Origin of the sequence: Rossellomorea sp. GAMAL-10_SWC (genome assembly GCF_049568075.1) — a bacterium.
Taxonomy (GTDB): Bacteria; Bacillota; Bacilli; order Bacillales; family Bacillaceae_G; genus Gottfriedia.
In genome coordinates, this window is sequence record NZ_CP144911.1 from 1,038,086 (window position 1) to 1,095,756 (window position 57,671).

General features: G+C 33.7%; 55 protein-coding genes (2 of these 55 running past the window's edge). 50 read left to right on the forward strand and 5 right to left on the reverse strand.

All coding sequences use genetic code 11. The annotated features are described in order from the left end of the window. The 11 genes from V5E38_RS05005 to V5E38_RS05055 all read left to right on the forward strand — a co-directional run. Window positions 1-377, forward strand: the final stretch of a protein-coding gene (locus V5E38_RS05005) for a dihydroorotate dehydrogenase (protein WP_499212420.1). The gene continues 565 nt to the left of window position 1, outside the view; only the last 377 of its 942 coding nucleotides appear in the window; its start codon lies beyond the left edge, outside the window; the stop codon is at window positions 375-377. Beyond that, on the forward strand, window positions 349-1,062 hold the full coding sequence (gene pyrF, locus V5E38_RS05010; RefSeq protein WP_499212421.1) for an orotidine 5'-phosphate decarboxylase: 714 nt from the start codon (window positions 349-351) through the stop codon (window positions 1,060-1,062). Before V5E38_RS05005 ends, pyrF begins: the two co-directional genes overlap by 29 nt. Then, window positions 1,059-1,697 carry an orotate phosphoribosyltransferase gene (gene pyrE / locus V5E38_RS05015; RefSeq protein WP_499212422.1) on the forward strand — a complete coding sequence of 213 codons (639 nt, stop codon included), beginning with the start codon at window positions 1,059-1,061 and terminating at the stop codon, window positions 1,695-1,697. Before pyrF ends, pyrE begins: the two co-directional genes overlap by 4 nt. Window positions 1,698-2,390: 693 nt before the next feature. Next, window positions 2,391-2,936, forward strand: coding sequence for a DinB family protein (locus V5E38_RS05020; protein ID WP_499212423.1), 546 nt, complete (start codon window positions 2,391-2,393; stop codon window positions 2,934-2,936). Window positions 2,937-3,326: 390 nt separating this feature from the next. Continuing rightward, on the forward strand, window positions 3,327-4,052 hold the full coding sequence (locus V5E38_RS05025) for a hypothetical protein (protein WP_499212424.1): 726 nt from the start codon (window positions 3,327-3,329) through the stop codon (window positions 4,050-4,052). A 67-nt stretch (window positions 4,053-4,119) separates the two neighbouring features. After that, entirely contained in the window at window positions 4,120-5,325 is a 1,206-nt protein-coding gene (locus V5E38_RS05030) for a YycP family beta-propeller protein (RefSeq protein ID WP_499212425.1), read from the forward strand. 302 nt (window positions 5,326-5,627) lie between these two features. Then, window positions 5,628-6,611: a YycP family beta-propeller protein gene (locus tag V5E38_RS05035; RefSeq protein WP_499213513.1), complete on the forward strand. Its 984-nt coding sequence runs from the start codon at window positions 5,628-5,630 to the stop codon at window positions 6,609-6,611. 449 nt (window positions 6,612-7,060) lie between these two features. Continuing rightward, a complete protein-coding gene (locus V5E38_RS05040) occupies window positions 7,061-8,800 on the forward strand; it encodes an ABC transporter ATP-binding protein (protein ID WP_499212426.1) in 1,740 nt (579 codons plus the stop codon). Continuing rightward, window positions 8,797-10,572, forward strand: a complete 1,776-nt coding sequence (locus tag V5E38_RS05045; protein WP_499212427.1) for an ABC transporter ATP-binding protein — start codon at window positions 8,797-8,799, stop codon at window positions 10,570-10,572. Before V5E38_RS05040 ends, V5E38_RS05045 begins: the two co-directional genes overlap by 4 nt. A gap of 23 nt (window positions 10,573-10,595) precedes the next feature. Next, on the forward strand, window positions 10,596-11,030 hold the full coding sequence (locus V5E38_RS05050; RefSeq protein ID WP_499212428.1) for a GNAT family N-acetyltransferase: 435 nt from the start codon (window positions 10,596-10,598) through the stop codon (window positions 11,028-11,030). A 113-nt stretch (window positions 11,031-11,143) separates the two neighbouring features. After that, window positions 11,144-11,701, forward strand: coding sequence for a DUF4240 domain-containing protein (locus V5E38_RS05055; RefSeq protein WP_499212429.1), 558 nt, complete (start codon window positions 11,144-11,146; stop codon window positions 11,699-11,701). Between the two features lie 77 nt (window positions 11,702-11,778). Here the strand turns inward: V5E38_RS05055 and V5E38_RS05060 are convergent, their stop codons facing one another. The 3 genes from V5E38_RS05060 to V5E38_RS05070 all read right to left on the reverse strand — a co-directional run bounded on the left by V5E38_RS05060 (window position 11,779) and on the right by V5E38_RS05070 (window position 14,452). Further along, entirely contained in the window at window positions 11,779-12,411 is a 633-nt protein-coding gene (locus V5E38_RS05060; protein WP_499212430.1) for an NUDIX hydrolase, read from the reverse strand. 170 nt (window positions 12,412-12,581) lie between these two features. Then, entirely contained in the window at window positions 12,582-13,817 is a 1,236-nt protein-coding gene (locus V5E38_RS05065; RefSeq protein ID WP_499212431.1) for an MFS transporter, read from the reverse strand. 155 nt (window positions 13,818-13,972) lie between these two features. Beyond that, window positions 13,973-14,452, reverse strand: coding sequence for a MarR family transcriptional regulator (locus V5E38_RS05070; RefSeq protein ID WP_499212432.1), 480 nt, complete (start codon window positions 14,450-14,452; stop codon window positions 13,973-13,975). 341 nt (window positions 14,453-14,793) lie between these two features. Between V5E38_RS05070 and murI the strand changes: the two genes are divergently transcribed. Beyond that, the gene (gene murI / locus V5E38_RS05075) at window positions 14,794-15,567 is read left to right on the forward strand and encodes a glutamate racemase (protein ID WP_499212433.1); all 774 of its coding nucleotides are present in this window, start codon (window positions 14,794-14,796) and stop codon (window positions 15,565-15,567) included. 120 nt (window positions 15,568-15,687) lie between these two features. On the opposite strand, the gene V5E38_RS05080 is transcribed toward murI, so the two are convergent. Beyond that, complete coding sequence (locus V5E38_RS05080; RefSeq protein WP_499212434.1) at window positions 15,688-17,388, reverse strand: Rqc2 family fibronectin-binding protein; 1,701 nt, start codon at window positions 17,386-17,388, stop codon at window positions 15,688-15,690. 535 nt (window positions 17,389-17,923) lie between these two features. Here V5E38_RS05080 and V5E38_RS05085 point away from each other — a divergent pair. The 16 genes from V5E38_RS05085 (at window position 17,924) to spoVM (ending at window position 35,750) form a co-directional block, all read left to right on the forward strand. After that, entirely contained in the window at window positions 17,924-20,596 is a 2,673-nt protein-coding gene (locus V5E38_RS05085) for a cation-translocating P-type ATPase (RefSeq protein WP_499212435.1), read from the forward strand. A 147-nt stretch (window positions 20,597-20,743) separates the two neighbouring features. After that, on the forward strand, window positions 20,744-21,613 hold the full coding sequence (locus V5E38_RS05090) for a YicC family protein (RefSeq protein ID WP_499212436.1): 870 nt from the start codon (window positions 20,744-20,746) through the stop codon (window positions 21,611-21,613). Window positions 21,614-21,769: 156 nt separating this feature from the next. After that, window positions 21,770-22,387, forward strand: a complete 618-nt coding sequence (gene gmk / locus V5E38_RS05095) for a guanylate kinase (protein ID WP_069034530.1) — start codon at window positions 21,770-21,772, stop codon at window positions 22,385-22,387. 3 nt (window positions 22,388-22,390) lie between these two features. Then, on the forward strand, window positions 22,391-22,603 hold the full coding sequence (gene rpoZ / locus V5E38_RS05100; protein WP_025568819.1) for a DNA-directed RNA polymerase subunit omega: 213 nt from the start codon (window positions 22,391-22,393) through the stop codon (window positions 22,601-22,603). 358 nt (window positions 22,604-22,961) lie between these two features. Then, a complete protein-coding gene (gene coaBC / locus V5E38_RS05105) occupies window positions 22,962-24,167 on the forward strand; it encodes a bifunctional phosphopantothenoylcysteine decarboxylase/phosphopantothenate synthase (protein ID WP_499212437.1) in 1,206 nt (401 codons plus the stop codon). Next, on the forward strand, window positions 24,164-26,563 hold the full coding sequence (priA, locus tag V5E38_RS05110) for a primosomal protein N' (protein WP_499212438.1): 2,400 nt from the start codon (window positions 24,164-24,166) through the stop codon (window positions 26,561-26,563). The genes coaBC and priA overlap by 4 nt, the downstream gene beginning before the upstream one ends. Window positions 26,564-26,661: 98 nt before the next feature. Continuing rightward, window positions 26,662-27,135 (forward strand): peptide deformylase, encoded by a 474-nt coding sequence (def, locus tag V5E38_RS05115; RefSeq protein ID WP_025568816.1) that lies wholly within the window; start codon window positions 26,662-26,664, stop codon window positions 27,133-27,135. Window positions 27,136-27,143: 8 nt separating this feature from the next. After that, on the forward strand, window positions 27,144-28,088 hold the full coding sequence (fmt, locus tag V5E38_RS05120; protein WP_335478770.1) for a methionyl-tRNA formyltransferase: 945 nt from the start codon (window positions 27,144-27,146) through the stop codon (window positions 28,086-28,088). Between the two features lies 1 nt (window position 28,089). Beyond that, window positions 28,090-29,436, forward strand: coding sequence for a 16S rRNA (cytosine(967)-C(5))-methyltransferase RsmB (gene rsmB, locus V5E38_RS05125; RefSeq protein WP_499212439.1), 1,347 nt, complete (start codon window positions 28,090-28,092; stop codon window positions 29,434-29,436). A 35-nt stretch (window positions 29,437-29,471) separates the two neighbouring features. After that, a complete protein-coding gene (gene rlmN / locus V5E38_RS05130) occupies window positions 29,472-30,530 on the forward strand; it encodes a dual-specificity RNA methyltransferase RlmN (RefSeq protein ID WP_097976160.1) in 1,059 nt (352 codons plus the stop codon). A 4-nt stretch (window positions 30,531-30,534) separates the two neighbouring features. After that, complete coding sequence (locus V5E38_RS05135) at window positions 30,535-31,287, forward strand: Stp1/IreP family PP2C-type Ser/Thr phosphatase (protein ID WP_387324457.1); 753 nt, start codon at window positions 30,535-30,537, stop codon at window positions 31,285-31,287. Between the two features lie 8 nt (window positions 31,288-31,295). Continuing rightward, window positions 31,296-33,290 (forward strand): Stk1 family PASTA domain-containing Ser/Thr kinase, encoded by a 1,995-nt coding sequence (gene pknB / locus V5E38_RS05140; RefSeq protein WP_499212440.1) that lies wholly within the window; start codon window positions 31,296-31,298, stop codon window positions 33,288-33,290. 20 nt (window positions 33,291-33,310) lie between these two features. Beyond that, the gene (rsgA, locus tag V5E38_RS05145) at window positions 33,311-34,192 is read left to right on the forward strand and encodes a ribosome small subunit-dependent GTPase A (RefSeq protein ID WP_335478767.1); all 882 of its coding nucleotides are present in this window, start codon (window positions 33,311-33,313) and stop codon (window positions 34,190-34,192) included. Between the two features lies 1 nt (window position 34,193). After that, window positions 34,194-34,838 carry a ribulose-phosphate 3-epimerase gene (rpe, locus tag V5E38_RS05150; protein WP_335478765.1) on the forward strand — a complete coding sequence of 215 codons (645 nt, stop codon included), beginning with the start codon at window positions 34,194-34,196 and terminating at the stop codon, window positions 34,836-34,838. Between the two features lie 92 nt (window positions 34,839-34,930). After that, the gene (locus V5E38_RS05155; RefSeq protein WP_499212441.1) at window positions 34,931-35,572 is read left to right on the forward strand and encodes a thiamine pyrophosphokinase; all 642 of its coding nucleotides are present in this window, start codon (window positions 34,931-34,933) and stop codon (window positions 35,570-35,572) included. Between the two features lie 94 nt (window positions 35,573-35,666). Beyond that, window positions 35,667-35,750 carry a stage V sporulation protein SpoVM gene (gene spoVM / locus V5E38_RS05160; RefSeq protein ID WP_056470930.1) on the forward strand — a complete coding sequence of 28 codons (84 nt, stop codon included), beginning with the start codon at window positions 35,667-35,669 and terminating at the stop codon, window positions 35,748-35,750. Window positions 35,751-35,849: 99 nt separating this feature from the next. Here the strand turns inward: spoVM and rpmB are convergent, their stop codons facing one another. Further along, complete coding sequence (gene rpmB, locus V5E38_RS05165; protein ID WP_025568947.1) at window positions 35,850-36,038, reverse strand: 50S ribosomal protein L28; 189 nt, start codon at window positions 36,036-36,038, stop codon at window positions 35,850-35,852. Between the two features lie 346 nt (window positions 36,039-36,384). Here rpmB and V5E38_RS05170 point away from each other — a divergent pair, with 346 nt between their 5' ends. The 22 genes from V5E38_RS05170 to ylqF form a co-directional block, all read left to right on the forward strand. Continuing rightward, the gene (locus V5E38_RS05170; RefSeq protein ID WP_088012978.1) at window positions 36,385-36,747 is read left to right on the forward strand and encodes an Asp23/Gls24 family envelope stress response protein; all 363 of its coding nucleotides are present in this window, start codon (window positions 36,385-36,387) and stop codon (window positions 36,745-36,747) included. Between the two features lie 23 nt (window positions 36,748-36,770). Beyond that, entirely contained in the window at window positions 36,771-38,459 is a 1,689-nt protein-coding gene (locus V5E38_RS05175; RefSeq protein ID WP_499212442.1) for a DAK2 domain-containing protein, read from the forward strand. A gap of 227 nt (window positions 38,460-38,686) precedes the next feature. Then, entirely contained in the window at window positions 38,687-39,349 is a 663-nt protein-coding gene (gene sdaAB, locus V5E38_RS05180; RefSeq protein ID WP_097975515.1) for an L-serine ammonia-lyase, iron-sulfur-dependent subunit beta, read from the forward strand. A gap of 17 nt (window positions 39,350-39,366) precedes the next feature. Then, the gene (gene sdaAA / locus V5E38_RS05185) at window positions 39,367-40,248 is read left to right on the forward strand and encodes an L-serine ammonia-lyase, iron-sulfur-dependent, subunit alpha (RefSeq protein ID WP_025568942.1); all 882 of its coding nucleotides are present in this window, start codon (window positions 39,367-39,369) and stop codon (window positions 40,246-40,248) included. Beyond that, window positions 40,248-42,296 carry an ATP-dependent DNA helicase RecG gene (gene recG, locus V5E38_RS05190; RefSeq protein WP_499212443.1) on the forward strand — a complete coding sequence of 683 codons (2,049 nt, stop codon included), beginning with the start codon at window positions 40,248-40,250 and terminating at the stop codon, window positions 42,294-42,296. Before sdaAA ends, recG begins: the two co-directional genes overlap by 1 nt. A 103-nt stretch (window positions 42,297-42,399) precedes the next feature. Then, a complete protein-coding gene (gene fapR, locus V5E38_RS05195) occupies window positions 42,400-42,966 on the forward strand; it encodes a transcription factor FapR (RefSeq protein WP_097975511.1) in 567 nt (188 codons plus the stop codon). A gap of 12 nt (window positions 42,967-42,978) precedes the next feature. Next, window positions 42,979-43,974 carry a phosphate acyltransferase gene (gene plsX, locus V5E38_RS05200; RefSeq protein WP_499212444.1) on the forward strand — a complete coding sequence of 332 codons (996 nt, stop codon included), beginning with the start codon at window positions 42,979-42,981 and terminating at the stop codon, window positions 43,972-43,974. A 13-nt stretch (window positions 43,975-43,987) separates the two neighbouring features. After that, on the forward strand, window positions 43,988-44,938 hold the full coding sequence (gene fabD, locus V5E38_RS05205) for an ACP S-malonyltransferase (protein ID WP_499212445.1): 951 nt from the start codon (window positions 43,988-43,990) through the stop codon (window positions 44,936-44,938). Then, complete coding sequence (gene fabG / locus V5E38_RS05210) at window positions 44,932-45,675, forward strand: 3-oxoacyl-ACP reductase family protein (RefSeq protein ID WP_499212446.1); 744 nt, start codon at window positions 44,932-44,934, stop codon at window positions 45,673-45,675. Before fabD ends, fabG begins: the two co-directional genes overlap by 7 nt. A 66-nt stretch (window positions 45,676-45,741) precedes the next feature. Next, window positions 45,742-45,975 (forward strand): acyl carrier protein, encoded by a 234-nt coding sequence (acpP, locus tag V5E38_RS05215; protein WP_025568936.1) that lies wholly within the window; start codon window positions 45,742-45,744, stop codon window positions 45,973-45,975. 95 nt (window positions 45,976-46,070) lie between these two features. Then, a complete protein-coding gene (rnc, locus tag V5E38_RS05220) occupies window positions 46,071-46,814 on the forward strand; it encodes a ribonuclease III (RefSeq protein WP_097975504.1) in 744 nt (247 codons plus the stop codon). A 242-nt stretch (window positions 46,815-47,056) separates the two neighbouring features. Continuing rightward, window positions 47,057-50,629 (forward strand): chromosome segregation protein SMC, encoded by a 3,573-nt coding sequence (gene smc, locus V5E38_RS05225; RefSeq protein WP_499212447.1) that lies wholly within the window; start codon window positions 47,057-47,059, stop codon window positions 50,627-50,629. A 14-nt stretch (window positions 50,630-50,643) separates the two neighbouring features. Further along, window positions 50,644-51,636 carry a signal recognition particle-docking protein FtsY gene (ftsY, locus tag V5E38_RS05230; protein ID WP_499212448.1) on the forward strand — a complete coding sequence of 331 codons (993 nt, stop codon included), beginning with the start codon at window positions 50,644-50,646 and terminating at the stop codon, window positions 51,634-51,636. A gap of 338 nt (window positions 51,637-51,974) precedes the next feature. Further along, entirely contained in the window at window positions 51,975-52,307 is a 333-nt protein-coding gene (locus V5E38_RS05235) for a putative DNA-binding protein (protein WP_097976157.1), read from the forward strand. A gap of 16 nt (window positions 52,308-52,323) precedes the next feature. After that, window positions 52,324-53,667 carry a signal recognition particle protein gene (gene ffh / locus V5E38_RS05240; protein ID WP_499212449.1) on the forward strand — a complete coding sequence of 448 codons (1,344 nt, stop codon included), beginning with the start codon at window positions 52,324-52,326 and terminating at the stop codon, window positions 53,665-53,667. A 135-nt stretch (window positions 53,668-53,802) separates the two neighbouring features. Beyond that, the gene (gene rpsP / locus V5E38_RS05245) at window positions 53,803-54,075 is read left to right on the forward strand and encodes a 30S ribosomal protein S16 (protein WP_025569022.1); all 273 of its coding nucleotides are present in this window, start codon (window positions 53,803-53,805) and stop codon (window positions 54,073-54,075) included. 14 nt (window positions 54,076-54,089) lie between these two features. Continuing rightward, window positions 54,090-54,317, forward strand: a complete 228-nt coding sequence (locus tag V5E38_RS05250; protein WP_025569023.1) for a KH domain-containing protein — start codon at window positions 54,090-54,092, stop codon at window positions 54,315-54,317. A 269-nt stretch (window positions 54,318-54,586) separates the two neighbouring features. After that, complete coding sequence (rimM, locus tag V5E38_RS05255) at window positions 54,587-55,102, forward strand: ribosome maturation factor RimM (protein WP_387324489.1); 516 nt, start codon at window positions 54,587-54,589, stop codon at window positions 55,100-55,102. Next, window positions 55,102-55,848 carry a tRNA (guanine(37)-N(1))-methyltransferase gene (trmD, locus tag V5E38_RS05260; protein WP_499213514.1) on the forward strand — a complete coding sequence of 249 codons (747 nt, stop codon included), beginning with the start codon at window positions 55,102-55,104 and terminating at the stop codon, window positions 55,846-55,848. Before rimM ends, trmD begins: the two co-directional genes overlap by 1 nt. Before the next feature lie 130 nt (window positions 55,849-55,978). Further along, a complete protein-coding gene (rplS, locus tag V5E38_RS05265) occupies window positions 55,979-56,323 on the forward strand; it encodes a 50S ribosomal protein L19 (protein WP_025569026.1) in 345 nt (114 codons plus the stop codon). A gap of 154 nt (window positions 56,324-56,477) precedes the next feature. Beyond that, window positions 56,478-57,032, forward strand: coding sequence for a signal peptidase I (gene lepB, locus V5E38_RS05270; protein WP_025569027.1), 555 nt, complete (start codon window positions 56,478-56,480; stop codon window positions 57,030-57,032). A gap of 45 nt (window positions 57,033-57,077) precedes the next feature. Beyond that, window positions 57,078-57,671, forward strand: the 5' portion of a protein-coding gene (gene ylqF, locus V5E38_RS05275; protein ID WP_097975497.1) for a ribosome biogenesis GTPase YlqF. Its footprint extends 306 nt past the window's final position; only the first 594 of its 900 coding nucleotides appear in the window; the start codon lies at window positions 57,078-57,080; its stop codon lies off the right edge, out of view.

Consider the following 57,671-nt stretch of genomic DNA (forward strand, 5'->3'; position numbering starts at 1 on the left):
CAATGATTAATACATTACTAGGGATGAGATTAGATTTAAGAACTGGTAAACCAATTCTAGCTAATAAAACTGGTGGATTATCAGGTCCTGCAATAAAACCAGTAGCGATTCGAATGATTCATGATGTGAGCCAAGTAGTAAACATCCCAATCATTGGAATGGGCGGGGTTATGAATGCAGAAGACGCACTAGAGTTTTTCCTAGCAGGAGCAAGTGCTATCGGTGTAGGTACAGCAAACTTTGTTGATCCATTTGTTTGTCCAACAATCATTGATGAACTACCTGAAGTGCTACAAAAATATGGTTATCAGTCAATTGAAGAATGTATTGGAAGGAGCTGGAAACAACATGTCATCACAAGTGGTCATCGCGCTTGATTTTTCATCAAAAGATGAAGTAATGAATTTTGTAAAAAAATTTCAAAAGTCTCTATATGTAAAGGTAGGGATGGAGCTATTTTACAAAGAGGGTCCAGCGATCATAAAGGAATTAAAAGAATTAGGACATCAAATCTTTCTAGATTTGAAACTTCATGATATTCCAAATACAGTAAAACATGCAATGAAAAATATCGCATCTCTAGAAGTAGACATGGTTAATGTTCATGCAGCTGGTGGAACGAAAATGATGAAGGCAGCATTAGAAGGGCTAGAAGAAGGCACTCCAGATGGTAAAAAAAGACCTTTACTAATTGCAGTAACTCAACTGACAAGCACTTCAGAAGAACAAGTAATCCGTGAACAAGGAATATCTTCTTTACAGGATTCGATTAAACTATATGCTGCTATAACAGAAGAAAGCGGTCTTGACGGTGTAGTTTGCTCTCCACTTGATGTAGAGTTAGTTCAAGCAGCAGTTGTAGGTGAGAACTTCCTTACTGTAACACCTGGTATTCGCCTAGCAGACAATAGTGTAGATGATCAAGTACGTGTAACAACTCCAGCGAAAGCTAGACAATTTGGAAGTAGCTATATTGTAGTAGGACGCAGTATTACAAAAAGCGAAAATCCAGTAGAAGCATATGAAGAAGTAATTGCACAATGGGAGGGCGTAACAATATGAAAAAGAATATCGCAGCAAATTTATTAAGCATTGGGGCAGTAAGCCTTCAACCTGAAACTCCATTTACTTGGGCATCAGGAATCAAATCTCCAATCTATTGTGATAATCGCCTAACTCTTGGCTATCCAGAAATTCGTAAAAACATTGCAAAAGGCTTAGTAGAACTAATCCAAACTAAATTTGGTAACGTAGATGTAATCGCTGGAACTGCAACTGCAGGAATTCCACACGCAGCATGGACAAGTGATTTAATGGAATTACCAATGGTCTATGTACGTAGCTCTGCAAAAGGCCACGGCAAAGGAAACCAAATCGAAGGTCCAATTAAAACTGGACAAAAAGTAGTGGTAGTAGAAGATCTAATCTCAACTGGCGGCAGCGTAATAACTTGCGTTGAAGCTTTACGCGAAGCGGGCTGCGAAGTACTAGGAGTAGTCTCAATCTTCACATACAATCTACCAGCTGCAGTAGAGAAGTTCGATGCAAACGAAGTAACTTACTATTCACTAACTGACTATGACACACTAGTAGAAGTAGCAAAAGAACAAGGCTCAATCGAAGCAGAACATGTAGCAAAACTAACTGCATGGAGAAAAAATCCACAAGATGCTAGTTGGATGACTGTTGAAGTTTAATACTTAGAGTAGGAAAGATGACTTTTTGGAGTCATCTTTTTTTTGTGGAGTGAGTTACTGCAAATAAATCGTCCGATAGTGCAAATAAAAAAGCCAAATGTACAATTAAAAATATCAATTCTGCAAATAAAATAATCAAAACTGCAATCAAAAAATTCAAAAGTTCAAATAAGTCTTAGAAATAATTTGATTTTAAAAAAATTGAGAAGGAAAATAAGTAAATCCCAACAAAACAATGAGGGAATGACATGAAAAAAAGAGAATCGCAAATAAAAAATGATAGCCTGACATAGAATTGAGCCATCGCAATTAAAAACTGGAAATGGCAAATAGAATTGGGCCATCGCAAATAAAATTTGATAATAGCAATTAAAGAATGAAAAAGGCAATTAAATTTAAGTAATCACAATTAAAAATAGTAAAATCGAAAATAAACCATAAAAGTCACACTCAACCGACGACTGCTCCACAATAGAAAATTCAAATAAAATAAGCTTCCAAGCGTTAAATCACCTAAAATGATCAGGATTCACGTGAAAAATCATCAAAATGAAAAACTTTCACCTGAAAATCTTACTAATTTAGTGTTCTTTCACACCCTAAACCGAGACAAATTATTTGATAAATAATTAATAAGTTTTTAAACTATTCATAAAATTGATTGAAAGAAACTTTAAAATTGGAGGGTCAAGTATGTCAATCGCAAAACAATTTCTTTCGAATAGTTTAAAGGAATTCAAAGGGATAAAAAATCTTGGTGATCGTTCGATGGATCAGCTAAATAATAAGGAGTTGCACTTACAACCATCTAGTGAATCAAATAGTATTTCCATAATTGTAAAGCATTTAAGTGGTAATATGATTTCTAGATGGACGGATTTTCTTACGACGGATGGTGAAAAATCATGGCGAAATCGTGATGTTGAGTTTGAGGGGATTTACCAATCAAAGGATGAGCTGTTAGATGATTGGAATAAAGGATGGAATGTTGTTTTTAACACGTTAGAGAGTCTTAAAGAAGAAGATGTTTTAAAAACGATTAAAATTCGTGGTGAAGATCATACTGTTTTACAAGCAATACATAGACAAATTAGTCATTACGGAAATCATATTGGTCAAATTGTATATATTGCTAAGTTAATAAAAAATGATGAATTTAAGAGCTTGAGTATTCCAAAAGGAAAATCTCAAGAATTCTTAGAGTACAAACTGAATGAATCAAAAAAATCTACGACTTAGGTTGTAGATTTTTTTACGCATTAAGAAAGTATAAATTGGCAACGGTGAAGCAAGCTCCTCGAAGTAGCCAATTTTAGTAAAAATATAATTGCAACTACACCCTCTGTCTTTGCCTAAAAACTCACAAATTCGCGAGTTTTCTTTAAAAATTACTAGCTTTATCTTTCACATTACCCTGTACTATTATGGATTGAAGTATGTTCTTCCACATTTCAAGTAATTAAAAAGTGTCACAAAAGAGACTAAAATTTAGTAAATATTAGTAAATTTTTCCTTATATAATATTCTTGTATAGAATTGTGATGAATGATTCGACAATAAAATTAATAAACAACACATATCACTCTCTATTTCAAATACAGAAAATTATTTGTAAAAGGAGAAGTTAAAATGAAAAAATTAATTGGAGTAAGTATCTTATCAGCTAGTTTAATCTTATCTGCAACACCTATTAGCTATGCTAGTACAAATGATTTACCTTATGTAAAAGAAATTTTAGTATTACAACCGAATGTTTCAGAAAAAGAATTGTTAAAGGATGTAGAATCCATTTCTAAAAACACTGGTGATACGAGTGAAGCTATATTAGAACAACTTTTTAATGAGATTAAACAACACGATGATCAGGGATTGTCAGAAAAAAAATTGCAAGCTAGAGGTGGTGGTGGTGGTACTGTTAAGGTTGGACCAGGCGTAAAAGGCCAGATTTACTATACGGCATCAGAAACTGCATACTTAAATCATGGACATGTAGGAATGTATTATGATGCTAAAACTGTAGTTGAATCTGTTCCAAAAAAGGGAGTTCGTACATTACATTGCGAAATTAGAAAAGTAGACAAAGGTGATGCACAAGTCAGATCCGTTAACACCACAACTGCTAAACGAAATGCAGCTGCCGATTGGGCATACAGTCGAGTAGGTAAAGATGACTACTCTTACAATTTTGCAACTAACCGTAAAACAGATCATACTGGTGATAAAAATTGTGCAAAGTTAATCTGGTCTGCCTATAAGTTAAAATCAAGCTTAGATTTAGATATAGACAAAGGATCAGGTGTATATCCGAGGGATATTCGTGATGCAAAAGAAACAACGCTAGTTCGTAAAATATAAATTTTATAAGGCGATAAGTTGAAAACAGTTTGACTTATTGCCTTTAATTTTAGCCTAGGAGAAAAACATGAAAAGAAAGTATAAATATATCATACTATTTCTAACTTGCTTACTTGTTATTTACAGTTGTTATTTTGTTGTTAATAAGATTAGAGTTTCTTCATTTATTGTAAAAGAGGAGACCATTCGTAAGAGTAACTTTTTAGATGATAAACAAGCCGTCTTATATTATTCCACTACTGCGGACCAAGATATGGATGATAGAGGGATTAGTATCGCGATTTTTGTTGATGATGACGGTGTAGCTAGAGGGTATAAAATGAAAGGGTTAGAACTTGGTAGTGTAGGGTTAGGAGAATCTGGCCTTTTATTAGAGGATAAGGAAACACTACGTTTAATCGGTAATAAATATAAAGAAGTTAAAATGAAGTATCAACATACAGGGGAAATAACAGGATATTTAAGAAGTTCAAATCTTTATTTTACTATTTTTAATTCAGGTTTTGAAAAAAATGGTTATGCTTCAAATGTATTATATGGAAATCACAAAGGATTTAAAAAAGGAAATATACCCCATTATATTTATACATCGGGTGTAGATAAAAATGACATACTTATTTTAACAAAAGATCATGAGAAAAATACTTGTCATTTACGTAAAGTTGGTTTCGACGACAACAAACTAAAAATAAAAGATTTAACTCAGCTCAAATACCGATCTGGTTATAACAGCTACGGTCCAAGATCACAGATAATTAGTGATGAAAATTATTATTACATGGTCCTTGAGGAAAGTAAAGAAGGAAATTTGAAGGATGCGAATGAAGTACTAGTGCGAATAAATAAGAAAACATTAAAACAAGAGATGATTAAACTTGTTTCCTATCAAAATAAAACGATCAATCAATTGATCGCAACAAGTCCTTACAGCCCTGATCAATCAATCCATATTTATGGTAAGGAGCTTTTCTACGCAAACGGATTAGGTGAAGTTTACTTAGTGGACACTACTAGTAATCTAGTGAAAAAGAAATTTACAATTGAAAATCCACGAAAAGGTCCGTATCGCTATGGAGAGCAAACATATTTCAAAAATGATTCAATGTTTGTTGTAAGGTATGATTCAAAAAAGAAAATTAAATATTATATTGAACAATATTCTCTAGAAACTGGCAGAAAAACAAAGGTAGTTCAAATGAAAGGTGTAGAGGAGATTTTGTCATCAATAAAAGGGAAATCAGTTCATTCATATGATTTTAAAATATTGAAATAGAATAAGAATGATTTTTCATAAATCTACATTGCATATATACAAATAAAAATTCTTAAAATCTATGAAGCTTTTTCTTTAAAGATTTCTATCTTTATCTTACGCTTTACTCCGGTCTATTGGAGTAAGATCATCCCTATTCCAACAAAGTTTGACTTATAGCTTTTTATTATATTCTAGGAGAAAAAAATGAAAAGAAAATATAAATATATCATACTAACTTTAACTTGCTTACTAGTTATTTACAGTTGTTATGTTGTTGTTAATAAGATTAGAGTTTCTCCATTTATTGTAAAAGAGGAGACATTCGAAATAAGGACTTTTTAGACGATAAACAAGCCGTCTTATATTATTCCTCTACAGCAGACCAGGATAAGGATAATAGAGGGATCAGTTTCGTAATTTTTGTTGATGATAACAGTGTAGCTAGAGGGTATAAGATGAAAGGCTTAGAACTTGGTAGTGTTGCTTTAGGAGAAACCGGCCTTTTATTAGAGGATAAAGAAACACTACGTATAATTGGGGATAAATATAAGGAAGTACAAATGAAGTATCAACATGCCGGAGAAACAACAGGATATTTAAAGAGTTCAAATCGTTATTTTACTATTTTTAATTCAGGTCATACTTCAAATGTGTTATATGGAAATGAGAAAGGATTTAAAAAAGGAAATATACCCCATTATATTTATACATCGGGTGTAGATAAAAATGACATCCTTATTTTAACAGAAGATAATGAGACTTGTCATTTACGTAAAGTTGATTTCGACGACAACAAACTAAAAATAAAAGATTTAACTCAGCTTAAAAAGCGAGCTGGTTATAACAGCTACGGTCCTAGGTCACAGATTGTTAGTGATGAAAATTATTACTACATGGTACTTGGGGAAAGTAAACAAGAGAATTTGAAGGATGAGAATGAAGTACTAGTTCGAATAAATAAGAAAACATTAAAGCAAGATATGATCATACTTGTTTCCTATAAAAATAAAACCATCAATCAATTGAATGCAACAAGTCCTTACAGCCTTGATCATTCAATCTATATTTATGGAAATGAGCTTTTCTTCGCAAATGGATTAGGGGATGTTTACACAGTTGACATTACTAGGAATATAGTAAAAAAGAAATTTACAATTAAAAATCCACGAAAAGGTCCGTATCGCTATGGAGAGCAAACATATTTCAAAAACGATTCACTGTATGTGGTAAGGTATGATTCAAAAAAGAAAGTTAAATATTATTTTGAACAATATTCTTTAGAAACTGGCAAAAAACAAAGGTAGTTCAAATGAAAGGTGTAGAGGAGATTTTGTCATCAATAAAAGGGAAATCAGTTCATTCATATGATTTTAAATATTGAAATAGAAAAAGGAAATATTATTTCATAAGTCTACATTGTATATATTTTCAATCAAAAAAAAATCTTAAAATCTACGACTTAAGTTGTAGATTTTTTTTATGTGCCTAAAGACTAATAGTGTACGAATGTTCAATCTATTTATGAAGAAATAGATTAATTGAAAGATTAGAATGTATTTGAGACTAGATAAAAGGAATAACGATTTGGATAGGAAAGTAGTTTCTGGGAGAGACGTTTTAAACAACATAAGAATACAAAAGTATCTCACCAGATCCAAGTTTAAATACATTACTTTCATCCTGGTAAAAAATTTAATAGTGAAAATAGTTTGAAAATATTGTAAAATGTTACAGGTTAGGGGGATGGCAATAGATGAAAATTTTAATCGAAACAGTTAATCATTTTAAACCGTATTGGAAAGTATTTCTAGTTGCTTTTGTATGTTCATTAATTGCTGGCGCATTTGCGATTATTCCGCCGATTTTAACTGGTAAATTGGTTGATGAGATTGTTGGGGGTCCTGATTCAAAAATTATCTTTTATTTAATTTTAGGGATTATGCTTTCATTCTTATTTAAGGTCGGTTTTGAATCATTACAAGAATTTATTCAAGTAAAAATAGGTTTAGATGTAATTACAGATATGCAATTACGTGCATTTACAAAGCTTCAAAAAGCACCGATGACGTTTTTTTCAACTACACCTCGCGGGGATATGTTGTATAGGTTAACGCATGATGTAGAGTCTGTTCAAAACTTGAATAATACAGTTATACCTCGTTTTATTCAACAAGTAATTGCGGCAATTGCGGCATTTATAGCGGTGTTTCCTTTATATTGGCCAGCGGCAGTGGTCATGCTTATTGTATTTGCAATTTATTTAGTTCCTTCATTTATGATTGGTAAAAAAGTAAGAAAAATGGGGGCTATAGCTCGTGATATGAGTGCTGATTTATATAATCACACTCAAGAAAGTATCGAATCTGTTCGTCTAGTGCGAACATTTCAAACACAGGATAAAGAAAATAAAAAATTAGAAGATAAGCTGTCCGTTTGGAAAAGATTTGCTATTCGTTTAGCTTTAATTGGGAAGGTTAATTGGCGTTTAGGAAATGTGTTTAATAATGGTGCACCAGGGGTCATTATGTTAATTGGAGGGTATTCGATCTGGCAGCATGAAATTACAGTTGGTACATTAATTGCTGTTCTAGGTTTTATCCCAACCATGTTTATGCCTGTCCGCTCGTTAGCTGAAAATGCATTAACAATTCAACAAGCAATTCCAGCACTTCAAAGAATTTATGAGTACTTCGACTTACCAGGAGAACAACCTGATGATTTACCGAAATTTGGAGAAGTGAAAGGTGATATAGAAGTTAAAAATATTCGATTTACTTATCCAAATTCAACTGAAGAAGTCCTGAAAGATGTTTCATTCTCAATTAAAGCAGGTCAACATATTGGGATAGTTGGTTCAAGCGGTGGAGGAAAAAGTACTTTAATTCAGTTATTACTCGGTTTATACGAGCCTTCTTATGGATCGATTTCAGTTGATCATAAAGATTTATCTTCTCATGATTATCAATCTTTACGCCAAAATATTGGTGTTGTTTCTCAAGAAACGTTTCTTTTAAATAGTACATTAAAGCAAAATTTACTATATGCCAAACCTAATGCAACTGATGAAGAACTTGGGCTTGCTGTTGAAGCAGCGGACTTATCTGATTTAGTTGAGTCACTACAGGAAGGTTTTGAAACGATTGTTGGTGAAAGAGGCCTAAAATTATCTGGTGGTCAAAGACAACGAGTAGCTCTTGCAAGAGCAATATTACGTCATCCTCCAGTATTAATTTTCGATGAGGCTACATCATCATTAGATGGAGAAACAGAGGAAAAGGTACAATCTTCACTTGAAAAGTTAATCCCAGGTCGTACAACAATTACAATTGCACATCGACTTGTAACAGTAAAAGATGCGGACTGTATTTTATTATTAGATAAAGGACGTATTGCTGAACAAGGTACACATGAAGAATTATTGTCATTAAAAGGTCAGTACTATCAATTATATATGGCACAATACAGTGAACTAGAAAAGGAGAGTGCTGTATGATGCAGAAAAATACTAAAAAAATAGGCGATGGGAAAAGAGTCATAAACTTTCTCAAACCACATAAAAAATGGGTATTTGCAGATTCATTTGTCATTGCTTTAAGTCAAGTTTGTGCAGCATTAATACCAACACTAGGAACTGGTTGGTTAATAGATCATATACTCCCAAATCATGACTATGCATTACTATGGGGATTAATGTGGTTGCTTGTAATTGCTGCAATTCTTGATTTAATTTTAATGGTCATTGATGAATATTTTTGTCATCATATTGCTAAATCTGTTACAAACTGGCAAAAACTACGCTTATTTAAGCACTTGCAAATTTTACCTTATTCATATTTTCATCAATCTAAATCTGGTGAATTATTAGCACGAGTTTCTGATGACCCAGATACTTTGCATAACTTTTTAGCATGGGAAGGCTCTACTTTTATGGCTTCTGTGCAAGGAGTATTTATATATAGTATTGTCTTACTTTGGATTAATCCTTATTTAATGATTACGAGTGTAGTTTTAGGTGTTTTATTTTACTGGACCTCTAATAAAGTCGGAGCACGTACTAGAATTGCTTCGGCTAAAGCTAGAAATGAAGCGTCACGTTATTTAGAAAGATTACGAGAATCAGTAACAGGAATCCAACTTTCGAGAATTCTTGGTGCAACGGATTATGAGATTCAAAGTGTTGCCGATATCCGTAAATCATTTATGAAGGAATCAATTATCGAATTAAAAGCAAGAATGCAATCAATTGTCGTAATTGGTAGCTATAATGGATTTGCTTTAGCTGCAGTCTATTTTATAAGTGTTTTACTAATTTCAAATGATCAAATCACAACGGGACAAATGTATACGGCAGGGGGACTTGTGACCATTGCGGCTAATGAAATTCAAAGAATGCTAAGAAACTGGCTATCAGTACGTAGAACTGGTCCAGCATTAGATCGTTCTGAAAAATTGTTAGCTGAAGAAGTTTCGGAATTTGAAGTACAAGAGGGTGAAAAATTAAATTCTGTTAATGGGTTAATTGAATTTAAAGATGTTAAATTTGCCTATCCAACGAAGGAAGAATTTGTGTTAAATGGATTGTCATTTTATGTGAAACCAGGGGAAGCAGTGGCTGTAGTAGGACCAAGTGGTGCTGGAAAATCAACAATTGTAGATTTATTATTAGGTTTCTATCCGTTAAATCAGGGAACAATTGAAGTAGATGGTTTACCAATTGAAAAAGCAAATGCAAAGTGGATTAGAGATGCGATCTCGTTTGTTTCGCAAGATGTACAACTAAGAAATGGTAGTTTAGCTGATAATATTCGTATAGGAAATGAATCGGTGACAGATGATGAAATGATCCAGGCTCTAAAAGATAGTGGATTATCAGACTATTTAAATTCATTACCAGAAGGTCTAGAATCATCAATTGGTGAACGAGGGGCACTATTATCTGGTGGTCAAAAACAAAGATTATCATTAGCAAGAGCTTTAGTAAAAAACTCTCCTATTCTTATTTTAGATGAAGCAAGTTCGGCTTTAGATCCGATTACAGAATTACAAATAAATGAAGCGATTCAAAGGCGGAAATCAAAACAATCTGTCATCGTAATTTCACATCGATTATCTACTGTATTAACGGCGGACAGAATCGTTGTATTAGAAAATGGGAAAGTAGTCGAAGAAGGTACGCATCATTCTTTATTAGAAAAAGATGGCGTATATTCAAGATTATTTAAAAGAGAAGCTGAAACTGGTGAAAATGTAATTAGTGTATCGTAAAAAGATTAAAAAGGAGTGTTAGAATGACTAATATTTCAGTAAAACTTTACGAAACAAAAGAAGAGTTAAGAAAAGGCTTTGAAGTTTTAAAACAACTTCGTACACAATTAAATGAAGAATCATTTTTTAGTTTGTATGAAGAAATGCAAAAACAAGGCTATAAATTATTTGGGTTAGAAGTTCAAGGAGTGACAGTTGCAGTCGCTGGAATTAGTATTTTAACAAATTTCTATAACGGTAAACATGTATTTGTTTACGATTTAGTGACGGATGAAAGTAAACGCTCAAATGGATACGGTAAGAAATTACTAGATTTTATTTCTGAGTTTGGTAGTAGAAATGGATGTCAATTAGTAACACTACAATCCGGTGTCCAAAGAATAAATGCGCACCGTTTTTATGAGCATAAAATGGAGTATAAAAAGCTATCTTATTCTTTTAGTAAAGATATTGAATGAAATAAAAAACCCTAATAATTTAGGGTTTTTTATTTTATTTATCTAAAATGGATAAGGAACATGTATGATAAAATTATAATTATTTGGTAAATTTGAATTAGGAGAATTAATAAGTGAATAAAAAAGAGTTTTGGAGTTTAATTGAAGAGTCTAAAAGTAATGAAGATCAAGCTGAATGGTTAATTGAGGTTTTAAGTAAAAAAAGTTTAAATGAAATAGTGGATTTCGAGTTGCATTTTCAAGGTTTAATGAAAGAGAGTTATCAATCAAAATTATGGGCTGCTGGGTATATACTAATGGGTGGATGTTCAGATGATACATTTGATTATTTTAGAGGGTGGCTTATTGGTCAAGGTGAAGAAATTTATCACAAAGTAATGGAAAATCATGATTTCTTAGCAAATTATATAAATGATGAAAATCTGGATGAAGAAGGCTATCCTCAAAATGAAGAATTATTAAATGTAGGACAAGATGCCTATACCTTATTAAAAACAGGCGATATTGAGTGGGACGATGAAAGTTATGATGAGCTGTTAGAAAAACTAGAACAAAAAGGTCTAAAGCCTGCAAACGAAATCGAATTTGACTGGGATGAAGAAGATTCTGATGGATTAGAATCGATGTTTCCAAAATTATGGGCAAGATTTGGTGGAAATCCATTAGGATAAAAATATTGTTTTCTTTTCGTAATAAAATGGAATTTTAGTAATAGCTAAGAGCCCATACAAATAAAGGGCTCTTAAAATTAAAATTCATTCTGTATGTTATTTTTTATTAATTCAACAACATCTAAAAGATAATTACTTTCGTGAGATACAAACTGATTTTTATCTACTGATTTTTGAATTGGAATTTTTTCATCTGTTTCAGTAATTTTAAAACCATCAACTTCTACTGTATCTCTTAAACCATGTGCGAATTGATAAAATTGATTGAAATCAGCTTTCACTATGCCTGAAACTTCTTCTTTTTGTAGGTTGAAATCGGTAAAAGGTTTATTGCTTTTAAGTAAAAAAACATGGCTCAATTCATGATCATTAATCGTTTCTAAAATGATCGAATTTTTAATGATGCCAAGAGGGATGACATCTTCCATTTTTACTTCTATGCCAAGTTCTTCTTTTACTTCTCTTAATCCATCTTGAACTGTTTCAGTAGATAGTAAATGACCAGCAGCAGTAATATCGAATAAATTCGGATAATCCTTTTTTAGATGACTACGGATTTGAAAATAGATGGAAGCTTTGTCTTCTACTACACTAAGTAACCAACAATGAAATGTTTCGTGCCATAATCCCCTTTTATGTACTTCACTTCGAGAGGCTTCTCCTGTATGATTACCAGATTCATCAAAAATTTTAAGTAATTCTTCTTTCATTTAACTAACCACCTTGTTTCTGAGCTTTGAACTATGTACTTCATTATAGAATAAATTTTGTCTGATTGAAGTATATTTTTGATTGATCAAGATATTTTTACAATTCCATATCACTAGATAGAAAAAAGGCGGTAACCCTAAGACCGCCGTATTCTAAAGAGTACACTCTTTTATCTATTTATAAACCTATTCTTATTTAATACTATTGCTGCTACTGCTATTAGGATTATACCCATAAAAGCAGGTGCTGCACGGCCAAGTGTTACATAGATTTGACCTCCTATAATCGGCCCAATTATTCTTGCTAAAGCCTGTATAGATTGGCTACCTCCTTGAATTCTGCCTTGTTCTCTAGGATCAACGGTCTTGGAGACCATCCCATTAAATGATGGCCCAAAGATTGAATCACCAAACCCAAATATAAACATTCCAACAATAAGTAGAGGGTAGTATGTGAACAAAGCCGATGCAGCAATAAAACTGTAGCCTATAATTTCTGAAACCATACCAAGAGTTGCTATTTGTGAATCACTAAATTTAATTAATAGCTTTGGCATGATGAAACCTTGTGAAATGATGTCCTGGACACCCATAATTGAGAACATTAGCCCAATAAGTGCAGGCTTCCAGTCGAACGTATCGATTGTAAATTGTGAAAAAACTGCCTGTAATGATCCATTCGGTATCCAAAGTAGGAACGCTGAGATGAGTAGCCATTTTAAGTTTTTTATGGACAGTATGTTTACAAGCTGGGTGAATGGATTCAGCCTTACAAAAGTCATCTTTTTCAGTCTGTTATTCACATCAAGGCTTTCTGGCATATATAAGAATCCAAAAACAAAATTTAGTAAAGTTATGATTGCTCCAAAATACATGGGTACTGAATAACCAAACTTGGCAAGTAATCCACCTAGAGTAGGTCCAATAGCTGCGCCAACACCTGCAACGGCACTTACCCACCCAAAGTATTTGGTTCGTTGGTCACTAGGAGTGATGTCTGCAAAATATGCGAAGATTGTGCTTATGCTCCCGCCAGTTATCCCTTCTATTATACGTCCAGCAAAAAGGACCCATAGAGTTCCTCCTATACCAAAAACTAAGTAGCCGATCGCGGAACCTAATAGGGATACTAAAAGTATTGGGCGGCGGCCATATCTGTCGCTTAATGCTCCAAGTCCTGGTGCTGCAAAAAACACGCATACGGCATAAACAGAAGTCAATAACGTAACAACTAAAGCTTGATCTCCGGGATTACTTATATAAGGCTGTACTAAGTACGGTACAACAGGTGTGATGATACTGAAGCCTATTCCGCAAAGAAAGACGGATATAAGACCGAAAAGTAAATCCTTTTTATCTATGGTTTGTTCCAGTTTCTGTTCCTTGTGTGATCTAAATTTGAACAATAAAATTCTCCTCTCAAAAACGATGATTTTGATTCCTGGGAAATATATTTATCGTACGGTGATATTGTTTCCTTGTCAACAATAATATTAGGATAAAAAAAGCAGCCGATCCTCTGATAGAGTATTAGCTGCAAGTGATTCTTTATTATTCAAATTCATTCAGGTATACGATCTATATCGATCCCTTGTTTCTTTATTTCTGCATCTAAATGACTACAATAATTGTTCACGAAGTTAAGCATACTCTCGAATTGTTCTTCGGTTATTTGATCAAATACTACTTGATCTCGCTCTCGGAACTTTTTATGTAGTTCTTCATGGATATTGTCTATTACTTTTCCTTGCTCAGTAAGCCTAAAATAAACTTCTTTCTTATTATCCGGTTTCTGATAGCTTTCAATCAGTCCTTTATTTATAAGCTTCTTCGTTATTTTAGTAATGGCACCTCTTGTCATATATAAAGAATCAGCGAGTTTGGTCACGTTGGAATCTACATTTTTTCCAATGTATTCGATACAATGTACTTCAGAAGATTGATACCCCTTAAGGGCCTCTTCCATCTTAAACTTATTAAGCCAAACCATTTTGTTAAATACGTCCCTGAAACCCATTATAAGCTGTTTTTCTTTGTTCATGGTCAATCCTCCCACCCGTTGGTTCACTAACAATATTATATAAAATATTGTTTCTAATTCAACAATATTAAAATCATTATCTTAAGACTAGGTGACAGGAGTACTACAGGCAACTAGTAAATTAAATGTTCTATAAGTCGGGAACACGAAATGAGAAGCTTTTCATTTTTAAAAATAATCGACCGCAGAGTTAACTATTTTCTGAAAAGTTTACATTCATCCATAATTAGGTTAATTTAGTATTATATATTTGTAAAAGTTTGTCCCTGTTGAATAATGTTATGATTTGTAGACACTTTCACAAATGACTTCATTAAATTAAAATTATTAGGTGAATTGAAATGAGAATAGCTTTTTTTGACTCAGGAATTGGTGGGTTAACTGTCTTAAATGAGGCACTGAAAAAATTACCAAATGAAGATTTTTTATATTTTGCTGATACACTTCACGTTCCTTATGGTACAAAGTCGAAGGAAGAAGTAAGTGCGTTTGTAAAAAAGTCTGTTGAAATGATTATTAAAGAAGATGTAAAAGCACTTGTAATTGCATGTAATACTGCGACTAGTATTGCAGTAAATGAATTGAGAGAAATGTATGATTTTCCAATTATCGGTATGGAACCGGCTGTAAAACCAGCTGTTGAAATGAACAGAACAACTGGTAAAAGAGTATTAGTTTTTGCGACTCCACTTACGTTAAAGCAAACAAAGTATAATGAGCTTATTTCTAGGGTGGACGACCTAAGTATTGTCGATTCATTGCCTTTACCAGAGCTTGTTCATTATTGTGAGGAATTAAATTTTGATGAAAACTTTATGATTGATTATTTTAAAAGTAAACTTTCATTATTTAATATTGAGCAATATGGAACAATTGTTTTAGGCTGTACTCATTATCCATTTTATAAAAACATCTTAAAAAAGATTTTACCTGAAGATGTTCAAATTGTTGATGGAAGTAATGGTACTGTAAAAAGACTAATCCAGCTTCTTGGAGAAAATGGCCAATTAAATGAAACTGGTCAAACAAATGTCAAATTTATGTGTTCGAATAATGACATAGAATATATTGAGAAGACAAAACAGGCGTTAAGCTACTTGCAAAATGAAAGATAAGAGATAAGCTAAATTTTAGCTTATCTTTTTTTATGTTAGCTTTATAGAACAACTATAGTTATATTTACTATACTCTAAGGTAGATAAGTAAAAATGGTGCCCTATATAGGCACCATTTTTTTATTTCTTCAATTTTAAAACAAGTTCTTCATCAGGTGTTACATAAACTGTATTGTTTTGTTCGTATATTACAAAACCTGGTTTGGAACCATTTGGTTTTTTAACATGGCGAATTTCCGTGTAATCAACAGGCACTGCGCTTGATTGACGTGCTTTACTAAAATATGCAGCGATAATAGCTGCTTCTTTTATCGCAGTTTCACTAGGATCCTTAGCACGAATGACAACATGAGAGCCCGGGATATCTTTTGTATGAAACCAAAGCTCGTCTCTACTCGCAAGTTTATTTGTTAAATAATCATTTTGTTTATTATTTTTACCGACTAATAATTGTTCACCAGTAGTAGAGATATATTCATCTAATGTAACTTTTTGTTTACTAGATTTTTGGGGTTTTTTCGATTTTTTCTTTCTTATATAACCCGTCTCCACAAGTTCTTCTCTAATTTCTTCTAAATCACGTGGTGAAGCAGACTCGATTTGCTGTATAACTGTTTCTAAATAATCATTTTCTTCTTTCGTTAATTTAATCTGTTCTTCAATATGAGCGACTGAATTTTTAAGCTTAGTATATTTGGTGAAATAAGCTTGTGCATTTTCAGAAGGTGTTTTTAATGGCGATAAAGGAATGACCATTGTGGCACCATTTTCGTCATAGTAATTAATTACTTCAATTTCTTTCATACCTTTTTGTAGTGCAAACATATTTGCAGTAAGCAATTCGCCTTGTAACTGAATTTTATCTGCTTTCTCAGTATCTTCAAGACTTTTGTGTAACTTTTTAATTTTTTTCTTATTTTTGGTCAGTTCATTTTGTAACAGTTTTTCTAAATCGCCGCTTTGTTGTTTTACACGGTCACGTTCAGCTTTACCAAAGTAATAAACATCTAACAACTCACTTAAGCTGTCGAAAACAGTTTGTTCGGCTTGTAGGTGAGATAAATTTATGAAATAAAACATTTCTCTTGATTCTAAGCGGAAAAGTGAAGGAGTAAACTTTTTTAATTGTATGTCATTCATGATTGTTTTAAACGAATTATACACATCTTCATTTCCATTATAGACAATTTCATTTGCGAGTAATGGAGAGATTCCGGAGAAATGTTGAACAATTGCTTCGGATGGTAATTGATCACTTTGAGTAATAATTTGATTAAACTCCTCTTTAGAAGTGACCTGAAATGGATCATGTTTTTCTTGGTTAGGAGGAGAAATATAAGTAGCACCGGGTTGTACTATTCGATGACGATTAACAGCCATTGGTACATGCTTTATACTATCTAATATTATTTGTCTTTCTTCATCAATTAAAAGGATATTACTATGTCTACCCATTAATTCAATGATTAATGTTCGGTATTGTTCATCACCAATTTCATTTCTACTACGAACTTTAATGTTAACGATTCGTTCGTGTTCTAACTGCGTAAAGCTTTCAATGATTCCACCATTTAAATGTTTTCTTAAAAGCATTGTAAACATTGATGGTTCAGATGGGGTATCGTAGTTTTGGTTTGTAAAATGGAATCTTGCGTAACTAGGGTGAGCGCTTATTATTAGTTTGTAATTGGCACCATTTGCTCTCACAGTAAGTAGTACTTCATAGTTACTTGGTTGTACAATTTTTGATATTCTTCCAGTTGTTAGTTTAGAAGCTACTTCGTTTGTCATAGCTCCTGTAAAAAGTCCGTCAAAAGACATATGTATCACGTCCTACTCTTTAAAACACTATTTTTAAAAAAAATATAACTTTTAATCATTATCAATAAAATGATGAGGTTATTAAATGTGAACCAATATCACTGGAAAATAGAACGTTGATTTCCACTTTTAGAGTACTCGCTTTCCATGGAGCGAAATTCCCTGAGCTTCCTTGTTCCTGTGGGGTCTTGAGCATTTAAATTTAATAATAAACTTTAAATGGCCAAACAACCATATTTTTAAGTTTCCCCTCTAATTTCGATCTTAAAGTTCCAATTAATTTCTAATTACATTCAATATATTTCTCAAATCAACATAATTCTTAAACTGGCTCATATCCATTAATTAAACAATCAAGAAATTTCTCATGGAATTCAATCATACAATATCTTGATTGATCTTGTCACAGTTCTAGTTGGTTAAAAGCTAGATTTATTTTCATCATTATATCATTTATTTGGACGAGTCTGAATATGCTTTTATGAGAGGTAAGGGGGACAACTTACCTAATGTTTAATTAGGGGTGAACGCGGGTATGAATTTTTATCGGATGAGAGCGGAAGAAGTCGTGCAAGTAACGAATACAAATGTTTCCTCCGGTTTAACTGATGAGGAGGTAAAGAAAAGGCGAGCAACTTTTGGGGCAAATGAATTAAAGGAATCAGTGAAAACTTCCAAACTCGTTTTATTTTTGAATCAGTTTAATGATTTTATGGTATTTGTACTATTAGGCGCAACGATTATATCAATCTTTTTAAAGGAAGTAGTAGATGCTGTTGCGATTATGGCAATTGTATTAATTAACGGGATTTTAGGTTATTTTCAAGAAGCTAAGGCAGAAAGATCATTAGAAGCTTTGAAAGAATTGGCTGCTCCTCAAGTAAATGTTTTGCGTGATGGGCAATTTGTTAAGCTCCCTTCAAAAGATTTAGTTGTTGGGGATATTATTAAGTTTTCAAGTGGCGATCGGATTGGTGCTGATATTCGCATAATCGAAGCATCAAGTTTATACATAGAAGAATCAGCGCTAACAGGTGAATCTGTTCCGGTTCAAAAAAGATTTGAATCAATTCAGGCCGATGATATTGGTATTGGTGATCAAGATAATATGGGCTTTATGGGAACACTCGTTACGCGTGGAAATGGTAAAGGTGTTGTTGTATCGACAGGAATGAAAACAGCAATGGGGCAAATTGCGAATTTACTTCAAAATACAGAAACCATTGTTACACCTTTACAACGACGATTAGAACAATTAGGGAAGATATTGATTATTTTAGCATTGTTTTTAACAGCTTTAGTTGTATTTATCGGTGTTTATCAAGGAAATGAATTATATCATATGTTTTTAGCGGGTGTGTCACTTGCAGTTGCTGCGATTCCAGAAGGTTTGCCAGCAATTGTAACGGTTGCTTTATCACTTGGTGTGCAACGGATGATTAAAAAGAAAGCAATCGTTCGAAAGCTTCAAGCGGTTGAAACATTAGGTTGTGCTTCAGTCATTTGTTCAGATAAAACAGGGACTATGACAGAAAATAAAATGACTGTTACAAATATTTGGTCGGGCGGATCTAGTTATGAAGTATCTGGGAACGGATATGCAATCGATGGAGAATTTACGAATAAAGAGAGAACGATTAATCCAACTTTAAATAAACAATTATTTCAAACTCTTGTTTTCGGATCTATTTGTAGTGATGCACAATTAATTCAAAAGAAAAAAGAAATCGTACTAGATGGTGATCCTACTGAAGGTGCAATTGTTGTTGCAGGTTATAAAGCTGGGATTGACCGTGAATATGTAAATTCGAATTTTACTAGAATACATGAGCTTCCTTTTGATAGTACACGGAAAATGATGTCGGTCGTTGTAAAAAATCGATCAGGTGAGCAATTTGTAATTACAAAGGGTGCACCAGACGTATTACTTTCAAAATGTAATACAATTTTATGGCATGAAAGAGAAGAACAATTAAATACGTTTAGACAAAACTCAGTGGAAAGTACAATTGAAACTTATGCAAATAATGCACTTCGTACAATTGCGATTGCTTTTAAACCATTAAATCCAAATTCGATCATTGATGAAAGGGATCTCGAAAGCAATTTAACTTTTATTGGTTTACAAGGGATGATTGATCCACCAAGAGCAGAAGTTGCACAAGCTGTTCAAGAATGTAAAGAAGCTGGTATTAGGACGGTTATGATTACTGGGGATCATAAGTTAACAGCTTCTAGTATTGCTAGAAAACTAGGAATCTTAAGAGATAACGGAAGAGTAGTAGAAGGAAAAGAATTAGATGCACTTTCTGTAGAGCAGATCCAGGAATTTGTTGAAGATGCTGCTGTATTTGCCCGAGTTTCACCTGAACATAAATTGAAAATTGTTAAAGCTCTTCAAGCGAATGGACATATTGTAGCAATGACTGGTGATGGCGTTAATGATGCACCAGCCATTAAAGCAGCCGATATTGGAATTTCAATGGGGATTACTGGTACAGATGTAGCCAAGGAAGCTTCAGCATTAGTATTACTTGATGATAATTTTGCAACAATCAAATCTGCAATTAAAGAAGGACGCAATATTTATAGTAATATTCGTAAATTTATTCGTTATTTATTAGCTTCAAATGTAGGGGAAATTTTAGTTATGTTGTTTGCGATGTTATTAGCGCTACCTTTACCATTAGTTCCAGTACAAATTCTATGGGTTAATCTAGTAACTGATGGTTTACCTGCAATGGCATTAGGTGTTGATTCAGCTGAAGATGATGTAATGAAAAGAAGTCCTCGTTCATTATCAGAAGGGATTTTTGCCAGAGGTTTAGGATGGAAAATTATTTCAAGAGGGTTTTTAATAGGATTTGTCACACTATTAGCCTTCATTATTTCGTATAATCAACATCCGAATCAACTAGAATACGCACAAACAGTAGCATTCTCTACTTTAGTTTTAGCTCAATTAATTCATGTATTTGATTGTAGAAGTGAACGTTCCATTTTCCATCGAAACGTATTTGGAAATTTATATTTAATTGGTGCTGTTATTGTTTCAATGCTATTAATGCTTGTTGTTATTTACTACCCACCATTACAACCTATTTTCAAAACGATTCCGATCGTGCCTAGAGATTGGTTCTTAATTGGAGGGCTATCATCAATTCCAACTTTTATGCTTGCAGGGGCATTATTTACTAAGAAAAAATAATTTACGAACAAAATGGATAACCATTTTAAAATATGTTATAATTCCTTAAGGTAGTAGAGGTATGCTCTATTACCTTTTCTCTTTTACATATTGAATGAAATTTGGGAAATAAATTAGAGAGAAAATTAGTGTATTGGAAGTGGAACAATGGTCGTAAGTATGACAGGGTATGGTAAAGCCATTTTGTCAAATGAACAGTACAAAATACATATTGAAATGAAAGCAGTGAATCATCGATACTTAGAGACAATCGTTCGAATGCCGAGGCAATTATTAGCATATGAAGATGCAATTAAGAAAATTGTAGCTGAGTATACTAGTCGAGGTCGAGTAGAGGTTTTTGTTACAATTGAGGGCTTATTACAACGTTCATTACAAATAGATGAAGGCTTAATTCAACAATATAAAAATGCGATTGAACATCTTTCTGGTGAAGATCAAAATAAATCTGTATATAATCCAATCGATTTATTAAAGCTACCTGAAGTTACTACAGTAAGTGAAGTAGAACAAATCAATGATAATTTTGAAGAATTATTATTAACGACTACTGAAAATGCATGTCAGCAATTTTTTGATGTTAAGTGCAAAGAAGGTGGACAACTTAAAAAAGATTTAATAGAAAGATTAACAGCAATTGAGGAATGTAAAAAACAGATTACAGTTCATTCTCCTCTTGTTTTGAAATCATATCGTGAAAAACTCCAATCGAAATTAGCGGAAGTTGAATTAACAGCGGTTGATGAGCAAAGATTATTAACAGAAATTATGCTCTTTGCGGATCGATGTGACATATCTGAAGAATTAGTTCGACTAACTAGTCATTTAGAATTATTTAATGAAACGTTACAAATAAAAGAATCAATTGGGCGAAAATTAGATTTTATCGTACAAGAAATGAATCGAGAAGTGAATACGATTGGTTCTAAAGCAAACTCATTAGATATTTCTAAACAAGTTGTTGAAATTAAAAATAACCTTGAAAAAATTAGAGAGCAAGTTCAAAATATTGAATAATGTAAAAGATTTGTTTATAGTTGCAAAGGTCCGGTAACAATGTGAAGTAGAAGACGAATTAATTTTTTATTAATTGACTCTAAACACAAAAAGAAGTAACAATAGATTGACCTTTAATAAATTAAACTGTCTAGAATTAGAAGGGTAGGGTCATAAATGAGGCATGAAAGAGGCTTATTAATCGTACTTTCTGGTCCATCAGGAGTAGGTAAGGGTACGGTGCGTAAAGCTATTTTTGATAATAAGGACTTAGATCTGCAATATAGTATTTCAATGACGACAAGAAATCCTCGTGAAGGTGAAGTACATGGAGTAGATTATTTCTTTACATCAAAAGAAGATTTCAAACAGAAAATAAATGAAGATAAGTTTCTTGAGTGGGCAGAGTTTGTAGGTAATTACTATGGTACGCCAATTGATTATGTTGAAAAAACATTAAGCGAAGGAAAAGACATTTTCCTAGAAATTGAAGTTCAAGGTGCCTTACAAGTAAAAAAAGCTTTTCCTGAAGGAATTTTTATTTTCTTAGCCCCTCCGAGTATGAGAGAATTACAAAATAGAATTGTAACAAGAGGTACAGAAACTGAAGATGTCATTATGAATCGTATGAATGCAGCAAAAGAAGAAATTGAAATGATGGATGCTTACGATTATGTAGTTGAAAATGATCAAGTTGATTTAGCTTGTGACCGTATTAAAGCAATTATTTTAAGTGAACATTTAAAACGTGAACGAGTTGCAAATTATTATAAAAGAATGATGGAGGCCGAATAAACTATGTTATATCCTTCGATTGACCGTTTATTAACAAAATTAGACTCAAAATATACGCTAGTAACAGTTGCTTCAAAGCGTGCTCGCGAAATGCAAGTAAATAAAGATACTCGTGTTGAAAAACCAGTATCTGATAAATTTGTAGGAAAAGCATTAGAAGAAATTAATGCTGGACTATTATCTTATAGAAAACTTGAAGAAGTTAAAGAAGATTAATATTTAACTGTGTGATGAGGCTGTCCCAAAACATTTGCTAATTTTCCATATGACTAAAAAGGACAACGTGGTGTTTAACACCTCTCCTAAAAGTTTCGTGGTGATTAGAAATGGGGGCAGTCTTATTTTTGTGATAAAATAGCCAAGTAGTTTAATCGACGAAAAGCACTGACTTTAAAAAAAGGATAAGTACACCTAGGCTTATGACTTTGACGATCAGCCCTTTGGCGAGCTTTTTTTAGAAAAGCCTATAACATTTATTCAATCATATTTGTGGTATCTTAGACATAGAACGTCCAAAAGACCTATTTTTTGACATATAACATAGAAAGAATAAAATTTGAAAGGGTGAAGGTGAGTGGAACAAAAAAAGATTCTCCTATGTGTTACAGGAGGAATTGCAGTCTATAAAGCAGCAGCACTTACAAGTAAACTAGTACAAGCAGGATATGACGTTAAAGTAATGATGAGCTTATCCGCTACAAAATTTGTGACACCTTTAACGTTTCAAGCTTTATCAAGAAATGATGTTTATATAGATACTTTTGATGAAAAAGATAGTTCAAAAATTGCACATATCGATTTAGGTGATTGGCCTGATTTAATCATTGTTGCTCCAGCAACTGCTAATACAATTGGAAAATTAGCAAATGGTCTTGGAGATGAAATGATTCAGGCAACATTACTGGCTGCAACAAAACCAGTTTGGATTGCACCAGCTATGAATGTTAATATGTATAACCATCCAATTGTTCAAAAGAATATGAACACATTGAAAGAGATTGGTCATCGATTTATTGAGCCAAATGAAGGATATTTAGCATGTGGCTATGTTGGAAAAGGTAGATTAGCAGAGCCGGAAGAAATCGTTCAATTCGTGAATGAACATTTCCAAAGAGAAGTTGCTTTATTAAAAGGTAAAAAAATTATTATTTCTGCTGGCCCAACAGTTGAAAAAATTGATCCGGTTCGATTTGTTTCAAATCATTCAACGGGCAAGATGGGCTATAGTATTGCAGAAGTTGCAGTTTCTTTAGGAGCAGAAGTAATTCTCGTTTCTGGACCAACTAATTTAACTCCACCTGAAGGGTGTAAATTTATCCAAACTGAATCTGCTGAGGAAATGTTTGAAGCGATTTGGTCTTATTATAATGAAGCGGATGTTGTAATAAAAACAGCAGCAGTTGCGGATTATGCTCCTTCAATTACTTATGATCAAAAAGTGAAAAAAGTTGATGGTGATCTTTCAATTGCTTTTAAACGTACGAAAGATATTCTTCTAACTTTAGGTCAACATAAAACACATCAAATTTTAGTAGGGTTTGCTGCAGAAACTGATCAAGTAGATGAGTATGCAAAAAGTAAACTTTTAAAGAAAAATGCTGATATGATTGTTGCTAATGATGTAACAAAAGCAGGGGCTGGTTTTGGATCTGATACGAATATTGTCACCATTTTTAAGCGTAATGGTGAAGTTAAGCCACTTCCTAAAATGAGTAAAAAAGAAGTAGCAGAAGAATTACTACTTGAAGTTCATCACTTATTAAATGAGGTAGAAAGATGACATACGCATCAGTTTTAGTTGATGTATCAGTCAGACAAACAGACCGTCCTTTTGATTATAAAGTACCAACTAGATGGCAGGATGCAATACAACCTGGAATGCGAGTAATTGTTCCATTTGGGCCTAGGAAAGTTCAAGGATTCGTATTGTCTATAAAAGAAACAACGAATGTAGAGAAGGTTAAAGAAATTGAAGAAGTTCTTGATGTCATGCCAGTTTTAACAGAAGAACTTCTTCTTTTAGGTTCTTATCTATCTCAAAAAACACTTTGTTTTTTCATTTCTGCATATCAAGCAATGCTTCCGACTGCTATTAAAGCTGTATATAAAAAACATGTTCAAGTAACATCTGAAGAAGCATTAGATCAATTAGTTCCTGAATTAGCAAATCTATTTTCAATCGTAAAAAGAAGAGAATGGACTGAAATAGAAAGTCTAGTTAGTAAAATTTCATTAGTTCAACGAGCAATTAAAGAAGGATTGCTTGAAATTGAATATGAAGTGAAAAATAAAGCAAATAAAAAAACAGAACGTGTAGTGTCACTATTAAAGGTATTAGACGAAGAATTACCTATCATCAAATCTCCACAACAAAAAGACATTATTGAATACTTACGTATGAATGGTCAAACAAGTGTGAAGGAGTTAAAAGAATGTCTTGGCATCACTGATTCACCTATTAAGACATTAGAGAAAAACGAGGTAATTTCAATTAAAACAGTTGAAGTTTATCGTGATCCTTATGAAGGTAGAGAAATTGAGCGTTCTAAGCCTTTACCACTAATAGAAGAACAACAGATTGCATTTGAGCAAATCGTTTCTTCATTTCATGAAAGAAAGAATAAGATTCATCTTTTACATGGGGTAACAGGTAGTGGAAAGACAGAAGTTTATTTGCAAGCCATTCAAGAGGTACTATCTGAAGGGAAAGAAGCAATCGTATTAGTACCTGAAATTTCACTTACCCCACAGATTGTAGGTCGTTTTAAAAGTAGATTTGGAAATGATGTTGCAGTTCTACATAGCGGTCTATCTATTGGTGAGAAATATGATGAATGGAGAAAGATTCAGAGAAAAGAAGTTAAGGTAGTAGTGGGTGCCCGCTCAGCTATCTTTGCACCATTTGAAAACATTGGTATGATCATCATTGATGAAGAACATGAGACAACTTATAAACAAGATGAGCATCCAAGATATCATGCAAGAGATATTGCAATTTGGAGAGGAGAATATCATCATTGTCCGATCGTTTTAGGAAGTGCGACTCCTACACTAGAATCATTTGCTAGAGCTGGTAAAGGTGTTTATGAGTTAAATACAATGTCTAAAAGGGTTAATCAAGGCCCATTACCTGAAGTAGAAATAGTCGATATGAGAGAGCAGTTAAGAATCGGTAATCGTACGATGTTTTCTACAGCTTTACATGAAAAAATATTGTATCGATTAGAGAAGAAGGAACAAATCATCTTATTTTTAAACCGTCGAGGCTATTCTTCGTTTGTAATGTGTAGGGATTGTGGTTACACAATTCAGTGCCCCCATTGCGAGGTTTCCTTAACTTATCATAAACATAACCATCATCTAAAATGTCATTATTGCGGATATGAAACCTATATGCCAAAACAATGCCCATCTTGCCAAAGTGAACATATTCGATTTTTTGGAACTGGGACGCAAAAGGTAGAGGAAGCAATTACAAAAACGTACCCAGAAGCACGAGTCATCAGGATGGATAATGATACGACTAGTCGTAAAGGTGCCCACGAAAAAATGCTTAAGCAATTTGGTAACGGTGAGGCTGATATATTACTAGGTACACAGATGATTGCAAAAGGACTTGATTTTCCAAATGTTACATTGGTTGGTGTTTTAGCTGCAGATAGTTCACTTCATTTACCTGATTTCAGAGCAAGTGAGCGAACATTTAGCTTATTGACACAAGTAAGCGGAAGAGCTGGACGTCATGAAAAACCTGGTGAAGTAGTTATACAAACATATTCACCAGAGCATTATAGTATTGAATTAGCTAAAACACAGGACTATGTAGCGTTTTATGAAGAAGAAATGAAAATAAGACGCTCATTTCGATATCCACCTTTTTATTATTTAGTTTTAATTTCAATAGCACATAATGATTTGATAAAAACAGTAAAAGTAAGCGAACAAATTGCAGGCTATTTAAGAGAGTACTTATCAGAAGGATCAATCGTACTCGGACCAGTAGCATCACCAATCGCAAAAATAAAAGACCATTTTCGATATCAATGTGTGATAAAATACAAATCTGAACCTGCACTCTATGACGTGCTAAACCGAATCCAACAATACTACCAAGACGAAACAGACAAAGGCAAACTACAATTAACAATCGACTTTCAACCTACTATGTTTATGTAAAGAAAAGTGGAGGCGACTGGTCAGCCCCCAACAAACATAAGACGAAGGTCGTTTTTAGAAAATAAATTTAACGTACAATCAAGATAGGAGTTGTGAAATTGGCTTTATTAAAAATAGTAGAATTTCCAAATGAAGTTCTTGAAACACCTTGTGAAAAAGTGACGACATTTGATAAAAATTTAGTAAAACTTTTAAATAATATGTATGAGACAATGCTAGCAGCAGATGGTGTTGGATTAGCAGCTCCACAAGTTGGAATTCTGCAACAAGTAGCTGTTGTTGATGTTGAAGATGAGAATGGAAGAATAGATTTAATTAATCCAATCGTAATGGAAACAAAAGGCGAGCAAACTGATGTTGAAGGTTGTTTAAGTTTCCCTAACTTATATGGTGATGTAACAAGACCTAGCTATGCAAAAATCAAAGCACAAAATAAACGTGGAAAATATTTTATTATTGAAGCTCGTGGATTTTTAGCTCGTGCACTTTTACATGAAATTGATCATTTAAATGGAGTTTTATTCACTTCTAAAGTCTCGAAATACTATGAAGAAAGTGAATTAGAAGGGTAGGCAAAAAAATGACAAAGATTGTTTTTATGGGGACGCCAGATTTTTCTGTTCCTGTTTTAAGAAGATTAATTGAAGAAGGATATGATGTAGTAGGTGTAGTAACTCAGCCAGATCGCCCTGTTGGTCGAAAAAGAGTGCTAACTCCACCACCTGTTAAAGTAGAAGCTTTAAAACATAATATACCAGTTTTACAACCTGAAAAAATTAGACTTCCAGAAGAAACAGAAAAAGTATTGGCTTTGAAGCCAGACTTAATCGTAACTGCAGCTTTTGGACAAATTCTTCCGACAGATATTCTTGAAGCTCCTAAATTTGGTTGTATAAATGTACATGCTTCATTGTTACCAGAATTACGAGGTGGAGCTCCAATTCACTATTCGATCATTCAAGGCAAGAGTGAAACTGGTGTAACAATTATGTATATGGTTGAAAAGTTAGATGCAGGTGATATGTTAGCCAAAGTCGTTGTTCCGATTGAAGAAAAAGATCACGTTGGAACGCTTCACGATAAATTAAGTATTGCTGGTGCGAATTTACTTTCAGAAACAATCCCACCATTATTAAAAGGTGAAATGACTGCAGTGAAGCAAGATGAAAGTAAAGTTAGCTTTGCAAAAAATATTAAGCGTGAGGAAGAACAAATAAATTGGTCAAAAACTGGTGAAGAGATTTATAATCATGTAAGAGGTTTACACCCTTGGCCAGTAGCTTATACTACATTAAACGGAGAAGTTTTAAAAGTTTGGTGGGGTGAAAAAGTAAATACGAATCAAAATTCTACACCAGGTGAAATAATTGATGTTTTAAACGATGGTATATTAGTAGCAACAGGTAATCATACTGCTATCAAAATTACTGATTTACAGCCTGCTGGTAAAAAGCGTATGGAAGCAAAGCAATATATTAATGGTGCAGGTTCTTTTATAGAACGTGGAATGAAGTTAGGAGAATAACATGAGTAAAAATGTACGAGAGATTGCCTTGGAGGCTCTTCTTTCAGTTTATAAAAATCAATCGTATAGTAATTTGTTAGTAAATAACTATATTCAAAAGAATGATTTATCTTCGGCTGATTCGGGACTATTAACAGAAATAATCTATGGAACAATCCAAAGAGATCAATTATTAGATTTTTATTTAGAACCATTCATTAAAAATCAGAAGAAATTAGAAGAATGGGTTTATATTTTAATAAAACTTTCATTATATCAATTGCATTTTTTAGATCGTATACCTCCTCATGCAGTTTTAAATGAGGCTGTTAATATTGCTAAAAAGCGAGGACATAAAGGAATTGCTTCTTTAGTAAATGGGGTTTTAAGAAATATCCAAAGAAATGGTTTACGATCAATCGATGAAATAAAGGAACCAATCGAAAAGCTTTCAATTGAAACGAATCATCCAAAATGGTTAATTGAACAATGGGTAAAAGAATTCGGAGAAGAAGAAACAAGAAGAATTTGTGAAGAGAACATACTTCCACCGTTTCAAACTGCAAGAGTCAATACAATGAAAGCAACTAGAGAAGAAGTTCTTAAAATGCTTGAAGATGATGGGGTACAGGTTAAGGAAGGAAAACTGTCTCCATTTGCAATAGAAATCCAAAAAGGAAATGTTGCTCATACGAATGCATTTAAAGAAGGTTACCTTTCAATTCAAGATGAAAGCTCGATGTTAGTTGCACAAGTACTTGGGGTTGAAAAGGGTGAAGATATATTAGACACATGTGCAGCACCTGGAGGTAAATCAACACATATTGCTGAGTTGTTAGGCGGTACTGGGTCAGTCACTTCATTGGATTTACACAAGCATAAAGTAAAGTTGATAAAAGAACAAGCTAATCGTTTAGGGTTAGATAATATAGAAACGAAAGCTCTAGATGCAAGAAAAGCACCAGAAGAGTTTGAAGGAAGATTATTTGACAAAGTATTAGTAGATGCACCTTGTTCTGGTTTAGGGGTTATTCGACGTAAACCAGATATTTTATTAAAAAAGAGCCCTACTGATGTAACGAATTTACAAAGAGTTCAGAAGTCTATTTTAGACGAAGCTTCAAAGTTGGTTAAGCCAGGTGGAACTTTAGTATATAGCACTTGTACAGTTGGACATGAAGAAAATATTGATGTGGTCGAAGCTTTTTTAGATGAGCATCACGATTATGAATTAGATCATTCATTAATTGATCATGTTCCGGAAAAATTAAATGAAAATAAATCGGTTCAAAAAGGGTATGTACAGCTACTACCACATTATTTTGGAACGGATGGATTTTTTATTGCAAGATTAAGGAAGAAGGTGTAACGTTGAAATTAGAAAATACTACAAATTCAGTCAAAATAGAAAAAACGCATAAACCCTCAATTTACTCGTTAAAAGTGAGTGATATAGAGGATTGGTTAAAGGCGCAAAAGCAGCAGGCTTTCCGTGCAAAGCAAATTTATAATTGGCTATACGTACAACGAGTTGAAAGCTTCGAAGAAATGCAAAATATTCCAAAAGAGCTACGTATGTTACTTGAAGAGAATTTTACAATAACGACATTAAAAACATTAGTTAAACAAACCTCTTCAGATGGTACGATGAAATTTTTATTTGAATTACATGATGGATATTCGATTGAAACTGTTTTAATGAGACATAATTATGGCAATTCTGTATGTGTAACGACACAAGTAGGTTGTCGAATTGGATGTACTTTTTGTGCATCGACTCTTGGCGGTTTAAAACGAAATCTTGAAGCAGGTGAAATCGTTGCACAAGTATTAGAAGTACAACGTGCTATTGATGAAGTTGAAGAAAGAGTTAGCTCAATCGTAGTTATGGGTATAGGCGAACCATTTGATAACTATAATGGTTTAATGGATTTCTTAAGAATTGTTAATTCTGAAAAAGGTCTTAACATTGGTGCAAGACATATTACAGTATCAACAAGTGGAATCATTCCAAAAATCTATAACTTTGCTGATGAGGGACTTCAAATTAATTTTGCGATTTCATTACATGCTCCTAACAGTGAGTTACGTTCTAAATTAATGCCAATTAATCGTGCATACAAATTACCGGATTTAATGGACGCTGTTCGTTACTATGTTGAAAAAACAGGTAGACGTGTAACGTTTGAATATGGTTTATTCGGTGGTGAAAATGACCAAGTTGAGCATGCAGAAGAACTTTCTAAGTTACTTAAAGGAGTTAAATGTCATGTTAATTTAATTCCAGTTAACTATGTACCTGAAAGAGATTACGTAAGAACACCTAAGGAACAAATTTTTGCATTTGAAAAAGTACTTAAAAATAATGGAGTTAATGTTACAATTCGTCGTGAACAAGGTCATGATATAGATGCAGCTTGTGGACAGTTGCGTGCAAAGGAGCGTAAAGAGGAGACGAGGTGAAATAATGCAAACTTTTTTTCAAACTGATACGGGGAAAGTTCGAGAGCATAATGAAGATAGCGTAGGTATATTTACGAACGATTCAGGAATCGTATTAGCTGTAGTTGCTGACGGTATGGGTGGCCATTTAGCGGGTGAGGTTGCAAGTATGATGGCGATCAATTTCCTTGAAGCAGAGTGGAAAAATACAAGTAATTTTGAAACACCGATAGAAGCCGAATCATGGCTAAAAAATATTGTAGCGCAATTAAATACAAACTTATTAGTTCATTCAGAGCAAAATGAAGAGTGCAAGGGTATGGGGACAACCCTTGAAGCGATTATTTGTACGCCTTTATTTTTTACGATTGCTCATATAGGTGATAGTAGAAGTTATTTGAGAAATGATGAAGGGTTCAAGCAAATAACAGAAGATCATACTTTTGTCGCTGAACTTGTTAAATTTGGGCAAATTTCTATGGAGGATGCAGAAATTCATCCTCGTAAAAATGTTATAACGCGAGCACTTGGTACCGAGGAAACAGTTGATGTTGATATTAAAACTTTAACTTGGGAAGAAGATGATTTAATCATTTTATGTTCAGATGGTTTATCGAATAAAATATCAAATGAACTTTTTAATGAAAAATTAAATGAAAATCTACCAATCGATATTCTTGGTAACCAGTTGATCTCAATCGCAAATGATCTTGGTGGAGAAGATAACATCACGCTTGCCATTATTAAGTTTGAGCCTAGAAATATAGAGAAAGGGTGATGATGAGCGTGATGATTGGTAGACGCCTAAACGACCGATATAAGATTTTAAAATTAATTGGTGTTGGCGGTATGGCAAACGTTTATTTAGCCCGTGATATGATATTAGATCGAGATGTAGCTGTAAAAATGTTAAAAGCTGATTTTTCAAATGACCCTGACTTCTTAAGAAGATTTCAACGGGAAGCATATTCAGTTACTTCGCTTTCTCATCCAAATATCGTAAGCTCATATGACGTTGGGGAAGAAGATGGATTACAGTATATCGTCATGGAATACGTTGAAGGTGAGACTTTAAAGGAGTATATTCAGCATCATACACCTATAAAGCCAAAAGAAGTATTGAGGATTATGGAGCAATTAGCCTCAGCATTAGCTCATGCGCATCATTTTCAAATCGTTCATAGAGATGTAAAACCGCAAAATGTTTTAATTAATAAAGAAGGAAATGTAAAAATTACTGATTTTGGAATTGCAACAGCTTCGACAGCTGCAACAATTACACAAACAAATTCAGTACTTGGTTCTGTTCACTACCTTTCACCTGAACAAGCAAGAGGTGGCGTTGCGAATAAAAAGTCAGATATTTATTCTTTAGGAATTGTAATGTTTGAGCTTTTAACTGGAAAACTACCATTTTCGGGTGAGAGTGCAGTTGCAATCGCATTAAAACATTTACAAAGTGAAGTTCCACCACCAACAAAATTTAATCCAGAAATACCACAAAGCGTTGAAAATATCGTTTTAAAAGCTACTGCCAAAGATATCTTTTATCGATATGATACAGCAGATGAGATGAAGCTAGATTTACAAACTGCTTTGGATAGTGATCGTTTGAATGAAAAACCTTTTGTGATTCCTACAAATGATGATGAAACGAAGGTAATTCCGATCATAAAGGATATTCCAGTATCAACTAATGATGATACTGTTGTCGTACCATCAAAGAAAAAATCAACTAAAGAAAAAGAACCAATCAAAAAAGAACCTGTCAAAAAAGAAGCTGTCAAAAATGAACCTGATAAATTAAAACGGAAGAAGAAAAATTCTTTTGCAAAGTTTATTATAGGTACATTTATTGCACTTTTAATTGGTGGTTTATTAGCGATAACATTGATTCCTGCATTATTTTTACCTGAAGACGTAGAAATTCCAGATGTTAAGGATATGACATACGAAAGTGCGGTTACGTTGCTTGCATCAAAAGGGTTAAAGATAAGCGATCCTAAAGAAATCTTTGATGATGAAGTTGATGTAGGGAAAGTAGTTAAAACTTCTCCTAATATTGGGGAAACTGTTAAAGAAAATTCATCGATAACGATCTATAAATCAAAAGGTAAAAAAAGTAACGAGATGGAAGACTTAAAAGGCTTCAAATACAACACGATAAAATCTCGATTACAAGACGATTATCGCTCTGTTACGACGCATTTTATCGAAAATGATGAATCAGAAGGTGAAATAATCGACCAATCTCCGAACGTTGGGGCTGAAGTTGTTCCATCAGAAACGGATTTAAATATATGGATTAGTAAAGGGGCATCTACGATCACTCTTCGTGACCTAAAAGGATGGTCTAGAAAAGATGTTGAAACCTATGCAGGTGACAATAACCTAAAGCTTAACGTAACGAAGGAAGATTCTGGAACCGTTGCTGAAAATCATGTTATTTCACAATCTCCATCCGCTAACGTTGCAGTAAAAGAAGGGGATACATTAAATGTTGTTATTTCGTCTGGAAAACAAAAAGAAAAGACAAAAAAAGTAACAATCAATATACAAGTACCATATACCCCAACAAATCCTAGTTCACCTCAGCTAATAGAGGTATATATTAGGGATAAAAATAATAATGGTGAAAAACCTGCAATTTCAAAATCGATCACCGAAACAACTACTATACCAGTAGAAGTGACAATTGATCCTGGACAAACTGCTTCCTATAAAATTGTTAAAGATGGTCAAGTTATTGCAGAAAGAGATGTACCTTATCCATCGAATTAAAGAGCTGTAGGAGTGAGTATATGCCAGAAGGCAAAATCATAAAAGCATTGAGTGGATTCTATTATGTCGAAACAGATGAGACAGTAGTTGCTTGTCGTGGTAGAGGCAATTTTCGTAATAAGAAAATAACACCTTTAGTTGGAGATGAGGTAGAATATCATATCGAAAAAAGTGGAGAAGGTTATCTACTTGAAATTAAGGAGCGAAAGAATGAACTTGTTCGACCTCCAATTGCAAATGTTGATCAAGCAATTTTAGTTTTTTCAGCAGTAGAGCCCGATTTTTCTCCAATATTATTAGATCGATTCCTTGTTTTAATAGAGTTTAATGAAATTAAACCTTTAATTGTCATTACAAAGATTGATTTGTGTTCAGAAGCACAATTAAAACTAGTGTACGAATACGTTTCTTATTATCGCCGAATTGGATATGAAGTATGTTTAACTTCTTCAAAAACTGAGGAAGGATTAGAAAAAGTACTTCCACATATGTCAAATAAAATATCTGTGTTTGCAGGACAATCCGGCGTTGGTAAGTCGACTTTACTAAATGCGATTAATCCAGAGCTAGATTTAAAAACGGGAATCATTTCCTCTCATTTAGGTCGAGGAAAACATACAACTAGACATGTTGAATTAATAAAAATTGGACAAGGGCTAGTGGCAGATACTCCTGGTTTTAGTTCATTGGAATTTATGGGAATCGAATCCGAAGATTTATCGTATTGTTTTGTAGAAATGCGAGAAAAAAGTCAAGAATGTAAATTTAGAGGTTGTACCCACTTAAAAGAACCAAAATGTGCTGTAAAAGCTGCGGTTGAAAGTGGGGAAATTTCTCCTAAACGATATGATCATTATGTATCATTCATAGAAGAAATAAGAGATAGAAAGCCGAGGTATTAATATGGTTAAAATTGCACCATCAATCCTTTCAGCGAATTTTGCTAAACTTGGAGAAGAAATTTTAGATGTAGAACGTGGAGGAGCAGATTATATTCACGTTGATGTAATGGATGGTCATTTTGTACCAAATATTACAATTGGACCACTAATTGTAGAAGCAATTAGACCAGTGACGAAGCTTCCACTAGATGTACATTTAATGATTGAAAAACCTGATCAATACATAGAACAATTTGTAAAAGCTGGAGCGGACATTATTACGGTTCATGTTGAAGCTTGTACACATTTGCACCGCACGATCCAAACGATTAAATCATTAGGAATTAAAGCAGGTGTAGTTCTTAATCCAGCGACGCCAGTTTCAACAATTGAACAGATTATTGATGATGTCGACATGGTCCTTTTAATGACAGTAAATCCAGGCTTTGGAGGACAGAAATTTATTCAATCAGTTGTTCCTAAAATTAAACAAGTTGCTAATTTGATTAAAGAACGCAATTTATCAGTTGAAATCGAAATAGACGGTGGCGTTGACGAGCATACAGCTAAAATTTGTGTAGAAGCAGGTGCTACCGTATTAGTAGCCGGTTCAGCAGTTTATAATAAGGAAGACAGAAAAGAAGCTATAGCGAAAATTAGAGGATAATGTAATCATCTAAAATTGCATGGAAAATCTAATTATGAAACAAAAAATGCAATCGACATTCGATTGCATTTTTTTTAAAGGTGGAAAAAAAGTTGATTATACATATTGTAGGTGCAGGACCGAAATCGAATACAATTACTGAAATTACTCAGAAAGACGAAAACCAGTTACTGATTGGCGTAGATAATGGAGCTCATTACTTAATTGAAGAAGGATTAATTCCAGAGGCAATATTCGGTGATTTTGATTCTTTAAGCGATGAAAATTTAGAAAAGATAAAAAGGCTAGTACCAAATGTTTTTATTTACCCTCCTGAAAAAGATGAAACAGATTTAGAACTTGCTGTTCAATGGGCAATTAAACAAAAACCAGAAAAGATTTTTATCCATTGTGTAACCGGGAAACGTTTAGATCATGAATTTGGCAGTATGTCATTATTAATAAAATTTATGAATTCTAGTGTTCCAATAAAAATCGTTGATGAATATAACGAAATATATGTCATTCAGGAAGGTACCCATTTCATTACTAAACTGGAGCATTTTAAATACGTATCCTTTTTTTCATTAGGTGCTAAAGTAGAAAATTTAACTTTAAAGGGCTTTAAATACCCACTAACTAATCATTTATTGGAGATTGGTTCATCACTATGTGTAAGTAATGAGCTGCTAGAGAGTGAAGGGTCTATTTCATTTAGCGAAGGCATAGCATTAGTAGTAAGGAGCAAAGATTAACAATTTCATGTCATAGTTTTCGCTCATCGCAAGTAGAATGTAATAGGATTAATCTTTTCCTTAAAAATGCTAGAAAGCTTGTAGGAGGGAAAGCATGAGATTTTATACGATTAAATTACCTAAATTTCTTGGCGGACTTGTTCGTGCCATGCTGAGTACATTTAAAAAAGACGCTTAGCTTTAGTTGGAGTAGGGGTTTTTTAGTTAGAGGCAACAGGTATCATAAAAAAAGTAAAAAAGCATAGCGGATCGCTATGCTTTTTAGTACGTTAATAAATTAAACGCGCTCAATTTTACCTGATTTTAATGCTCTCGCTGAAACGTAAACACGCTTTGGTTTACCGTTTACTAAAATACGAACTTTTTGAAGGTTAGCACCCCAAGTACGTTTTGAAGCATTCATAGCGTGAGAGCGACTGTTACCAGAACGAGACTTTCTTCCTGTGATTACACAAACACGAGCCATCTATTTCCCTCCTAACAAAAAACGGAATAACATTTCAATGATTATTTTCATTCAAACACTACTATAATTTATCATACCGCTCTGCTTAATGCAACAGTTATTGGTAAGTTGTTCAAGAAAAAAACCTTGACATCGAAATGTATGATATACTAAATATTAAAGAGGGACCTTAGACTTATTAAAATGAAATTCATCAATAATTGTATTTTCTATAATTAACCATGAATATTATTGAAATGCTAATAATAGTAGTGAGTCAATAGAATTATTTTGGAAAAAGGTATACAATAATAAGTAAGTAGTATAACTAACTATACTTGGATTATCCAATAAGGGGGACCAAATTATGTCATTAGAAATGAAAACTCAATATGGAACAATCGAGATTGGAACAGATGTGATCGCTACAATTGCTGGTGGAGCTGCCATTGATTGTTACGGTATTGTTGGAATGGCTTCTAAGAAACAAATTAAGGATGGTCTTACAGAAATCCTAAAAAAAGATAACTTTACAAAAGGTGTTATTGTTCGCCAAGTAGGTGAGGACGTTAATATCGATATGTACATAATTGTAAGCTATGGTACGAAGATTTCTGAAGTTGCTAATAACGTACAAAATAAAGTGAAGTATACTCTTGATCAAACATTAGGCTTGTCAGTTGACTCTGTTAATATTTTTGTTCAAGGTGTGAAAGTAGCTAACCTGTAAAGACGCATTAAGGAGGAGAATTTGTGTCGATAAAACGTATTGACGGTAAATTATTTGCAGATATGGTGATTCAAGGTGCAAATAACTTAACGAAAAATGTAAAATTTGTAGATTCATTAAATGTATTCCCAGTACCAGATGGTGATACTGGAACAAATATGAATCTTTCGATTACTTCTGGATCAAAGGAAGTAAAAGAAAAACCAAATAGTCATGTAGGGAAAGTTGGTCAAAGCTTTGCAAAGGGCTTATTGATGGGGGCGCGTGGAAATTCTGGTGTAATCCTTTCTCAATTATTTAGAGGTTTTTCTAAATCTATTGAAACAAAGGATACAATTTCAACAACTGATTTTGCTTTAGCATTAGAAGCAGGGGTAGAAACTGCTTATAAAGCTGTTATGAAGCCTATTGAAGGAACAATCTTAACAGTTGCAAGAGAAACAGCAAAAAAAGCAGTTGTCATAGCAAAAACACATGAAGAATTTATTCCTTTTCTTGAGGAAACAATTATTGAAGCACATGCATCTTTAAACCGTACCCCAGACTTACTGCCAGTGTTAAAACAAGTAGGTGTAGTCGATAGCGGTGGTCAAGGTTTAGTACTTGTCTATGAAGGTTTCTTAGCATCATTAAAAGGTGAAGAAATTTCTCTAGAAGGTGCTGAGGCGACTCTTTCTCTAGAGGAACTTGTTGAAGCAGAACATCGAAATGTACAAAGTATGTTAAATACTGAAGACATTGTTTACGGTTACTGTACTGAATTTATGGTGCGATTTGAAAAAGATAAATTAAATAAACATCCTTTTGACATAGACACTTTCCGTAAAGAGCTAAGTGCATGGGGTGATTCTTTATTAGTAGTTGCTGATGATGAAATTGTAAAAGTTCATATTCATGCTGAGTACCCTGGGGAAGTATTTAATTTAGGTCAACGATTTGGAAGCTTTTTAAAACTAAAAGCTGAAAATATGCGCGAACAACATACTAATTTACTACATGAAGAGGTTTCAAATGAATCTCCTTCTAAAAATGAGTCTACACAGTCTACTGAAAAACAAGAATTTGGTATCGTTACGGTAGCTATGGGATCAGGGATTAAAGCATTATTTGAAAGTATTGGGGCAACTGTTGTAATTGAAGGTGGCCAAACAATGAATCCTAGTACAGAAGACATTGTAAAAGCGATTGAACAATGCAACGCAGAAAATGTTATTGTACTTCCTAACAACGGAAATATCGTGATGGCTGCTGAGCAAGCTGCATCTGTTGCAGAATGTAATGTAGCAGTGGTAACGTCTAAAACTGTACCTCAAGGTATGTCAGCTTTATTATCATTTAATCCTACGGCATCATTAGATGAAAATAAATCTGGAATGCAAGATGCATTAAAGACAGTTAAAACAGGTCAAATAACTTATGCGGTTCGAGATACTGAAATTGATGGTGTAGAAATAACAAAAAATCATTTCATGGGAATCCTTGAAAGTAAAATTGTTACAACAGATGAGCATCAATTAGAGGCCGCAAAAAAATTATTACAAGATATGATTGATGAAGATTCTGAAATCTTAACCATCTTATATGGTCAAGATGTTTCAGATGAAGAAATTTCAAAATTAGTTGAATTTGCCGAAGAGAGCTTTGATCACTTAGAAGTTGAAGTTCATAACGGAAACCAGCCTTTATATTCATATATTTTTTCGATTGAATAAGATAAAATATAGCAAGATAAAAAGAGGAAGTGTGATCCACTTCTTCTTTTTTTTGTAATTTATTTAAAGACTAATGTAAAATAACGTAGAACTCTGTAGAATTTCGTATTACACTATAAAGTGGACATTGTTGTCCATAATACCAACATTTTATATAAATGATTTGTTCTTGCAAAACAAAAACTAAATAAAATACGCTTTTACAATAACGTATTGGGGGAAACGTGATGAAATATAAAAGTGTTTTTGACATAATTGGTCCAATTATGATTGGCCCATCTAGTTCACATACCGCGGGAGCGGCTAAAATTGGTCGTGTAGCAAGAAATCTTTATGGAAAAGAACCAAAAAAGATTTTGATTTCATTATATGGTTCATTTGCTAAAACATATCGTGGACATGGTACAGATGTTGCGCTTATCGGTGGATTATTGGATTTTGATACATTTGATGAGCGTATTCCAGAATCATTAAATATTGCACAAGAAAAAGGGATGTCAATTGATTTCGTTGAAGAAGATGCAGTAACGGAGCATCCAAATACAGTGAAAATTTCTATTCTCGATGATGACCAACCATTTGAATTAGTGGGAATTTCAATCGGTGGTGGAAAAATTGAAATTATTGAATTGAATGGATTTGAACTTAAACTTTCGGGTAATTATCCTGCAATCCTTGTTGTTCATAATGACCGTTTTGGTTCAATTGCTGGTGTAACAAATGTCCTAATGAAATATGCGGTAAATATTGGCCATATGGAAGTTTCACGTAAAGAAGTCGGACAAATTGCTTTGATGGCAATTGAGGTCGACCAAGATCTAGATAATAAAGTAATTAAAGAAATTGAATCTTTACCACATATCATTCGCGTTACGAAAATGGTTGATTAAGGAGAGGGGGAACTCAAATGTTTAAAAATGTTGCTGAATTAGTTGAATTAGCTGAATCAAAAAATGTTAAAATTTCAGAAATAATGATTCAACAAGAGATGTTGTTTACAGGAAGAAGTCGTGAAGAGATTATCGGTAAAATGGAGCAAAATCTTGTTGTTATGGAAAAGGCAGTTGAAAGAGGTCTTGCAGGTGTTCACTCGCCAACAGGTTTAACTGGAGGAGACGCTGTATTACTACAAAATTACATTGCAAAAGGTAATTTTCTTTCAGGTCATCTACTTTTAGATGCTGTTAGTAAAGCGGTTGCTACAAATGAAGTTAATGCTGCAATGGGTACGATTTGTGCAACTCCTACAGCTGGTTCTGCTGGGGTAGTTCCTGGAACTCTTTTTGCTGTAAAAGAGAAATTAAATCCTACTCGAATGCAAATGATTGAATTCCTATTTGCATCAGGTGCTTTCGGTTTTGTTGTAGCTAATAATGCGTCAATTTCAGGTGCTGCAGGTGGCTGTCAAGCGGAAGTAGGCTCTGCAAGTGGTATGGCAGCTGCTGCGATCGTTGAAATGGCTGGTGGTACTCCAAGTCAAAGTGCTGAAGCATTTGCTATTACATTAAAAAATATGCTTGGTTTAGTATGTGACCCGGTTGCAGGCTTAGTAGAAGTACCATGCGTTAAGCGAAATGCAATGGGTGCTGCAAACGCAATGGTAGCAGCAGATATGGCATTAGCAGGTATTACAAGTCGAATTCCATGTGACGAAGTAATTGATGCTATGTATCGAATTGGACAAACAATGCCATCTGCGCTAAGAGAAACTGCAGAAGGAGGACTAGCGGCAACGCCAACAGGACGTGAATTGGAAGCAAAAATATTTGGTGTTTCGCTAAAAAAATAGTGAGTATTGAACTTGAACAAAAAGTATCTGTATTAAGTGGTGTCGGCGAGGAAACTGAAACACAATTAAATGATATGGGTATTTTTACTATAAATGACTTAATCGAATATTTACCGTATCGATATGAAGATTTTCGAAATAAGGATTTATCAGAAGTGAAGCATGAAGAGCGCGTGACTGTCGAGGGGATTGTTCATAGCGCTCCTCTTCTTCAATATTTTGGCAAAAATAAATCACGACTAACATTTCGACTTTTAGTTGATCGATACTTAATTACTGTTATTTGTTTTAATCGACCGTATTTTAAAACAAAGTTAAATTTAAATGAGCATGTAACTGTTTCAGGTAAGTGGGATCAACATAAACAAACCATTTCCTTATCAGACCTTGTATTTGGTTCTCGTACAAATAGTCACGAAATTGAGCCTGTCTATTCAATTAAAGGGAAAATGTCTGTAAAAACAATGCGTAAGTTTGTTGAGCAGTCTTTTAAAAAATATGGACATTTAATAAATGACTTAGTGCCAAACGAACTAATTCAAAAATATAAACTTTTAAATCGTTCAGAAACAATGAGATTACTTCACCACCCAATTGATGCGAATAGTTTAAAACAAGCTAGAAGAAGCTTTGTTTATGAAGAGTTTTTTCTTTTTCAACTAAAAATGCAAGCACTTCGTAAAATTCAGCGTAATCAATCAAAAGGTATCCCAAAAACTTTAAACAATGAAAAAATTCAACAACTAATCCAATCCTTACCATTTCCTCTGACATCGGCTCAAAATAGAGTTGTACAAGAAATATTCACAGATTTAGAAAGTCCTTATCGAATGAATCGCTTATTACAAGGTGACGTTGGGTCGGGAAAAACCGTTGTCGCTACTATTGCATTGTATGCATGTACACTTAATGGGTATCAAGGTGCATTAATGGTGCCTACAGAAATTTTAGCTGAGCAACATTTTGAATCATTAGCAAAAATGTTACAACATACTGAAGTTAATGTTGAACTTCTTACAAGTTCTGTAAAAGGTAAAAAGCGTCGTGAAATCCTAGAACGACTTAAAAACGGTGAGGTACATATTTTAGTCGGTACCCATGCTTTAATTCAAGATGAGGTTCAATTTAATAAATTAGGTATTGTCATAACGGATGAACAACATCGATTTGGTGTTGGTCAACGAAGAGTTTTAAGAGAAAAAGGCTATTTCCCAGACGTTTTATTTATGACAGCAACTCCAATCCCAAGAACTTTAGCAATAACAGCTTTTGGTGAAATGGATGTATCAATCATTGATGAATATCCGGCTGGTCGTAAAAAAATAGAAACGTATTGGGTTAAACAAGAAATGTTTGATCGTGTTTTAGATTTTATTAGTAAAGAAATCAAAAATGGACGACAAGCATATCTAATCTGTCCACTTATTGAGGAGTCAGAGAAATTAGACCTTCAGAATGCATTAGATATACATAGTGTTCTAACTTTTCATTATCAAAATATGGCGAAGGTTGGATTGATGCATGGAAAGCTCTCATCAACAGAGAAAGATGACGTGATGAAGGCATTTGCAGCTAATGATGTTCAAATACTAGTTTCAACGACAGTTGTAGAAGTAGGTGTAAATGTACCTAATGCAACTGTGATGGTTATTTATGATGCAGATCGCTTTGGACTTTCACAATTACATCAACTAAGAGGACGAGTTGGACGAGGTTCCGAACAATCGTATTGTATTTTAGTTGGCGATCCAAAAAGTGAAGTAGGGAAAGAAAGACTAACAATCATGACAGAAACAAACGATGGTTTTGAGTTAAGTGAAAAGGATTTAGAACTTAGAGGACCAGGAGATTTCTTTGGAAAACAACAAAGTGGTGTGCCCGAATTTAAAATGGCTGATATGGTACATGACTATCGTGCATTAGAAGTTGCGCGAAATGATGCAACATTACTTGTTAATTCAGATGTATTTTGGAAAGCTAAAGAATATCAAGAATTAAGAATGTACTTAGACCGAACGGGAATATTTAATTCAGAAAAATTAGATTAGTACTAGGTATTAAAAATTTGTCAAAAAACTATTGTAATACGTGTATTTTTAATATAAACTGTATTTAATACCTGGTCACAAATTAGTAGTTGAGGTATGTAATATGAGAAGAAATAAAAAAGATCGTCATGAATTGTTAAAAAAAATTATAAAAGAAAATCCGTTTATTACAGATGAAGATTTAGCTAATCAATTATCTGTGAGCATACAAACTATTCGTCTTGATCGTCTTGAATTATCAATTCCTGAGTTAAGGGAGCGTATCAAAAATGTTGCCACTCAGCAATTAGAAGATGTAAAATCACTACCAGTAGATGAAATAATCGGTGAAGTTATTGATATTCATTTAAACGAAAGTGCCATTTCTATATTTGACGTTAAGGAAGAGCATACTTTTAGTAGAAATGGAATTGCCCGAGGTCATCACTTATTTGCCCAGGCTAATTCTTTAGCAGTTGCAGTTATTCATGATGATTTAGCTCTTACAGCTAAATCCAATTTTGTTTTTATTAAACCAGTAAAAACAAATGACCGAGTAATTGCGAAGGCAAAGGTTTTACCGCAAAAAGGAGATCCGAGGCGTACTACAGTTGATATCAATGGCTATGTTGAAAAAGAACATGTATTCCATGGCTTATTCGAAATGTACCACCGAAGTATTGAAGAATAGGAAGTGAACAAGATGAAATTAGCTATCGATGCAATGGGTGGAGATCATGCCCCAAAAGCCATCGTCGAAGGTGCGATGCTTGCAGTTGAAAAATTGAATGATATACAGATTACTTTAATTGGTGATGAATCAAAAATTAAACCATTCTTAACGAATGATAAAAATATAACGATTATCCATACAGATGAAGTAATTGAAGGAACGGAAGAGCCAGTTAGAGCAGTTAGAAGAAAGAAGAATGCTTCTATGGTCTTAATGGCAAACCAAGTAAAAGAAGGTAATGCTGATGCATGTATTTCTGCTGGAAATACTGGCGCATTAATGACAGCTGGACTATTAGTTGTTGGCCGAATGGAAGGTGTAGAACGACCTGCACTTTCACCTACAATGCCTACATTAGATGGAAAAGGCTTTGTTTTCCTCGATGTTGGAGCTAATGTTGATGCAAAAGCAAATCATTTACTTCAATATGCGATAATGGGATCTGTATATGCCCAAAAAGTAAGAGGTATACATAATCCGAGTGTAGGATTACTAAATGTCGGTACGGAAGATAAAAAAGGTAATGAACTTGCTAAACAAACTTTCCAATTACTAAAAGAAAGTAATTTGAATTTTATAGGAAATGTTGAAGCTAGAGACTTAATGAACTCAGTAGCAGATGTAGTAGTTACAGACGGGTATACTGGAAATGTAGCTTTAAAAGCGATTGAAGGTACTGCACTTGCAATGTTTTCATTAATTAAAGATGCGATGCTTACTAATTTCACATCGAAGCTTGCAGCAGCTGTATTAAAACCAAACTTAAAAGGTGTAAAAAAGAAAATGGATTACTCTGAGTATGGTGGAGCAGCGTTATTTGGCTTAAAATCACCTGTTATTAAGGCTCATGGAAGTTCTGATGCTATGGGGATTTTTAGTGCAATTAAGCAAACGCAAACGATGGTTGAACATAATGTTGTAAAACTAGTAAGTGATCACATGGAGAAAATCGAATCAAATGCATAAGGGGGTCACTCCAATGGGTAAAGTGGCGTTTATTTTTCCTGGACAAGGATCACAAAAAGTTGGAATGGGTAAAGATGTAGCTGAGAGCTATAATGAATGTGGGTCTATTTTTGAAACTGCTAACGAACAAATTGGTTTTAGTCTTTCGGACATTATTTTCAATGGAACTGATGAAGAGTTAACAGCAACATATCATGCACAGCCAGCAATCTTAACAACTTCAATTGCTATGCTTGAGAAGATTAAATCAGCTGGAATTAAACCAGACTTTGTCGCTGGTCATAGTTTAGGTGAGTTTACAGCGCTTGTAGCGGCAAATAGCATTTCATTTGAAGACGGTGTTAGATTAGTACATAAACGTGGTCAATTAATGGAGCAAGCTGTACCAGTAGGACAAGGTGCTATGGCAGCTATATTATTTTTAGCTCCAGAAAAAATTGAAGAAGTTATTTCTGAAGTGAATAAAAATGGCCATTCTGTAGGTATTGCAAATTATAATTCTCCTACACAAGTAGTTATTACTGGAGATGCAGAAGGCGTACAAATTGCTTCTGGTTTACTAAAAGAAGCTGGAGCTAAACGTGTATTACCTTTAAAAGTAAGTGGTCCATTCCACTCATCTTTAATGAAACCTGCAAGCGAAGAATTCCAAAACGAACTTGGAAAAATAAATGTAAATGATTGTGTAACGCCTTTAATTTCAAATGTTACTGCTAAAGTAGTGACTGATGCAAATGAAATTAAGGAATTATTAGTTAATCAATTATATTCTCCGGTAAAATGGAATCAATCTATTCAAGAATTAGTTGACCTTGGTGTTGATACATTCGTTGAAATTGGTCCTGGAAAAGTTTTAACTGGATTAGTAAAAGCAATCTCTCCATCATCAAAATTAGTGAGTGTTTACGATTTTGAAACATTAAACCAATTTTTAAATGAATGGGAGGAAATAAAATCATGCTAAATGGTAAAGTTGCATTAGTTACAGGTGGATCTCGTGGAATCGGACGAGCAATCGCATTAACTTTAGCAAAAAATGGTGCGAATGTAGTTGTTAATTATTCTGGGAATGAAGCGGCTGCTCTTAAAGTTGTAGAAGAAATTTCAGCACTAGGAGTTAAAGCGATTGCATATAAAGCAAATGTATCAAATGGTGAAGAAGTTGCTGCATTAGTAAAAAATACTGTTGATGAATTTGGTAGTATTGATATACTAGTAAACAACGCAGGTATAACAAGAGACGGTCTTTTATTACGTATGAAAGATGCTGATTGGGATGATGTAATTGATACAAACTTAAAAGGCGTATTCAATTGTATCAAAGCAGCAGCGAAGTTTATGACTCGTCAACGTAATGGCCGCATCATTAATATTAGTTCAGTTGTTGGACAAATTGGTAATCCAGGACAAATGAACTATGTAGCTGCAAAAGCTGGCGTATTAGGTTTAACAAAAACAGCAGCAAAGGAATTAGCTTCTAGAAATATTACAGTTAATGCAATTGCTCCTGGTTTTATTGAAACTGATATGACAAATGAATTAAATGAGCAAATCAGAACACAAATGTTATCGAATATTCCATTGCAATCTTTTGGTCAACCAGAAGATATTGCAAATGCAGTAGTATTCTTAGCAATGGATGCAAGTAGATACATTACTGGACAAACAATCAATGTTGATGGTGGACTTGTAATGAATTAGTTTGGCGTTTGCCACATTTTTATGTATAATGCATAAGTAGACAACTTTGGGGGGAGGTGAATAATAATGCAAGATGTATTAGAGCGCGTATCAAAGATTATTGTTGACCGTTTAGGTGTAGAAGAATCTGAGATCCAAATTACAAGCCGTTTCAAAGAAGATTTAGACGCAGACTCATTAGACGTAGTTGAATTAGTAATGCAATTAGAAGATGAGTTTGAATTAGAAATTTCTGACGAAGATGCTGAAAAAATCGTCACAGTTGGTGATGTTGTGAACTACATAGAGAGCAACATGTAATGAGAAAAGTCCCGTATTTTATACGGGACTTCTCATCATTTTCTTGACTAGTAGGTTTAGCAGCATATCAAACTGCTTTTTAGTTGGAGGTAAATATGCCGCATTCAAGAAGAGTAAGAGAATATAAACTTTCTGATGTTGAAAAAGAGAATTTTGTAAAATTCCAAAAACAAATAAATATTATGTTTAATAATGAGGGCTTGCTAATTCAAGCGTTTACACATTCATCCTATGTGAATGAGCATCGTAAAAAACCATATGAAGATAATGAGAGATTAGAATATTTAGGGGATGCTGTTTTAGAGCTTACCGTTTCACAATATTTATTTCAAAAATATATTACAATGAGTGAAGGCGAGTTAACAAAATTACGTGCCGCAATCGTTTGTGAACCATCACTTGTGAAATTTGCGAATGAATTAGATTTTGGTCAATATATATTACTTGGTCGTGGAGAAGAATTGACAGGTGGTCGAACACGTCCAGCACTACTTGCGGATGTTTTTGAAGCATTCATTGGATCATTATATTTGGACCAAGGATTACAAACAGTTATTAACTTCTTATCTCTTCATATATTCCCAAAAATAAACGATGGTGCTTTTTCGCATGTGATGGATTTTAAAAGTCAATTACAAGAGTTTGTACAAAGAGATTCCACAGGTTCAATTGAGTATAAAATACTTCAAGAAAAAGGACCAGCACATAACCGAGAATTTGTTTCAAAAGTATTATTAAATGGTGAAACATTAGGAATCGGTAGTGGTAGATCTAAAAAAGAAGCAGAACAACAAGCAGCTAAAGAAGCATTATTAAAATTAAAAGAGTCAAGTAAATAGATTAACTATAAAATCTAATAGAAACTTGTCAATTAAACGATCAAACTTGATTTTTAGACTGATTGCAAGCGCTTGACATTCGAGGGTTGAAGCCTGGTGAGGAGCTTAAGTTCCCTTAGACGGTAAAGAGCACCGTTAGACAGGTGAAGTAACGAAGAAAACGAACGTTTGGTGGGCAGTCTGCTCCCCCTTTTATGGGGGAGTTTTTGTGTATATAATTAAATCAAAAAGGGGGAATTCAGTTGTTCCTCAAACGACTAGATATAATTGGATTTAAATCATTCGCTCAGCGAGTTACGATAGATTTTGTAAAAGGTGTTACAGCAGTTGTAGGGCCAAATGGAAGTGGTAAAAGTAATATTACAGATGCCATTAGATGGGTACTAGGCGAACAGTCAGTCAAATCATTACGAGGAGCGAAGATGGAGGATATCATTTTTGCTGGTAGTGATGGAAGAAAGCCTTTAAATTATGCAGAAGTGACGTTGACTCTAGATAATGAAGATCAACAATTACCACTAGAGTATAGTGAAGTAAGTGTAACAAGACGTGTTTACCGTTCTGGAGATAGTGATTTTTATATTAATAAACAATCTTGTCGATTAAAAGATATTGTAGATTTATTTATGGATTCTGGACTTGGAAGAGAAGCATTCTCTATTATTTCTCAAGGGAAGGTTGAAGAAATATTAAGCAGTAAGCCAGAAGAACGAAGAGGAATTTTTGAAGAAGCAGCTGGGGTATTAAAGTATAAAAACCGAAAGAAAAAGGCTGAAGCAAAATTATTCGAAACGCAAGAAAACTTAAATCGAGTTGATGATATTTTATTTGAATTAAGTTCCCAAATTGAACCATTAAGAATGCAAGCTTCAATTGCAAAGGAATACATAGAACATAGAGATGAGCTAGAAGAGGTTGAGGCCGCTCTCTTAGTATACGAAATTGAATCGCTTCACCAGAAATGGGAGGAGCTTAAACTAGAAATTGCCCAAAACTCTGATTTAGAGATTGCGTTATCGACTGAGATTTCGACTGAAGAATCAAAACAACACGAAATACAAGAGAAATTAAATGCATTAGACGAATCAATCGATCAATTGCAGCAAGTTTTATTAACCGTTACGAAGAACTTGGAAAAATATGAAGGTCAGAAAGAGCTAATGAAGGAGCGAAAAAGAAATACTTCAACTCAATCTGAACAATTAAGAAAACAAGTTGACGAAGTTACGGTACAAATAAACGAGACGACTAAATTAATCGAAGCAGAAAAAGAACAAGAAAAACTTTCCCGTCAAAATGTAAACAAAACGAAAACAAATATTGTTGAGATCCAAAATGAGATTACATCTTATGAGGGTGATATTGAAGAACAAATCGAATTAATAAAATCTGACTATATTGAGCTTTTAAATAATCAAGCATCGATTAAAAATGAAAAAACAATGCTTGAAAAGCAAAGCCAACAATATTCAGTAAAATCGAGTCGATTAGATTTAGAAAATGAAAAATACATTCGTCAAAGAGAGCAATTACAGAATAAAAAAACTGAATTGCTTAATGAGAAAGAACAATATGATTTAACAGATAAAGAGTTAAATGAGAAGTTTGAAACCCTGAATAAGCAGCATGATGAAACTTCAACAATTCTAAAGGAAAAAGAAGAATTACTAAATAAAGCTTATCAGTTTATTCAACAAACAAAATCAAGAAAAGAAACACTTGAAGAACTTCAAGAAGATTTTGCTGGTTTTAATCAAGGTGTTAAAGAAATTTTGAAAGCAAGGGGCACAAGATTAGAAGGTATTAAAGGTGCGATTGCTGAACTAATTACAACAAACAAACAATACGAAATTGCGATCGAAATTGCACTAGGTGCAGCAACACAACAAATTGTTGTTGAAAATGACGAACATGCTAGAAGAGCAATTCAATTTTTAAAGCAACAACGACTAGGCCGTGCTACATTTTTACCAATGAATATTGTTAAAGCTCGTTTTGTACCAGCTAATGTTATTGAAGGATTAAAAAGAAATCCTTCCTTTATTGGGGTTGCATCTTCACTTGTTAGTTATTCAAGCGAGTATGAGCAAGTGATTCAAAACTTACTTGGATCTGTTTTAATCGCACAAGATTTAAAAGGTGCTAATGAACTGGCTAAACTCGTTGGACATCGCTATCGCTTTGTCACGCTTGAAGGTGATGTAGTTAATCCTGGTGGAGCGATGACTGGTGGGGCCGTTCGAACAACGAATTCTTCACTTATAGGAAGACAGCGAGAATTAGAAGAAATCACCGTGAAGCTAAAGGATATGCAAGAAAAAACGAACTCGCTTGAGAGTGAGGTTCAAATCCTTAAAGCGTCAAACCTAAAAAGTTCTACTAAAACTCAAACGTTAAATGATGATATTCAAAAGGTTAAACAAATAATTATTTCAATTATGGAGCAACTAAAAAGTATCGAATTTGAAGAAAAAAATATAAACGATGCTTTAGCAATCTATGATTTAGAAATGGGAAGTTCAGCAAGTGATTTATTAAAGGTTAAAGACCGTCTAGAGGAATTATCAACGTTAGATACTAATGTGAAAAATGAGATTATTTCAAAAGAACAGAAGATCAATGAATTAACTGAACGGAAACTAAATCAAAAGGAAATTAAAGATGAACTGCAATCGAAGTTAACTAGTCTGAAAATTTCTCTAGCACAAGAAGAGCAAAAGTTAAGTTATAGTAACGAAAGAATTCGCCAGTTTGAAGAAAATTCTATAAAACAAAAGCAAATTCTTGAAGAAACGAAGGAAAAAATAATTTTCTTATCAAGTGAACTTATGACGAATGAAAATGGTAAGGAAGAGCTCGAGAAAATAATTTCGGATACTCGAATTGAATTTTCAAAAACGACGGAAATTATTTCGAAACGTCGAGAGCAACGAATTGCTTTTCAAACAGAGCTAGAAGATTATGTTCAATCATTACGTGAAAAGCAACGTCAATATAAGTCACTTTCTGATTTACTAAAACAGCAAGAAGTAAATAGTAATCGACTTGATGTAGAGCTTGAAAATCGTCTTGAACAACTAAATGTAAAGTATATGACTACTTATGAAGCGGCAAAAATGAAATATACACTAGAAATGACAGTTGATGATGCAAGGAAACGAGTTAAACTATTAAAGCGTTCAATTGAGGAATTAGGAACTGTTAATATTGGTGCAATTGATGAGTATGAACGTGTATCTGAACGTCATGATTTTCTTCAAGAACAAAGAACTGATTTAAATGAAGCGAAAATCACACTATACAATGTAATTAGTGAGATGGATGAAGAAATGACAAAACGGTTCGAAACAAGTTTTAGTGCAATTCGTGAAAAATTTCAAGTCGTCTTTACTCAATTGTTTGGTGGAGGAAGAGCTGATTTAGTTCTAACGGATGCGGAAAATTTATTGTTAACAGGTGTTGATATTGTTGCTCAGCCACCAGGTAAAAAGCTTCAAAATTTAGGTTTATTATCAGGAGGCGAACGAGCGCTTACGGCAATCGCACTACTTTTTGCAATTTTACAAGTACGTCCAGTACCTTTCTGTGTACTTGATGAGGTTGAAGCTGCACTAGATGAGGCAAATGTAGCTCGATTTGCAAAATTCTTAAAATATTTTAGTGAACAAACCCAATTTATAGTTATTACACACCGTAAAGGTACGATGGAAGAATGTGATGTATTATACGGTGTTACAATGCAAGAATATGGCGTTTCTACGCTAGTATCAGTTCGTTTGGATGAAGGTGAAGCATTATTATCGAATGGTAATTAGAAAGGATTGAAATTATGAGCTTTTTTAAGAAATTAAAAGAAACAATCTCGAAGCAAACTGAGTCAGTGACTCAAAAGTTTAAAACTGGATTAGAGAAATCTAGAAATAATCTGACAGAAGGGTTAAACGATTTATTTGCTAGATACCGTAAAGTAGATGAAGATTTTTTTGAAGAACTTGAAGAAATTCTAATTATGGCTGATGTTGGTGTAAACACAGTAATGGAATTAGTAGAGGACTTGAAATATGAAGTTAAACGAAAAAATATTCAAGATCCAAAAGGTGTACAAGAGGTAATTTCTGAAAAATTAGTTGAATTGTATAAAGGTGCTGATTTAACTGATGATTCATTTGAGTTAAATTTAAATCCTGATGGTTTAACAGTTGTTTTATTTGTTGGAGTTAACGGAGTAGGAAAAACAACTTCAATTGGTAAAATCGCTCATAAACTAAAAACTGAAGGCAAAAAGGTACTACTTGCTGCTGGTGACACATTTAGAGCTGGAGCTATTGAACAATTAGAAGTTTGGGGAAATCGTGTTGGTGTAGAGACAATTAAACAAGGTGAAGGATCAGATCCTGCTGCAGTAATGTATGATGCAGTTCAAGCTGCAAAAGCTCGTAAAGTAGATGTTTTACTTTGTGACACAGCTGGCCGCCTACAAAATAAAGTAAACTTAATGAAAGAACTTGAAAAAGTACGTAATGTCATTGCTAGAGAAGTACCTGGTGCACCACACGAAGTATTACTAGTAATTGATGCTACAACTGGCCAAAATGGTCTTGTTCAAGCAAAAACATTCTCCGAAGCTACAAATGTTTCTGGTATCGTCTTAACGAAACTAGATGGAACAGCAAAAGGTGGTATTGTTTTAGCGATCCGAAACGAACTAAAAGTACCTGTTAAATTCGTCGGCCTTGGAGAACAAATGGACGACCTACAACCATTCCAAGCAGAACAATTTGTATATGGCCTATTTGGAGATTTAATGAATAAAGAAGCATAATTTAAAAATGAAGAAATGACGTGGATATGTTTTAGATTGAAAGACATATCCACTTTTTTTAAATTGTGCAATAGCGAGATTAGTAAGACCATGGAATGAACGCATGGAGGACCCTTAAAAAGCTTGCACTCCACAGTGGAAATTTAATTAACAAATAACATGAGTTTCGACTTTGCTATAGTTAAGACAATTAGGATAAAAGTTCAATTTAATTCTGTTGTTTTGATTTTAATTAATCGTCAAGTAAAAAACTTGACAGATATTTGTGTATTAGGTAAACTAACATATGTAAAGGCAATTCACTTAACAAAGGAGTGATAGTTTTGGCAGATCATACAATGTTAGATAAGACGATGAGAATCAATTATCTATATGATTTTTATCATTCTCTTTTAACTCCTAAACAACAAAACTATATGTCATTATATTATTTGGATGACTATTCTTTAGGTGAGATTGCGGAAGAGTTTAACATAAGTCGACAGGCGGTTTATGATAATATAAAACGTACTGAAGCTATGTTAGAAGAATATGAAGAGAAATTATTACTTCTAAAAAAATTTCAACAACGAAATGAACTTTTAAATCATTTGAAAACTTATACTAAAACAGGTAAAGTTGTAGATGACGAGTTTCTTCGAGTAATCGATGAGTTAGAGAAATTAGAATAATAAGGAGGACGGTTTTATGGCATTTGAAGGATTAGCCGACCGACTTCAAAAGACATTACAAAAGGTTCGAGGCAAAGGTAAAGTATCTGAATCTGATGTCAAGGAAATGATGAGAGAAGTTCGTCTTGCTTTACTTGAGGCGGATGTTAACTTTAAAGTTGTTAAAGATTTTGTGAAACGTGTTTCTGAACGAGCTGTAGGACAAGAAGTATTACAAAGCTTAACGCCTGGTCAACATGTTGTAAAAGTAGTTCAAGAAGAACTAACAGCTTTAATGGGTGGAGAACAAAGCAAAATTGCTGTTTCTAATCGCCCGCCGACTGTTATTATGATGGTTGGTTTACAAGGTGCTGGTAAAACAACAACGACTGGTAAATTAGCAAATTTACTTCGAAAAAAGTACAATCGTAAGCCACTTTTAGTTGCAGCAGATATTTACCGTCCTGCCGCGATTAAACAGCTTCAAACATTAGGTAAACAATTAGATTTGCCAGTATTTACATTAGGAGATCAAGTAAGTCCGGTTGAAATTGCGAAACAAGCGATTCAACACGCTAAGGATGAACATCATGACTATGTCCTAATTGATACTGCTGGTCGTTTACATATTGACGAAGGGTTAATGGAAGAACTTGCACAAATTAAAGAACTTTCAAAACCTGAAGAAATCTTCCTAGTTGTTGATGCAATGACTGGACAAGATGCAGTCAATGTGGCACAAAGCTTTAATGATCAATTAGGTTTAACTGGAGTCGTTTTGACGAAGCTTGATGGCGATACTCGTGGTGGTGCCGCATTATCAATTCGTACAGTTACAAATACTCCAATTAAATTTGTTGGACTTGGTGAAAAACTAGATGCAATTGAGCCGTTCCATCCAGAACGAATGGCATCACGTATTCTAGGAATGGGTGATGTGCTTACTTTAATTGAAAAAGCACAAGAAAACGTAGACCAAGAAAAAGCGAAAGAAATGGAACAAAAATTAAGAAATGCATCTTTTACTTTAGATGATTTCTTAGACCAACTTTCTCAAGTGAAAAAAATGGGACCACTTGGTGATATTTTAAAAATGATGCCAGGTGCAAACAAAATTAAAGGATTGAATGATCTGCAAATTGACGATAAACAAATTGCTCATGTAGAGGCAATTATTCAATCGATGACAAAGCAGGAAAAGCTTACACCAGATATTATTAACTCAAGTCGCAGAAAGCGTATAGCTAGAGGTTCTGGTCGCCCTGTACAAGAAATAAACCGTTTATTAAAACAGTTTGAAGAAATGAAAAAAATGATGAAAATGATGGGTGGCATGCAAAAAGGGAAGAAGAAAGGTTTTAAATTTCCGGGCTTATTCTAACCTATTTGTATAATTTTCCAACATTTAAACATCATTTAATAAAAAATTATGCTGTTAAGAAATTTTACTTTACAAACAGTATTGGTTTTTGATAATATATAAATCGTTGTAAATATTTTCGGAGGTGCTTTAAAAATGGCAGTTAAAATTCGTTTAAAACGTATGGGAGCTAAAAAATCTCCTTTTTACCGTGTAGTAGTAGCAGACGCTCGTTCTCCTCGTGATGGACGTTTCATCGAGGAAATTGGAACTTACAATCCAGTTGCTCAACCAGCTGAAATCAAAATTAACGAAGAAGCAGCATTAAAATGGTTAGGAACAGGTGCTAAACCATCTGATACAGTTCGTAACTTATTCTCTAAAGCTGGTATCTTAGAGAAATTCCACAACGCTCGCAACGGCAAGTAATGATGGAAAAAAAGATGAATACACTCATAAATGCAATTGTTTCAAGTCTTGTAGATCATCCAGAGGATATTTCACTTCAAGTTAAAGAAGATGAGAACAATCTATTCTTTCATTTACAGGTAAATCCTGAAGATGCTGGTAGAGTGATTGGCAAACATGGTAAAATTGCAAAAGCGATTCGTACGGTTGTATATGCAGCAAGTAATGAACACGCAAAACGTATTCACTTAGATATTCAGTAATGTAAAACGGTCCTTGGCTATAGCTAAGGGCCGTTTTCAACATTACAGAGATTTACGGGAAAGCCCGAAAAAGAGGTGTGGTAGTCCCTATTGAATAGATGTAAATCCTTTGGGCAATAGGTAGCTTTTGATGCTTTAGTGACTTTAAGATATGCTATACTTGGTATTAGGCAACCTGTTTAACCATTGGAGTCTCTTAGTAGACATATATACAATCTAAATGGTCAAACTAATAATAAACATAGAAATTTTAATATAGAGGTAAAAGAATGGAAAAATATTTAAATGTCGGAAAAATTGTAAATACACATGGAGTTCGAGGAGAGGTTCGTGTTATTTCAAGAACTGATTTTCCAGAAAAACGTTACGTAAAAGGCAATACACTATATTTCTTTAAAGAAAACGAATCGACACCAATTGAATTAATCGTAACAAGTCACCGTGTACATAAAAATTTTGATTTACTTACATTTGAAGGGTATGAGTCTTTAAACTCTGTAGAACCACTTAAAAATGGGATTTTAAAGATTACTGAAGATCAATTACACGAACTAGATAAAAATGAGTACTATTACCATGAAATCATTGGTTGTGTTGTCGAGACAATTGATGGAGAAGAAATCGGAAAAATAAAAGAAATATTATCTCCAGGTGCAAATGATGTTTGGGTTATTCAAAGAAAAGGTCAAAAAGATGCCCTTATTCCTTATATCGAGCAAATTGTAAAAGAAATAGATGTAGCCAATAAAAAAGTTAAAATCGAATTAATGGAAGGTCTATTATGATGAAATTAGACTTTTTAACCCTTTTTCCAGAAATGTTTGAAGGAGTTTTAAATTCTTCTATTTTAAAAAAAGCACAAGAAAAAGAGGCTGTTAAGTTTCGCTGTGTAAATTTTAGAGATTACTCTACGAATAAACATTCAAATGTTGATGACTATCCATATGGTGGTGGCGCTGGTATGGTACTAGCTCCACAGCCGATTTTTGATGCTGTTGATGAATTAGTATCAAAAAGTGAAAATAAGCCGAGAGTAGTCCTTCTATGCCCTCAAGGAGAGCGATTTAATCAACGTAAAGCTGAAGAGCTTGCAAAAGAGGAACACTTAATCTTAATTTGTGGACATTATGAAGGCTATGATGAACGAATTCGAGAACATGTAGTGACGGATGAAATCTCAATTGGAGATTATGTATTAACAGGTGGAGAACTTGGCGCTATGGTCATTGCTGATAGCGTTGTTCGTTTATTACCTGGGGTACTTGGTAATACTACTTCAAAAATTGAAGATTCATTTAGTACAGGATTATTAGAGCATCCTCATTACACGAGACCTGCCGAATTTAGAGGGCATAAAGTACCAGACGTTTTATTATCAGGAAATCATGCGAAAATCGAAGAATGGCGTACAAAACAATCTTTTAAACGTACGATAACACGCCGTCCAGATTTACTTGAAAACTACCCTCTTTCTGAAAAAGAGTCAAAATGGATGGATCAAGTAAAAGAAGAATTAAAACAAGAAAACTAGTTGCGTGCAATAATAGAATATGTTAATATAACTTGTGGCTTGAGTAAATACTTAAGCCTTTATTCTCGGTGTTCCGCTGCGAGTCACTAAATCTTGTAAGAGCATCGGTTGGAAAAGGAGAGCATACATTATGCAAAATTTAATCAACGAAATTACAAAAGAACAACTAAGAACTGACTTACCAGCATTCCGTCCTGGTGATACTGTACGAGTTCACGTTAAAGTTGTTGAGGGTACTCGTGAGCGTATCCAATTATTCGAAGGTGTAGTTATTAAACGTCGTGGTGGCGGAATTAGCGAAACTTTCACAGTTCGTAAAATTTCTTACGGAGTTGGTGTTGAACGTACGTTCCCAATTCACACTCCAAAAATTGCTAAATTAGACGTTGTTCGTCGCGGTAAAGTACGTCGTGCTAAACTTTACTACCTACGTGCACTTACTGGTAAAAAAGCAAGAATTAAAGAACTTCGATAGTCTTTTGAAAGGAGCTTGTATTAAACAAGCTCCTTTTTTTCCAATATTTGTAGATTATGGATATAATAAAAAGTAAAATAGAATACATAAATAAAGTTATTAACTTAACTGGTTAAAACTGCAAAACGTATGGTTATAAAATGGAGGGATTAGGTTGAAAGAAAGCAATAGTGGTGGAATTTGGGAATTAGTTAAAACAATTTTTATTGCGCTTGTACTTGCACTTGGTATTCGAACATTCCTTTTTACACCGGTTTTAGTTGATGGGATCTCAATGATGCCAACACTACAGGATCAAAGTAGAATGATTGTAAATAAGATCGTATACAAACTACATGAACCTAGACGTTTTGATATTGTAGTCTTCCATGCTACAAAGGAAAAAGATTATATTAAACGAGTTATTGGATTACCTGGTGACACGGTAGAATATAAAAATGATGTCCTATATGTTAACGGTAAACCGTATAAAGAACCATATTTGAACGAATATAAAAAAGAAACGACAGATGGTCCTCTAACTGAAGACTTTAAGTTAGAAGAGATTACTGGTAGAAAAACTGTACCTAAAGGACAAGTATTCGTTTTAGGTGATAATCGTCGATTAAGTAAAGATAGTCGTATTATCGGAACAGTTAGTCAAAAAGAAATTTTAGGCCGAGCAAGTTTTGTTTTTTGGCCGTTATCTGAGGTTGAAATGGCGAAATAAAAGCCAAATTAATCTTGAATATTCAATGTATAAGAAGGTGGCAACATGACGATACAATGGTTTCCTGGCCATATGGCAAAAGCTAGAAGACAAGTTACTGAAAAACTATCATTAATTGATGTTGTAATTGAATTAGCGGATGCAAGGGTACCTGCTGCTTCTAGAAATCCAATGATCGATGAAATAATTTCAAATAAACCAAGATTGCTTTTATTAAATAAAGCAGATTTAGCAGATCCAAGAATTACTCAGCAATGGTTAGCGCATTATGAAAAACAAGGCGTAATGGCAATTGCTATTGATGCAGCATCTGGACAAGGGTTAAAAGCGATTATTTCTTCCTGTGAAATACTTGTAAAAGAGAAATTTGATAAAATGAGATCAAAAGGGATCAAACCTCGCGCAATTCGAGCGTTAATTGTTGGAATCCCGAATGTTGGAAAATCAACTTTAATCAATAAGCTCGCACGAAAAAATATTGCTAAAACTGGTGACCGTCCTGGCGTAACGCAAGCACAGCAATGGATAAAAGTAGGGAAAGAAATTGAACTACTTGATACGCCGGGTATATTGTGGCCTAAATTTGAAGATCAACTTGTAGGTCTTCGTTTAGCAACTACAGGAGCAATAAAAGATAGT

Excerpts from the sequence above, each read along its gene's own strand:
- pyrF (WP_499212421.1), top strand. The coding sequence starts at position 349 with ATGTCATCACAAGTGGTCATCGCGCTTGATTTTTCATCAAAAGATGAA.
- pyrE (WP_499212422.1), top strand. The coding sequence starts at position 1,059 with ATGAAAAAGAATATCGCAGCAAATTTATTAAGCATTGGGGCAGTAAGC.
- V5E38_RS05020 (WP_499212423.1), top strand. The coding sequence starts at position 2,391 with ATGTCAATCGCAAAACAATTTCTTTCGAATAGTTTAAAGGAATTCAAA.
- V5E38_RS05025 (WP_499212424.1), top strand. The coding sequence starts at position 3,327 with ATGAAAAAATTAATTGGAGTAAGTATCTTATCAGCTAGTTTAATCTTA.
- V5E38_RS05030 (WP_499212425.1), top strand. The coding sequence starts at position 4,120 with ATGAAAAGAAAGTATAAATATATCATACTATTTCTAACTTGCTTACTT.
- V5E38_RS05040 (WP_499212426.1), top strand. The coding sequence starts at position 7,061 with ATGAAAATTTTAATCGAAACAGTTAATCATTTTAAACCGTATTGGAAA.
- V5E38_RS05045 (WP_499212427.1), top strand. The coding sequence starts at position 8,797 with ATGATGCAGAAAAATACTAAAAAAATAGGCGATGGGAAAAGAGTCATA.
- V5E38_RS05050 (WP_499212428.1), top strand. The coding sequence starts at position 10,596 with ATGACTAATATTTCAGTAAAACTTTACGAAACAAAAGAAGAGTTAAGA.
- V5E38_RS05060 (WP_499212430.1), bottom strand. The coding sequence starts at position 12,411 with ATGAAAGAAGAATTACTTAAAATTTTTGATGAATCTGGTAATCATACA.
- V5E38_RS05070 (WP_499212432.1), bottom strand. The coding sequence starts at position 14,452 with ATGAACAAAGAAAAACAGCTTATAATGGGTTTCAGGGACGTATTTAAC.
- murI (WP_499212433.1), top strand. The coding sequence starts at position 14,794 with ATGAGAATAGCTTTTTTTGACTCAGGAATTGGTGGGTTAACTGTCTTA.
- V5E38_RS05080 (WP_499212434.1), bottom strand. The coding sequence starts at position 17,388 with ATGTCTTTTGACGGACTTTTTACAGGAGCTATGACAAACGAAGTAGCT.
- V5E38_RS05085 (WP_499212435.1), top strand. The coding sequence starts at position 17,924 with ATGAATTTTTATCGGATGAGAGCGGAAGAAGTCGTGCAAGTAACGAAT.
- V5E38_RS05090 (WP_499212436.1), top strand. The coding sequence starts at position 20,744 with ATGGTCGTAAGTATGACAGGGTATGGTAAAGCCATTTTGTCAAATGAA.
- gmk (WP_069034530.1), top strand. The coding sequence starts at position 21,770 with ATGAGGCATGAAAGAGGCTTATTAATCGTACTTTCTGGTCCATCAGGA.
- rpoZ (WP_025568819.1), top strand. The coding sequence starts at position 22,391 with ATGTTATATCCTTCGATTGACCGTTTATTAACAAAATTAGACTCAAAA.
- priA (WP_499212438.1), top strand. The coding sequence starts at position 24,164 with ATGACATACGCATCAGTTTTAGTTGATGTATCAGTCAGACAAACAGAC.
- fmt (WP_335478770.1), top strand. The coding sequence starts at position 27,144 with ATGACAAAGATTGTTTTTATGGGGACGCCAGATTTTTCTGTTCCTGTT.
- rsmB (WP_499212439.1), top strand. The coding sequence starts at position 28,090 with ATGAGTAAAAATGTACGAGAGATTGCCTTGGAGGCTCTTCTTTCAGTT.
- V5E38_RS05135 (WP_387324457.1), top strand. The coding sequence starts at position 30,535 with ATGCAAACTTTTTTTCAAACTGATACGGGGAAAGTTCGAGAGCATAAT.
- rsgA (WP_335478767.1), top strand. The coding sequence starts at position 33,311 with ATGCCAGAAGGCAAAATCATAAAAGCATTGAGTGGATTCTATTATGTC.
- rpe (WP_335478765.1), top strand. The coding sequence starts at position 34,194 with ATGGTTAAAATTGCACCATCAATCCTTTCAGCGAATTTTGCTAAACTT.
- spoVM (WP_056470930.1), top strand. The coding sequence starts at position 35,667 with ATGAGATTTTATACGATTAAATTACCTAAATTTCTTGGCGGACTTGTT.
- rpmB (WP_025568947.1), bottom strand. The coding sequence starts at position 36,038 with ATGGCTCGTGTTTGTGTAATCACAGGAAGAAAGTCTCGTTCTGGTAAC.
- V5E38_RS05170 (WP_088012978.1), top strand. The coding sequence starts at position 36,385 with ATGTCATTAGAAATGAAAACTCAATATGGAACAATCGAGATTGGAACA.
- sdaAB (WP_097975515.1), top strand. The coding sequence starts at position 38,687 with ATGAAATATAAAAGTGTTTTTGACATAATTGGTCCAATTATGATTGGC.
- sdaAA (WP_025568942.1), top strand. The coding sequence starts at position 39,367 with ATGTTTAAAAATGTTGCTGAATTAGTTGAATTAGCTGAATCAAAAAAT.
- fapR (WP_097975511.1), top strand. The coding sequence starts at position 42,400 with ATGAGAAGAAATAAAAAAGATCGTCATGAATTGTTAAAAAAAATTATA.
- plsX (WP_499212444.1), top strand. The coding sequence starts at position 42,979 with ATGAAATTAGCTATCGATGCAATGGGTGGAGATCATGCCCCAAAAGCC.
- fabD (WP_499212445.1), top strand. The coding sequence starts at position 43,988 with ATGGGTAAAGTGGCGTTTATTTTTCCTGGACAAGGATCACAAAAAGTT.
- fabG (WP_499212446.1), top strand. The coding sequence starts at position 44,932 with ATGCTAAATGGTAAAGTTGCATTAGTTACAGGTGGATCTCGTGGAATC.
- acpP (WP_025568936.1), top strand. The coding sequence starts at position 45,742 with ATGCAAGATGTATTAGAGCGCGTATCAAAGATTATTGTTGACCGTTTA.
- rnc (WP_097975504.1), top strand. The coding sequence starts at position 46,071 with ATGCCGCATTCAAGAAGAGTAAGAGAATATAAACTTTCTGATGTTGAA.
- ftsY (WP_499212448.1), top strand. The coding sequence starts at position 50,644 with ATGAGCTTTTTTAAGAAATTAAAAGAAACAATCTCGAAGCAAACTGAG.
- V5E38_RS05235 (WP_097976157.1), top strand. The coding sequence starts at position 51,975 with ATGTTAGATAAGACGATGAGAATCAATTATCTATATGATTTTTATCAT.
- ffh (WP_499212449.1), top strand. The coding sequence starts at position 52,324 with ATGGCATTTGAAGGATTAGCCGACCGACTTCAAAAGACATTACAAAAG.
- rpsP (WP_025569022.1), top strand. The coding sequence starts at position 53,803 with ATGGCAGTTAAAATTCGTTTAAAACGTATGGGAGCTAAAAAATCTCCT.
- V5E38_RS05250 (WP_025569023.1), top strand. The coding sequence starts at position 54,090 with ATGAATACACTCATAAATGCAATTGTTTCAAGTCTTGTAGATCATCCA.
- rimM (WP_387324489.1), top strand. The coding sequence starts at position 54,587 with ATGGAAAAATATTTAAATGTCGGAAAAATTGTAAATACACATGGAGTT.
- trmD (WP_499213514.1), top strand. The coding sequence starts at position 55,102 with ATGAAATTAGACTTTTTAACCCTTTTTCCAGAAATGTTTGAAGGAGTT.
- rplS (WP_025569026.1), top strand. The coding sequence starts at position 55,979 with ATGCAAAATTTAATCAACGAAATTACAAAAGAACAACTAAGAACTGAC.